The sequence below is a fragment of the Caulobacter segnis genome (genome assembly GCF_003243465.1).
Taxonomy (GTDB): domain Bacteria; phylum Pseudomonadota; class Alphaproteobacteria; order Caulobacterales; family Caulobacteraceae; genus Caulobacter; species Caulobacter segnis_A.
Genome location: NZ_QFQZ01000041.1, coordinates 1 through 40,892 on the forward strand (window position 1 = coordinate 1; position 40,892 = coordinate 40,892).

Consider the following 40,892-nt stretch of genomic DNA (forward strand, 5'->3'; position numbering starts at 1 on the left):
TCCGACCTCCCTTCGAGATCGGAAAATGTGTCACGGATGTCTCCGAACACCTGTCACGGATGTCCCCGGTCTGAACACCGCCGGGAGAGGGGTTCCACTCGCGCAGCCCGTCTCGCACAAAGAAAAGGCGCCGCGAGGTTTCCCCCGCGACGCCCTCGTTCCTATCGCTCTAACCCCGCCCTAGCCGCGCTTGTCGCGCTTGGCCAGGACCCGCAGGCGCAGGGCGTTCAGCTTGATGAAGCCGCCGGCGTCGCGGTGGTCGTAGGCGACCTTGCCCTCCTCGAAGGTGACCAGGTCCTGGTCGTACAGCGAGTAGGGGCTGGTGCGGCCGATGACCGTGACATTGCCCTTGTAGAGCTTCACGCGGACCTGGCCCGAGACCTTGGTCTGGCTGTAGTCGATGGCGGCCTGCAGCATCTCGCGCTCGGGCGAGAACCAGAAGCCGTTGTAGACGAGCGAAGCGTACTTCGGCATCAGCTCGTCCTTAAGGTGCATCGCGCCGCGGTCCAGCGTGATGCTCTCGATGCCGCGGTGGGCGGCCAGCAGGATCGTGCCGCCGGGGGTCTCGTAGACGCCGCGCGACTTCATGCCGACGAAACGGTTCTCGACCAGGTCCAGGCGGCCGATGCCGTTGTCGCGGCCCAGCGCGTTCAGCTTGGTCAGCAGGGTGGCCGGGCTCATCGCCACGCCGTCGATGGCGACCGGGTCGCCCTTCTCGAAGTCGATGGTGATGATGGTCGGCTTGTCCGGCGCGTCTTCCGGCGCGATCGTGCGCATGTGGACGAACTCGGGGGCCTCGACCGCCGGATCCTCCAGGACCTTACCTTCCGACGAGGAGTGCAGCAGATTGGCGTCGACGCTGAACGGCGCCTCGCCGCGCTTGTCCTTGGTGATCTGGATCTGGTGCTTCTCGGCGAAGTCCAGCAGGGCCTCGCGGGACTTGAAGTCCCACTCGCGCCAGGGGGCGATCACGGTGATGTCGGGCTCTAGGCCGTAGTAGCCGAGCTCGAAGCGGACCTGGTCGTTGCCCTTGCCGGTCGCGCCGTGGCTGACGGCGTCGGCGCCGGTCTTGCGGGCGATCTCGATCTGCTTCTTGGCGATCAGCGGACGGGCGATCGAGGTGCCCAGCAGGTACTGGCCCTCATAGACCGTGTTGGCGCGGAACATCGGGAAGACGTAGTCGCGCACGAATTCCTCGCGGACGTCCTCGATGAAGATGTTCTCGGGCTTCACGCCGGCGGCCAGGGCCTTGGCGCGGGCCGGCTCGATCTCCTCGCCCTGGCCGAGGTCGGCCGTGAAGGTCACGACTTCCGCGCCGTACTCGGTCTGCAGCCACTTCAGGATGATCGAGGTGTCGAGGCCGCCCGAATAGGCGAGCACGACCTTCTTCACGGACTTGTCGGCCATGAGGGGTCCCTTCCGGAGAGAAACACAAAGTCGCGCGCCTTCAACGGGATCGGGACGCGCGGGTCAAGCGCAAATGAGCGCCGCTAGAGTTGGCCCTCGTCCTGCAGCGTCTTGATGACGAACCGCAGGTGGAACAGATGGGCGAGCGCCAGAAGGGCGGCGGTCGTGGCGCGGATCAGGAAGATCATCATCGCCTGCGTCGGATCGGTCGTAAACGTGGCCTGGGTCAGGGTGAACGACAGCAGGATCGCGGTCGCGATCACCGGAATGAACAGCAGGCCCAGCGCCTTGGGCGCGCGCCAGGTCGGCTTGCCGTTCAGGCCCCACTGCATCGGCACCGTCTTCACGCTCTGGGGGATGCGCTTCCACGCGCCCTGGGCGGTGGCGGCGATGATGGCCAGGGCGGCGATCGATAGGCCGTCGCCCAGAACGCGGAGCGTCGTCTCCACCGCCTACACCGTCACCTGGGCGCCCAGCTCGACCACGCGGCCGGGCGGGATCTTGAAGAAGTCCGTCGGATTGGCGGCGTTCTTCATCAGGTAGATGAACAGGCGGTCCTGCCACAGCGGCATGCCGCTGTTGGCCGACGGCACGATCGAGCGACGGCCCAGGAAGAAGCTGGTGGCCATGATGTCGAACTTCAGGCCCTGCTTGCGGCACACGGCCAAGGCCTTGGGGATGTTCGGGCTTTCCATGAAGCCGTAGTTGACGATGACCTTCTTGAAGTCGTCGTTGACCTTCTCGATCTTGACCCGGTCCTCCTCATTGACGCGCGGCGTCTCGGTGGTGCGGACCGTCAGGATGACGTTGCGCTCGTGCAGAACCTTGTTGTGCTTGAGGTTGTGCATCAGGGCGACCGGGGTCATGTCCGGGTCGGAGGTCAGGAAGATCGCGGTGCCGGGCGCGCGGTGCGGCGCGCGGGCGCGCAGGATTTCCATCAGGTCGACCAGGGGCACGCTGTCGCGACGGGTCTTGGCCGACAGGATGTTGGCCCCGCGGGTCCAGGTCCACATGATCAGGACGAGGACGCCGCCGAACACCAGCGGCAACCAGGCGCCGTCGGGGATCTTCAGCATGTTCGAGGCGATGAAGACGCCGTCCAGGGCGGCCAGCGGCACCAGCAGCAGGGCGGTCTGCCAAAGGGTCCATTTCCACAGCCGGCGGATCACGACATAGGCCAGCAGGGTGTCGACGAACATCGCGCCGGTCACGGCGATGCCGTAGGCGCTGGCCAGCTTGTGCGAGCTCTGGAACGCGAACAGCAGCACCAGCACCCCGATCAGCAGGAACTGATTGACGGCCGGCACGAAGATCTGGCCGGCCTGGGTCTCGGAGGTGCGCTTGATCTCGATCCGCGGCAGCAGGCCCAGCTGCACGGCCTGCTGGGTCATCGAGAAGGCGCCGGTGATCACGGCCTGGCTGGCGATCACGGTGGCGATCGTGGCCATCAGCAGCACCGGCCAGTAGGCGAAGCCGGGCACCATCTCCCAGAACGGGTTGTGGCGGGCGGCGGGATGATCCAGCACCAGGGCGCCCTGGCCCAGATAGTTCAGCGCCAGGCACGGGAAGACGAGGCACAGCCACGCGGCCTGGATCGGCCGCTTTCCGAAGTGGCCCATGTCCGCATAGAGCGCCTCGGCCCCAGTCACCACCAGGAACACGCTGCCCAGGATGACGAAGCCCAGGAAGCCGTTCTCCAGCAGGAAGCGGATGCCGTACCAGGGATTGAAGGCGCGGAAGATCGACAGGTCGTCGGCCAGGTGGAACGCGCCCAGCGCGCCGAGGATCAGGAACCACACGGCGGTGATCGGCCCGAACAGCGAGGCCATCCGATGGGTGCCCTTGGCCTGGACCAGGAACAGCGCAATCAGGATCCCGGCCGAGATCGGCAGGATGTAGGGCGACAGGGCCCGGCCGACGTGCGGCGCGTCCTTCAGGCCTTCCACGGCCGAAAGCACCGAGATGGCCGGGGTGATGATGCCGTCGCCATAGAACAGCGCCGCGCCGATCACGCCCAGGAAGAACACCGCCACCGAGCGCTTGCGACCCGCGCCGCCCAGAGCCTTCTGGGCCAGGGCCATCAGGGCCAGGGTCCCGCCCTCGCCCTTGTTGTCGGCGCGCATGAAGAAGATGACGTACTTGATCGTCACGAACAGGGTCAGGGTCCACAGGACCAGCGACACCACGCCCAGCACCGCGTGCTCGGTCGCGGTGGTGCTGCGCGAGTGCGCCAGCGCCTCGCGAAGGGCGTACAGGGGGCTCGTGCCGATGTCGCCGAAGACGACGCCGATGGAGCCCAGGGCCATGGCGAAGAAGCCATGACCCTTCAGGTCATGACCGTGCCCCGACCCGTTTGGCGGGCCGCCATCCTGGGAAGGAATGTCGGTGGACGCGGGGGCGCATTCGGGAGCGGACGCGCTGGAGGCTTCGGAAGCCATTCAATCCCTCCGGGCCGCCCTCGCAAAACGCTGTCGGCCGACCCATATCGATCAAGCGCGGCGCGATACACCCAATTCACGGCCGGTTCAATCGTCCCCTAACGTCGCATCGATCCGCGACGCCAGGATCAAGCACTTTTCAGTTGAACGCGCCCACGACAACCTTACGTTCCCGAGTAGAGATGTCCGACAGTCAAAAATTCCCCGTGGCGGCCCACGCCCTGGCCTATCTGGCGCATAAGGATGCGTTTTCCGCCGACCGCGCCGTGGCCAGCGCGGAGCTGGCCGCGTCGGTCCCGACCAATCCGGTCGTGGTCCGCCGGGTCACCGCCATGCTGGGCAAGGCGGGGCTGATCGGCGCGCGCGCCGGCGCCAACGGCGGCGCCTGGCTACTCAAGCCCGCAGAAACCATCACGCTCGACGTCGTGCTGAAGGCCGTCAACGGCTGCGCCCATCTCGGCGTAGCGCCCAAGGGCGTCAAGGGCTGCCCGGTCGGAGAGAAGATTCCCGACGCCGTCCGTTCGGCCATCCAGGCCGCCGATATGGCCGCGGCCGAGCGGCTGGGCCAAATCAGCGTCGCGGACCTGCTGAACGGTGCGCACGCCGCCGTCCACGAAGGTCGCTAGCGCTTTCTATTCGGCCGGGACCAAGGCGAGCCGGCGGCTCTGTCGTCGGGCGTCCAGCGCCGCCGCCACCCAGATCGCAAAGCCGCCGAGCGCCAGGGCGACCCCGACCCAACCGGTCGAAGCCCAGCCATAGCCCGCCGCGATCGCCAGGCCGCCGAGCCACGGGCCCAGGGCGTTGGCGGTGTTGAAGGCCGAGTGGTTCAGCGCGGCCGCCAAGGTCTGGGCGTCACCGGCCACGTCCATCAGTCGCGTCTGCAGCGCCGAGCCCAGGCCGCCGCCGCAGCCGATCAGGAACACCACGGGCAGCAGGGTTCTGAGGTCTCCGACCGCCAGCGGGTAGAGGGCCAGGGCGCCGGCGCTCCACAGCAGGATCCCGCCGATGGCGGGCATCAGGGCGCGGTCCGCGGCCCAGGCGCAGGCGAGCGTGCCGACGGTCATGCCGGCGCCGAACACCGCCAGCACCACCGGCAGGGCGGCGGGCGGGGCGTGGGTGACGGCCAGCAGGGTGTCCGCCAGATAGGTGTAGACGCAGAACAGTCCGCCAAATCCGATCGCGCCGATCGCCAGGGTCAGCCAGACCCGGCCCTTGGCCAGGGCCGACAGCTCCCGCATGGGGCTGGCGTGAGCGTCGGCGGGAACGCGCGGAGCTTGCAGCCAGACCGAAAGGGCGGTCAACGCGGCCAGGATGGCGACGATCACGAAGCCCCAGCGCCAGCCGATCCATTGGCCGACGATATTGGCCATCGGCACACCGAGGATCGTGGCGATGGTCAGGCCGATCATCACCATGGCGACCGACCGCGCCCGCTTGTCCGGCGGCGAGACGCTGGCCGCGACAAGGGCCGCGACGCCGAAATAGGCCCCGTGCGGCAGGCCCGAGAAGAAGCGGAACGCCAGCATCCAGCCGAAGGTGGGCGCCAGGGCCGAGAGCAGGTTGCCCAGGGCGAACACCGCCATCAGCACGGTGAGGATCACCCGGCGGGGCAGGCGAGCGGCGGCTACCGCGATGATCGGCGCGCCGACCACGACGCCCAGGGCGTAGGCGCTGATGGCGTGGCCCGCCGTGGGTGCGTCGACGCCAAGGTCCTTGGCGAAGTAGGGCAGCAGGCTCATCGAGGCGAATTCGGTCGTGCCGATCGCAAAGCCACCAAGCGCCAGGGCGGCCAGAACAAGGCCAGGATGCGTCGTCTTGGACGGGGTCATGCGCAGCTCACACACAAAGAAGGCGGGGTGATCGCGAAGGGACGCGCGCCACGATCGGGCGTGCTTGGTCAAATCGCTGGGGTGTCCTCTCAGATAAGGTGATGACAACGTTGTCGCAAGGCGATGTGGCCATTCAGCGCCCCTGAGGGCGTCCCCCAGAAAAATTGCACCAACTTTTGTTGCTGATCCCCCTAGCGGTCGCGCTAGCGTCTATTACGTAATCGCTACCGTTTCGGTTTCTAATTGAGAGATCACCCATGACTACCGTCGCCATCGCCTATCACTCGGGCTACGGCCACACCGAAGTCCTCGCCCAGAAGGTCGCCGAGGGCGTCCGTGACGCCGGCCAGACCCCGGTCCTGCTGAAAATCGAGAGCGCGTCGCAGGATTTCGGCCCGTTCATTGAGGAAATCACCAAGGCCGACGCCGTGATCTTCGGCGCGCCGACCTACATGGGCGACGTCTCGGGCGTGTTCAAAGTGTTCGCCGACGCCACCTCGGCGGCGTTCTTCACCGGCGCCTGGAAGGACAAGCTGGCCGCCGGCTTCACCAACTCTCACAGCTTCTCGGGCGACAAGGCTCACGCCCTGGCGAGCCTGACGATCCTGGCCGCCCAGCACGGCATGAACTGGGTCAATCTCGGCATCGCCCCGCCGAACGTGACCGCCGCCGAGCGCGGTCCGGACACGCTGAACCGCGTCGGCTCGTTCATCGGCGTCGCCGCGCAGTCGGACAACGTCTCGCCCGAGCTCTCGCCGCCGGCCGGCGACCGTGAGACCGCCCGCCTGCTGGGCGAGCGCGTGGCCCTGGCCGCCGTCCGCTGGACCGCTGGCGCCGCGGCCGTGGAAGCGGTCACGACCAAGGCCGCCTAGAGCCTCGCGGCCGCGGCCACTCCCCCTCCGTCGCGGCCCAGAAAGGCGCGCGCCCCAGCCGGGCGCGCGCCTTTCCGACTTTCAGATTACTCCTCGTCCCCGACCGGCTGGTCGTAGGCGGCCATCATCGCCATGTTCAGGATCTTGGACACTGAGGCCGACAGCGGCGCGATCTGCACCGACTTCGACAGGCCCAAGAGCACCGGCCCGATCACCGTGGCGCCGCCCAGCGACTGCACCAGCTTGGTCGAGATCGAGGCGGCGTGGATGGCCGGCATGATAAGGATGTTGGCGCTGTCGGTCAGGCGCATGAACGGATAGTTGGCGCGCTTTTCGGGATCGAGCGCCAGTTCCGGCGGCATCTCGCCCTCGTACTCGAAGTCGACGTCCATCTCATCGAGCATGGCCACGGCCTCGCGCACCTTCTCCGAGCGCAGGCCCATCGGATTGCCGAAGGTCGAATAGCTCATGAAGGCCACGCGCGGCTTGAAGCCCAGGCGGCGCACGGCCCGGGCCGCCTCGCAGGCGATCTCGACCAGCTCCTCGGCCTCGGGCAGCTCGGTGACGTTGGTGTCGGCCACGAAGATCGTCCGGCCCTTGGCCAGCACGACCGACATGCCCATGATCCGGCCGCCGGGCGCGGGATCGACGACACGAAGCACTTCCTCCAGCGCCTGGTCGAAGCTGCGGGTGACGCCGGTGACCATCCCGTCGGCCTCGCCCAGGGTGACCATCGAGGCGGCGAAGCTGTTGCGGTCCTGGTTGATCAGGCGCTGGACGTCGCGCTTCAGATAGCCCTGGCGCTGCAGTCGGGCGTAGAGGGCGTCGACATAGTCGGGATTGCGGTCGGAGAGGCGGGCGTTGACGATCTCGAGGCCGGCGGTCTCGGGATCCAGGCCCACCAGCTTCATGTTCTCGTGCACCAGGTTCTCGCGACCGCACAGGATCGCGCGGCCATAGCCGCCGGTCTGGAAGGCGTAGGCGGCGCGGATGACGCTGGGGTCCTCGCCCTCGGCGAACACGATGCGCTTGGGATTGGCCAGCACCGAGCCCGAGATCTTTTGCAGGAAGCCGGCGGTGGGATCCAGGCGCTGGGCCAGGCTGGCGCGGTAGGCGTCCATGTCGGCGATCGGCTTGCGGGCTACGCCGGTGTCCATCGCCGCCTGGGCGACGAACGGCGGCACATACCAGATCAGTCGCGGGTCGAAGGCCGAGGGAATGATGTAATCCGGTCCGAACTTCAGCTGGCGGCCGTGATAGGCGGCGGCGACCTCGTCCGGCACGTCCTCGCGCGCCAGCATGGCCAGGGCCTGGGCGCAGGCGATCTTCATCTCGTGGTTCACGCGACGGGCTCGCACGTCCAAGGCGCCACGGAAGATGTAAGGGAAGCCCAGGACGTTGTTGACCTGGTTGGGATAGTCCGACCGGCCCGTGCCCATGATCGCGTCCTTGCGGACCCGCTTGACCTCTTCCGGCGTGATCTCCGGATCGGGATTGGCCATGGCGAAGATGACCGGGTTCGGAGCCATCGAGGCGATCATCTCGGGCGTGAAGGCGCCCTTGGCCGACAGGCCCAGCAGCACGTCCGCGCCTTCGACGGCCTCGGCCAGGGTGCGCTTGTCGGTCTTGACCGCATGGGCGCTCTTCCACTGGTTCATGCCCTCGGTGCGGCCCTGGTAAAGCACACCCTTGGAGTCGACGGCGATGCAGTTCTCGGACCGCACGCCCATGGCCTTGATCAGCTCCAGCGAGGCGATGCCGGCCGCGCCGGGGCCGTTCAGCACGACCTTCACGTCCTCGATCTTCTTGCCGGTGATGTGGCAGGCGTTGATCAGGCCGGCGGCGCAGATGATCGCCGTGCCGTGCTGGTCGTCGTGGAACACCGGGATGTCGAGCAGCTCCTGCAGCTCGGTCTCGATGCGGAAGCACTCGGGGCTCTTGATGTCTTCCAGATTGATGCCGCCGAAGGTCACGCCGATGTTCTTGACCACCGTGATGATCTCGTCGGGGTCCTTGGAGGTCACCTCGATGTCGATCGAGTCGACGTCGCCGAAGCGCTTGAAGAGGACGCTCTTGCCTTCCATCACCGGCTTGGAGGCCAGGGCGCCCAGGTCGCCCAGGCCCAGGATCGCCGTGCCGTTCGAGATCACGGCGACCATGTTGCCCTTGGAGGTGTACTCGTAGGCCATGTCCGGATCGGCGGCGATGGCGTGGACCGGGACGGCGACGCCGGGCGAATAGGCCAGCGACAGATCGCGCTGGGTCGCCATGGGCTTGGTCGGGGTCACCGCCAGCTTCCCGGGCTGGGGGTGACGGTGGAAGGCCAAGGCCTCCGCGTCTGTGAAGGTCTTGCGTTCCGCGTCGCTCATCCGGCGTTTCCCATTCCTGCTGCGCAAGTCGATGAAGGGACGCGCCGATCGATGCGAACGCGTCCTTATGCGCCGCCAGCGTAGCGACCGGGAACCGGCGTCACAACCGGTCAAGACAGCGAAAAGTCCAGCAAACGCTTGTTGGAATTGGCCTTGCGTCAATCTGGATGACCTTGCGTCATGTGGCGCGAGGTTGACCTGCGGGGGGCCGATGGGCGATCAGCAGGGCGTAGTTGCGAGAGGAAAGCCTTTGTCCCAGCCCGTGAAGATCGCCGTCGCTGGTGCCCTCGGCCGCATGGGCCAGGCCGTGATCCAGACGCTGGACGGGCGCCACGACGTGGTGTTGGCCGCGCGCTTCGATCGTCCCGAAGTGGAGGGCGAGCTGCTGGTCAGCGCCGATGCGGCCTTGGCCGCCGCCGACGCGGTGATCGATTTCACCCTGCCCGAGGCCTCCGCCCTGCTGGCGGAAGCCGCCGCCGCCCGGGCGGTCCACCACGCCCACGCACCGGCCCTGGTCATCGGCTCGACCGGATTCTCGCCCGAGCAGCTGGCCCGGATCGAGGCGGCCGCCGAGAAGGTGGTGATCGTGCGGTCGGGGAACTACTCGCTGGGCGTCAACATGCTGATGGGTCTGGTGCGTCAGGCCGCCGCCGCGTTGCCGGCGTCCGACTGGGATATCGAGGTCTTCGAGGCCCACCACAAGCGCAAGATCGACGCGCCGTCGGGCACGGCCCTAATGCTGGGCGAGGCCGCCGCCGAAGGGCGGGGCGTGAATTTGGCCAAGGTCGCCGATCGCGGCCGCGACGGCGTCACCGGTCCCCGCAAGGAAGGCGCGATCGGCTTTTCGGTGGTGCGCGGCGGCGGCATCATCGGCGAGCACAGCGTGATCTTCGCCGGCGAGTCCGAGACCCTGACCCTGTCCCACTCGGCCATCGATCGCGGTCTGTTCGCCCGCGGCGCCGTGGCCGCCGCGGCCTGGACAAGGGGCAAGTCACCGGGGCTCTATGACATGCAAGACGTGCTCGGCTTTACAAGATAGGGATCCAAAGCTGAGCCGGGGGGCTTCTTAGGAACCAGACTTCGGGATCTGATGGCCGAACCCTCCACCGCCGCGACCGAGAAAACGCTGCCCCGCCAGGCTTGGGGCCGCGCGAGGCTGGTCGATCTCGGCCTCGAGGCCGTGTCGCTGTCGATGCTGGCCTTCATCGCCACGGGGCTCGTCGTCTGGTCCGGGCGCCGGGAAATCAGTCGGGAGCTGGCCATCGGCTGGCTGCGCGACCACGGCGTCGAGGCGGCCGTCGAGATCGACGACCTCGACGCCACGGGCTTCTCGGGTCGCGTGCGCCTGGGATCGCGCGACAGCCCGGTCTTCTCAGCGGATAGGCTGGAGGTCGCCTATGACCTTTCCACGCCCTGGACCGGCGAGGGGTTTGGCATCCAGACCAAGGCGGTGCGGCTGGTCCGCCCCCGGATCCTGGCCAGCGTCGACAAGAAAGGCCAAGTGCGATTCGGCGCCCTGCAGCCGCTGATCGACGAGGCGCTGAAGTCGCCGAGGAAGCCGAACGTTCCGGGCCCGGCTATCCTGGTCGAGGACGCGCGGCTGGATCTCGTCACACCCGGAGGTCGCGTTCGCGTTACGGGCGACGCCAGCCTCGACGATGGCCAGCTGCTCCGGCTGGATGGACGCCTCGCGCCGCTGCGCTACGCCGTGACTGACCTGGCCGTGAGGGCCAAGGGCGCGACGGTTTCCGCGCGCAAGCGCGGCGACCGCCTGACGGTCGAGGTTTCGCTGGCGATCGACAGCCTGGAGGCCAAGGACGCGGACCTGGCTGACGCCTCGGCCAAGCTGTCGGCGGACCTGCCGTATCCCGACCTGGCGGCGATGAAGGCGAGCGGCCCCGTCGAGGCCCGGCTGGCGCTGGCCGCTGGCAGTGGCCGTGCACGCGACGCCCAGGGCCGCGATCTCGCCGCCGACTGGAGCGTGGCCGGCCGCTTCGATGGCGGCCTGAACGCGTTCTCGTTCCTCGGACAATCGCGCGGCGCGGTTCGGGGCGACCGCCTGACCGCCCCCTCGCTGGAGGCGCGGACGGCGAGCCTGTCGCTCGATGCGCCGCGCTTGACGATCGACCACCGGCAGGCGCGCACCACCTTGCGCGGCGCAGTCCGCTCATCCCTGACCGCGGACCAGGCCCTGGCTGGAGGTCTTGCGCTGCGCGGCCTCAAGGCGTCCGTGGCGTCGGCGAACCTTGGTGTGGGCCTGGAGAGCCAAGCGGTCGCGGTCAAGGGTCCCGTGACGATCGACGCAACCGCCCAGCGCCTGGCGAATGGCGGCCTGGCGCTCGCCGACGCGCGGCTGCAAGCGCGCGGCGAGCTCGATAAGGGGCCGAGCGGCCTCACGCTCGGCCTGAGCGGCTCGGCCGGCGGCCGCAGCGGGATCTCAGGACCGGACGCCGAGCGGCTGGCGGCCCTCATTCCCAATCCGGCCTACGGCAAGCCCCTGTCCGGCGCCCTACGGACCTTCGTCGTGGCCGCGCCCCGCATAGGGCTGGACATCAAGGGTGGCCGCACGCGCGCGACGCTGGACCAAGGCGCGAAGCTGTCGGCGCCAAACGGCGTCGTGATCGCAGTGCAGGCGCCCGAGGGGCTGCTGCTTGATGCGGGATCGGAGGGTGTCCGTGGCGCTCTGCAGGTGTCGCTGGCGGGCGGCGGCCTGCCGACCGTCAAGGCCTTGGCGCCGCAATGGCGGATGGCCGGCGGCGTTCTGACCTCGCCTCTGTCGCTGGCGATCGAGAATTTCGATTTGCCGCCCATCCAGGGCGTCACCGGCCAGGTAGACGGCCAGGCGCGGCTGGCGGGCGGCCGCTTCACCCTAACAGCGTCCAAGTGCTCGCCGCTGACCGCCAAGGCCTATGCGCTGGGCGATAACCCGGTCACCGACATCAAGGCCAAGCTCTGTCCGACCAAAGGCCCGCTGGTGCTCGCGGGCGCCGGCGGCTGGAGCGCGGCGCTGAAGTTCGAGGACGGCGAGGGCGCCTTGGCCGTGGCCCAGGCCAAACTCCACGGCATCAAGGGCGAGGCCAGCTTCGGTGGGGCCGGCGGCTTCGATCGCGCCAGCGTGCGGGTCGATCAGGCCGCTGTGACGGACGCCGCGCCGGAGCGCCGCTTCAATCCCATCCTCGCCAAGGGCCAGTTGGCCCTGACCGGCGGCGTCTGGGGCGGGACCTTCCAGGCCGCGACGCCGACGGGCGCGTCGCTGGGCGAAATCCGTCTGCGCCACGTGGTGGCGACCGGTAAGGGACAGGCCGACATCGACGCCTCCAAGCTGCTCTTCGCCAAGGACGGCCTGCAGCCGGGCGACCTGTCGCCGTTGGCCGGCTTCGCCCGCGAGGCTAAAGGGCCGGCCAGCTTCACCGGCGTTTTCGCTTGGGACGCCAAGGGCGCGGCCAGCCGGGGCCGCCTGGTCGCCGACCGCATCGACTTCACCAGTCCAATCGGCTTCGTCGCAACGCTGGATGGCGCGATCGACTTCGACAGCCTCGCGCCGCTGACCACGCGTCCTGGCCAGACGCTGCGGATCGTGCGGATCGATTCCCTGGTCCCGCTGACAGCCGTCGAGTCGGTATTCCGGTTGAGCGCCGACGCCCTGCAACTCTCCAAGGCGACCTTCGAGGCGGCCAAGGGCCGGGTCTCGATCGAGCCGACCGACGTGCCGCTCGGCGTCGACAAGACGATCAGCGGCGTGATCGTGGTGGAGCATCTGGATCTTGGCGAACTCGTCGCCGCCTCGTCCCTGGCCGAGAAGGTCAAGGTCCAGGCGGTGGTCGATGGCCGCCTGCCGTTCACCTTCGGGCCCGAGGGCCTGCGCTTCCAGCAGGGCAAGATCAGCGCCATCCAGCCGGGCCGGCTGGAGATTTCGCGCGCGGCCCTGTCCAACGTCGCCGCCAGCCCCGCCGACGCGCCCGGCGCACCGCCCGCCCCGCCGGCCCAGGTGAACGCCATCCAGGACTTCGCCTACCAGGCCATGGAGAACCTGGCCTTCGACCAGTTGGAAGCGGTCGTGAACAGCACCGACAAGGGACGGCTGGGAATCCTGTTCCACATCAAGGGCCAGCACGATCCCAAGGTCCCGGAGAAGGCGCGGGTGGGCATCCTCGACCTGATCCGCGGCCGGGCCTTCGACAAGCGCATCGCCCTGCCGGCCAAGACTCCGGTCGACCTCACCCTCGACACGTCGCTGAACTTCGACGAGCTTCTGGCGGCCTGGCGCCGCTCGTTCGCAGACGAGCCCGCGACGACTCCGCCCCGTTCAGGTCCGGTTCAACCGTGACCGCCCATCCTGCGTATGAACTGGAGACAAGACGCATGAGACAGCGCGCCCTCTTGCTGGGCCTCGCCATGACGGGAGCCCTGGCGGCGGCCGCCTGCACCCCGACGGTGCGGGTCAAGGTCGATCCGATCAACATCTACGCCAAGCTGGACGCCGACGTGCGCGTGCGGCTGGACAAGGAAGTCCAGTCGCTGATCCAGCAGAACCCGAACCTGTTCTAAGAGGAGGACCGACATGATCCGCAAGACGATGACGGTTCTGGTGCTGGGCCTGGCGATGACCGCCGCCGGCGCGAACCTGGCCCTGGCCCAATCGGCCGCCGCCAAGGCCGCCGTGGACGCCGGCAAGGCGTCCGGTACGGTCGGCGAGCAGGCCGACGGCTATCTGGGCATAGTGTCGGGCGGCGACGCCGCCCTGCGCTCGGCCGTGGCCGAGATCAACACCGGCCGCGCCGCCGCCTATAAGGACATCGCCGCCAAGACCGGCGTGACCCCAGAAGCCGCCGGCCAGGCCACCGCCAAGCAGCTCTATAGCCGCCTGGCGCCCGGCCAGTACTGGAAGCCGCTGGATGGCGGCTGGGTGAAGAAGTAAGGCCTTCGGGGCCAGCGCCGGGCTGCGAACGCCCGGCGCATCGCCGATCTCCTAGGCGGCCGCCCTGACGTGATAGGCCGCGGTCGGCTCGGTTCTGAAGCGTCCAACCAGTCGGGCGAGGGCGCGCGCCTCGGTGCTCATGTTCGCCACCGCCGCGGTGGTCTCCTCGACCATGGCCGCGTTCTGCTGGGTGACCTGGTCCATCTGGTTCATCGCCGCATTGACCTGGCTGAGGCCCGTGGACTGTTCCTGGGACGAGGCGGCGATCTCGCGGATCAGCTGATCGATTTCACTGACCTTGGAGACGATGCCCGACAAGGCCTCGCCGGTGTCGCCGACCAAACGCACGCCACGCGCCACCTGAGCGGTGCTGCTGGCGATCAGGACCTTGATTTCCTTGGCGGCGTCGGCCGAACGCTGGGCCAGAGCCCGCACTTCCTGGGCGACAACCGCGAAGCCACGACCCGCCTCGCCCGCTCGCGCGGCCTCGACCCCAGCGTTCAGGGCCAGAAGGTTGGTCTGGAAGGCGATCTCGTCGATCACCCCGATGATCCGGGTGATCTGGCCCGAGGAGTTTTCGATCTCGCCCATGGCCGCGACGGCCTCGCGGACGACTTCACCGGAACGATCGGCGTGGTTCCGGGCCTCTGCCGCGGCGGTCGAGGCTTCCAGGGCGCCGCCTGCGCTACGCTTGACGGTGGCGACGATCTCCTCGATCGCGGCCGCGGTCTGTTCAAGGCTGGCGGCCTGCTGCTCGGTGCGTCGCGACAGGTCGTCGGCGGCGCTGGCGATCTCGCTTGAGCCCGATTGAAGATTGCCGGTCGCCTCGGCGATGGCGCTCAGGGCGCCGCGCAGGCTTTCGACCGAACGATTGAAGTCGCCCTTGATGCGGTCGTACTGGTCGGGAAAGACGTCGATCTCGGCCGTCAGGTCGCCATCGGCGAGGCGGCCAAGCCTCTCGGCCAGGATGGAGACGACCTGGTTCTGCACGGCGGCGGCCTGCTCGCGCTCTGCTCGGCTAGCTTCCTGCTCGCGGCGGACGGCCGTGATGTCCGAGGCGAACTTGATCACCTTGTAGGGCTTGCCGTCGGCGTCGAACACTGGGTTGTAGCTGGCCCGGATCCAGATCTCGGCGCCGCCCTTACCGATGCGCCGGAAGGCGTCGGAGAAGAACTCGCCGGCTCGAAGACGCTCCCAGAAGTGAGCATATTCGGGGCTGGCGGCGTCGGCGGGATCAACGAACAGGCTGTGGTGGCGGCCACGGATGTCTTCGATCCGATAGCCCATGGTGGCCAGGAAGTTGTCGTTAGCGTCGATGATGGTTCCGTCGAGCTGGAACTCGATGACCGCCTGCGAGCGATGGATCGCCGTGACCGTCGCCTTCAGTTCCGCCGTTTCCGCGCGCAGCGCCCTGACGCGCTTGTCTTCCATGCCAAACATGTTCTTGCCCTCTGGTATTGGAGAGCTGTTTTAAGGTGTGATGCTTAAGGCTTGATTATATCGAATGCGATAATTTCAAAAATTATCTGGTTTACGCCACCTTAAGTAAAAGAGACCACCTTGACGCGCATGATCGACGAAATCGCGCTTTCTGACGCCCCGGTGACGAAGCCGCGCCCGCTGGCGGCGGGGGACTGCGGCTACCAGGAGCTGCACCTGGACAACCAGCTGTGCCTGGCGATCCAGATCGCAGACAGCCTAGTCACCAAGGTCTACCGCGGCTTGCTCGAGCCCTTGGGCCTGACCCATCCGCAGTACCTCGTCTTGATCGCCCTGTGGGAGCGCACCGAGCGCTGCAGCATGGGGGATCTGCGTCGAGGCCTGTGCATGGACACCGGCGCGGTGACGCCGCTGGTCAAGCGCATGGAAGCCGCCGGTCTGCTGCGGCGTTCGCGTGACTCCGCCGACGAGCGGCGGGTTTGGGTCGATCTCACCGAGGCCGGTTGGGCGCTGCGCGATCGCGTGCTGGAGGTTCGGCGCAACGTCGTGGCCCGCCTGCCCCTGTCGGACGTCGAGATCGCGACGCTGAGATCGAGCCTCCAATCGCTGAACGCCGCCATGCTGGCCGACAGCCCGCCGTTGCGATGACCTAGCTCCCGGAGCCGGGCGTCCTTAAACACGGCGTCATGGCCGCCGCTTCACGCCTTCACCTGATCCCCTACGCCGCCCTGATGGCCGCGATCGTCGTCCTCTGTGTGGGGACGTCCTTCGCTAAAAGCCTTTTCCCCTTGGTCGGCGCGGCAGGGACGACCGCTTATCGGGTGGGTTTCTCGGCACTGATCCTGCTGCTGGTCTGGCGGCCGTGGCGTCATCCGCTGTCGCGCGCCGACCTGGGCCGCGTCGCCGCCTATGGCGCGGTGATGGGGCTGATGAACCTTTCGTTCTACATGGCGATCCGCACCGTGCCGCTGGGCCTGGCGATCGCGATCGAGTTCATGGGGCCGCTCGCCGTGGCGGTCGCCAGCTCGCGCAAGCTGATCCATTTCGTCTGGATCGGCCTAGCGGTCCTGGGCCTTTCCCTGCTGCTGCCGATCGATCCCGGCGCCAAGCCCCTCGATCCGATTGGTGTCGCCTTCGCTTGCGCGGCGGCGGTGATGTGGGCGCTGTACATCATCCTGGGCAAGCGGACCGGCCACCTGCACGCCGGTCGCTCGGTGGCCCTGGGCATGACCACGGCGGCCCTGATCGTCGCGCCGATCGGCGTCGCATCGGCCGGCGCGAGCCTTTTCCATCCCCAGGTCGTGCTGCTAGGCTTGGTCGTGGCTGTGCTGTCCAGCGCCATTCCCTATTCGCTGGAGATGATCGCCCTGCGCGGCATCCCCAAGCGCAGCTTCGGCGTCATGCTCAGCGTCGAGCCCGCCGTCGGCGCGCTGGCGGGGCTCGTGATCCTGGGCGAGCGTCTGGTCGCCTCACAATGGCTGGCCATCGGCGCGATCATCGCCGCCTCCATCGGCACGATCCTGACCACCCCGGCCGAGGCCGTGGCCGACGAGATCACGCCTTAGGCAGATACGGCCGGCCGCGCCGGCGCGACATCATGACTCTTGAGCGACTCGCTCAGTGGACTGAAGCTTCGACCACGTCCGCTTGGAGCGTTGTCATGACGATCAGTGCGTTCGAGAAACAGCTTATGGGTTACGGCCTGACCACGGCCGAGATTCACTACCACCTGCCGGACCACCCCCACCTGCTGCAGCTCTATGTCTGGCAGGACTATGACCTGGCCCCGAAATTCCCGACCCTGAAGGGCTTTCTCGACTTTTGGGCCAAGGAGCTGGACGGGGTGCTGCACTCGGTCCGGGTGGCTCACAACAAGCTGATCGGTCCCCGCGAATGGCGGGCCGTGAACGGGGTCTTCACGCTGCAATAGTTTCGCTGGGCTTGCCTCGGAGGCGCGTCGACCGTAACTCCCCGGCGATGAGCGCTGAAGCCAAGATCTGCGGACTGTCGACGCCCGAGACGGTCAAGGCCGCCTTCGACGGCGGCGCGGCCTTCCTGGGCTTCGTCTTCTTCGACAAGAGCCCGCGCAACCTGACGCCCGAAACCGCCGCGCGGCTGGTCGAGCCTGTGCGCGGCCGGGGCGTGAAGACGGTCGCCGTCACCGTCGACCCCGATGACGCTCTCATCGACCGCCTGATGGCGACCATGCGGCCCGACCTGATCCAGGTTCACGGCAAGGAGACGCCCTCGCGCGTCCGCGAGATCGCCGCCCGCGCCGGAGTCGGGGTGATCAAGGCCTTCTCTGTTTCCAGCCCCGCCGATGTCGACCAGGCCGCCGCCTTCGACGGCGTCGCCGAGCACCTGATGTTCGACGCCAAGCCCGTGGAAGGCTCGGCCCTGCCGGGCGGCACCGGCGCGCGGTTTGACTGGGGGCTGCTGACGGGCCGGCGTTTTTCGCGCCCGCATTTCCTGGCCGGAGGGCTCGATCCGTGGAACGTGGCCGAGGCGATCACGGTCTCGGGAACCCCGTTCGTGGACGTTTCCTCTGGCGTGGAGCGCGGTCCCGGCCTAAAGGACCCCGCTCTGATCACGGCGTTCCTGGACGCCGTCAAACGCGCTTGAGGCTGATAGAGCTCGTGAACGCTCCTGCGAAACCCAACGATTACTCGGCCTATCCGGACGCCAACGGCCGGTTCGGCGACTTCGGCGGCCGCTATGTGGCCGAGACGCTGATGCCGCTGGTGCTGGATCTCGGCAAGGCCTACGCCGACGCCAAGGCCGATCCGGAATTCCAGGCCCAGCTCAAGAGCTACAACACCCACTACGCCGGCCGGCCCAGCCCGCTCTATTTCGCCGAGCGCCTGACCGAGCACTTCGGCGGGGCCAAGATCTATTTCAAGCGCGACGAGCTGAACCACACCGGCTCGCACAAGATCAACAACGCCCTGGGTCAGATCCTGCTGGCCATGCGCATGGGCAAGACCCGGATCATCGCCGAGACGGGCGCGGGCCAGCACGGCGTGGCCACCGCCACCGTCTGCGCGCGCTTTGGCCTGCCGTGCGTCGTCTATATGGGCGCCACCGACGTCGAGCGTCAGAAGCCGAACGTCTTCCGCATGAACCTCTTGGGCGCGGAAGTCCGTCCGGTGAGCTCTGGGACCGGCACCCTGAAGGACGCCATGAACGAGGCGATGCGCGATTGGGTCACCAACGTGCACGACACCTACTACCTGATCGGCACCGCCGCCGGCCCGCACCCCTATCCGGTGATGGTCCGCGACTTCCAGAGCGTGATCGGCGCCGAGGCGCGCGAGCAGATCCTGGAAATGGAAGGCCGCCTGCCCGACGCGGTGGTCGCCTGCATCGGCGGCGGCTCGAACGCCATCGGCCTGTTCCACCCGTTCCTGAACGACGCGGGCGTGCGCCTGATCGGCGTCGAGGCGGCCGGCCACGGTGTTTCCACCGACAAGCACGCAGCCTCGCTGACCGGCGGTCGTCCCGGCGTGCTGCACGGCAACCGCACCTATCTGCTGCAGGACGACGACGGCCAGATCATCGACGCCCACTCGATCTCGGCGGGTCTCGACTATCCGGGCATCGGCCCCGAGCACTCGTTCCTGCACGAGGTCGGCCGCGCCGAATATGTCTCGAGCACCGACGAGGAGGCCCTGGCGGCCTTCCAGCTGTGCTCGACCCTCGAAGGCATCATCCCGGCGCTGGAGCCGGCCCACGCCCTGGCTCGCGTCGGCGAGATCGCCCAGGAGCTGGGCAAGGACAAGATCGTGGTGATGAATCTCTGCGGTCGCGGCGACAAGGACATCTTCACGGTGGCCGAAGCGCTCGGACGTAAGATCTAGGACCGACCCCGCGTGACCAAAGACCGTATCGACCGCCGCTTTGCGGCGCTGAAGGCCGAGAACCGCGCCGGCTTCGTCACCTATGTGATGGCTGGCGATCCCGACGCCGCCACGACGCTCAGCGTGCTCAAGGGCCTGCCGGCCGCCGGCGCCGACTTCATCGAGCTGGGCTTTCCGTTCTCCGATCCGATGGCCGAAGGGCCGACGATCCAACGCGCCGCCCAGCGCGGCCTGAAGTCCGGCATGACGCTGCAAGGGACCCTGGACCTGGTCGCCGCCTTTCGCGAGGGCGACGCCGACACGCCGATCATCCTGATGGGCTACCTCAATCCGGTCCTGCACCGGGGCTTCGAGAGCTTCGCGGCCGCCGCCGCCAAGGCCGGGGTTGATGGCCTGATCATCGTCGATTGCCCGCCCGAAGAGGCCGACCCGCTGTCGGACGCGCTGGAGGCCGAGGGCATCGCCCTGATCCGCCTGGCCGCCCCGACCACCGACGACGCGCGCCTGCCGATGGTGGTGCGCCGCACGTCGGGCTTCGTCTATTACGTGTCGGTCGCCGGGGTGACCGGCGTGAAGTCGGCCGACGCGGCCGAGGTCGCGCCCGCCGTCGAACGCCTGCGCAAGGCCTCGGGCCTGCCGGTCGCTGTGGGCTTTGGCATCCGCACGCCGGACCAGGCCGCCGCCGTCGCCAAGGTGGCGGACGCGGCCGTCGTGGGCTCGGCGCTTGTGGATGAAATCGAAACCGCGGCGCGGTTGAACGAAAACGTGACCGAGAAGGTTCTTCTAAAAGCGTCGGAGCTGGCTAAGGCTGTGCGTTCGGCGCGAGTCGGGACGAAGTGAGGCTCTAAGGCTATGGCTATGGCTGAACCCCAGGACCCGAAAAAGGGCGACAAGAAACAAGCCGGCGACCGCCGAGGCGGCGGCTGGCTGTCGCGGATCGCCCCCGGCGTGCGCGGCGCCTTCGCCAAGCGCGAGACGCCGGAGAACCTTTGGGTCAAGTGCCCGGACACGGGCGAGATGATCTTCCGCTCCGACCTGGAGGCGGCCCTGTGGGTCACGCCGGCCGGTCGCCACATGCGGATTGGGCCGGAAGCCCGCTTCAAGTTCACCTTCGATGAAGGCCAGTATGAGGTCCTGCCGAGCCCGTCGGTGGTCGAGGACCCGCTGAAGTTCTCGGACGGCAAGCCCTACAAGGACCGCCTGGCCGCCGCCCGCAAGGCGACCGGCGAGCAGGACGCCATGGCCATCGCCTATGGCAAGGTCGGCGGCGTCGACGCCGTGGTGCTGGTCCAGGACTTCGCCTTCATGGGCGGTTCGCTGGGCATGGCCGCCGGCGAGGGCTTCATCGCCGCCGCCAAAGCCGCGCTTGAACGAGAAGTCCCGCTGATCGCCTTTACCGCCGCTGGCGGCGCGCGGATGCAGGAAGGCGCGCTGTCGCTGATGCAGATGGCCCGCACGACCCTGGCCATCAACGAACTCAAGGACGCGGCCCTGCCATACGTCGTGGTCCTCACCGACCCGACCACCGGCGGCGTCACCGCCTCCTACGCCATGCTGGGCGACGTCCACCTGGCCGAGCCGGGCGCTCTGATCGGCTTCGCCGGTCCGCGCGTCATCGAGCAGACCATCCGCGAGACCCTGCCGCCGGGCTTCCAGCGCTCGGAATATCTGGTCGAGAAGGGCATGGTCGACCGCGTCACGCACCGCAAGGAGCTGCCGCAGGTCCTGGGCTCGATCCTGGGCACCCTGATGATGGGCCGCGCCCGCAAGGCCGCGTAAGGCGGTCTTGGCCGAGCATCTCCGCGCGCACGACGCCGCCCTCGAGCGGTTGAAGGCGCTGCATCCCAAGCTGATCGACCTGTCGCTGGATCGGATGCGGCGGTTATGCGCCGCTCTGGGCGATCCGCAGGACCGCCTGCCGCCGGTGATCCATGTGGCGGGCACCAACGGCAAGGGCTCCACGGTCGCCTATCTGCGCGCCATGGCCGAGGCGGCGGGCCTCAAGGTCCACGTCTTCACCTCGCCGCATCTCGTGCGCTTTTCCGAACGCATCCGTCTGGCCGGGACGCTGATCACCGACGACCACCTGGCCGATGTGCTGGACCGCGTCGAGGCTGCCAACGCCGGCCAGGAGATCACCTTCTTCGAGATCACCACGGCCGCCGCCTTCATCGCCTTCGCCGAGGTTCCGGCCGATCTCTGCATCGTCGAGGTGGGGCTGGGCGGGATTCTAGACGCCACCAACGTCATCCAGCGTCCTGCGGTCAGCGTTATCGCCCCGATCGACATCGACCACCGCGAGTTCCTGGGCGACACGATCGCCCAGATCGCCGTCGAGAAGGCCGGGATCATCAAGCCGGAGGCCCCGGTGGTCTCGGCGCGCCAGCAGGGCGACGCCGAGGACGTGCTGGACACGACGGCCGCCCTGGCCGGCGTCGAGCTGACCCTGATGGGCCGCGACTTCGACGCGTGGAGCGAGCGCGGCCGACTGATGGTGCAGATGCAGGACCGGCTGCTGGACCTGCCCGCGCCCTCGCTGCCCGGCGAGCACCAGTTCGCCAACGCGGGCCTCGCCGTCGCCGCCCTGCTGGCCCTGGGCGATCCGCGCATCGACGAGGCGGCCATGGGCCAGGGGATCGCGAGCGCCGTCTGGCCCGCGCGCTTCCAGCGTCTGACCGCTGGCCCGCTGGCCGAGCGCGCCAAGGCCGCCGGCGCCGACCTCTGGCTGGACGGCGGCCACAACCCGCACGCCGGCCGCGCCGTCTCGCGCGCCGTCGCCGACCTCGCCGCCCGTGACGGCCGGCCTGTGGCCTTGATCGCTGGAATCCTGGCCAACAAGGACGCCACCGGCTTCTTCACGCCGTTCCGGGGTGTGGCGACCAAGGTCTTCACCGTGACCTTCGAAGGCCACGCCGCCGCCAGCGCCGCCGAGACCGCCGCCGCCGCCGAACTGGCCGGCCTGCGCGCCGCCGCCTGCGACGGCGTCGAGGACGCGCTGAGCCGGGCGCTCCAGCTGGAGCCGACGCCCCACGTGCTGATCTGCGGCTCGCTGTACCTGGCCGGCGAGGTGCTGGCGATGAGCCCCGAGACCTGGCCGACTTAAGGGCGTAAGGCTGAGGGACGCCGATAGGGCGGCACGGCCCGCCGAACATCCTCGGCGGGCGCGCCCGTCCTGGCAGGAACCGCCGATGGCCAAGGGTCAGAAGAAGTCGAACAAGGAAATCCGCAAACCGAAGGCCGACAAGAAAGCCCCGCCTCCGGCGGTTTCGCCCTTTATCGTAACCGGCAAGAAGTAGGGCCTCAAAGAAAACGCCCGCCCCGGACGGACCGGAGCGGGCGCTTCAAACTTCAGCGGAAGGAGGCGCTTAGGCCGCCTGGACGCCGGCCTCGTTCAGCCATTCCAGGATCTTCTGCTTGGGCATGGCGCCGACCTTCATCGAGGTCATCTGGCCGTCGCGGAACAGCATCATGGTCGGGATGCCGCGGACGCCGTAGCGCGACGGGGTCGTCGGGCTGTCCTCGATATTGACCTTGGCGATCGTGACGACGTCGGCCAGCTCTTCCGAGAGCTGCTCCAGCGCCGGGGCGATCTGCTTACAGGGACCGCACCACTCAGCCCAGAAGTCGACCAGCACGGGCTTGCTGGCCTTCAGGACGTCGGATTCGAAGGTGGCGTCGGTCACCGCAACGGTGCTCATGGCTTGCTCCAGTCTGGCGTCGCGCGGCGGTGTCCGGCGCGGAGGACGCGGTGAATTCCAAAATTGCCCGGATTCGCTCCGGGCGGTTGCACAAACATGTAGGAGGACGATGCGCCTCCGGCAACGGCCTTAAGCCAGGCGGGCCAGCGCCTCGGCCATCACCTTTTCTGGAACCGGCATCAGCTTGGGACCATCCGTCCACACCAGGGCGGCCTCGATCGCCCGACTAGGAAACACCTCGCGCAGCACGGCCGCATAGACCGCCATCTGGGCCAGATAGGCCGGATCGGCGTCCTCGATGCGGTCGGGCGAGGGACGGTTGGTCTTGTAGTCGACGACCAGCACCCGGCTTTCGTCCACCACCAGCCGGTCGACGCGGCCCGAGACCGCCAGGCCCTTGGGCAGGTGGGCGCTAGTCCCGGCCAGGGCGACCTCCGCGCGAGAGCCCGGGCCGAACACGGCCGAGAACCGCGCGTCGTCCAGAACGCCGAAGGCGGCCGCGGCCATCTCGTCGCGCTGGTCCTCGGTCAGGTCGCGCTCGGCCGCCAGCAGTCGCCGCGCGGCCGCGGGCCGCTGGTCCGGCGCCAGGTCGGGCAGGATCTGCAGCAGCTTGTGTACCAGCTCGCCCCGGCGGTAGCGGCCCAGGCCGGCGACGCGCGCCAGCGGCGAGGGCGCGGGGACGCGGGCATTGTCCTCGATCCGCGACGGGGCGGCGTAGCGAGCGGCCGCCGGTTCGGGCGGGGCGTCGTGGGTCATCCAGGCTGGCGCGGCGGCCGAGACGCGAACGTCTTCCTCGACGCGCGGCGCGGGGGCGGGGTCCGGGCCGTAGCGCAGGAAGGCGGTGTCATCCTCGCCGATCGAGCGCACGTGCGGGGCGATGTCTGGATGGGCGAAGGCGGCGCGGACGGCCGCGTACCAGCCGCCGACCTTGTCGTCCTTGGTCCGCGCGTCGATGCGGCCGCACAGGATCAGCCGGTCCCGGGCCCGGGTCAGCGCGACGTACAGCAGGCGCAGCGCCTCCTGGCTTTCCTTGTCCTCGCGCAGTTTCCGCGCCTTGGCCGAGGCCTCGCAGTCGCCCTTGCCGCTGGCGCACCACAGCAGGGCGCCGTCCTCGGTCACCAGCAGCGGCGAGCCGCCGGCCCCGCGCTTCACCGTGGTCTCGGGCAGGAAGACGATCGGCGCTTCCAGCCCCTTGGAGCCGTGGGCGGTCATCACCCGCACTTCGCGACGGGCGCCCTCCATCTCGCGCTTGACGATGATGTCCAGGGCCGCGAAGTCGGCGACCAGGGCCTCGAGATCGCGCACCCCGCGCTGCTCGGCCTCCATGACCTGGGCCAGGAACTCGTCCAGCGCTTCTTCGGCTTCGGCGCCCAGGCGGGTCAGCACCTTGGCCCGGTGCGAGCGGCCGGTTTCGTCGGCGAGACCCAGCCAGGCGGCGTAGAACTCGAACGGCTGCCGTCGGCGCCCCTCGACCAGCGCCCAATCCAGCACCGCTCGGGCGGCGGCCCATTCAGAACGCTCCTCCGCCCGCCGCTGCAGCTCGGCCCAAAGCGTGGCGCGGCGGCCCTTGGCCAGGGCGTAGACATCTTCGTCGGCGAGGGCGCAGAACGGCGTCTTCAGCAGGGCCGCCAATGTCAGGTCGTCATCCGGGAACAGCACGAAGCGGCCCAGCGCCAGCAGGTCCTCGAAGGCGATGTGGCTGGACAGGGACAGGCGGTCGGCGCCGGCCACCGGCACGCCGCGCCGCTTCAGGGCGCGGATGATCTCCTCGAACAGCACCTTGCGGCGGCGGACGAGGACGAGGATGTCGCCGGCGTGGGCGGCTCGATGGCGGCCCAGCTCCTTGTCGAACACCGCGTCGCCGCGCCTCAGGATCGCGGCCGTCTCGGCGGCGATGGCTTCGGCGAGCCGTCGGTTGGCGCTGCGCTCGCCCTCGGCGTCCAGCGGCGCCTCCCAGGCCTCGCGTTCCTCGCCGGGCAGTTCGCGGGTCAGGGGCCACAGGTCGACGCAGCCCGGGTGGCCGTGGCGGAACAGTTCGTGGCGGACAAGGTCGTGGCCGACCGGCGGCGGCACGCCTTCGCGGGTCTCGGGATCGGAGAACAGGGCGTCGACGAAGCTCAGAACCTCGTGGGTCGAGCGGTACGACACCGTCAGCGGCACGCCCTTGCCGACCGCGCCGACCGCCTCGATCCGGGCGATATAGCCTTGGGTCTCCTCCAGCAGGCGCGTGGGGTCCGCGCCTTGGAATGAATAGATCGACTGCTTCTCGTCGCCGACGATGAACAGGGTGCGTTCGGCGCGGCGGCCGCTCCAGCCTTCGGACGTCTCGCCGGCGAAGAAGTCGGCGGTCAGGGCGCGCAGGATTTCCCACTGCTCGGGGGCGGTGTCCTGGGCCTCGTCCAGCAGGATGTGATCGACGCCGCCGTCCAGCTTGTAGAGCACCCAGGCAGCCTCGACCTTCTCGGTCAGCAGGACGCGGGTCTTGTCGATCAGGTCGGTGAAGTCGAGCGCCCCGCGCGCCGCCTTCTCGGCCATGTGGCGCTCGATATAGAGGCCGGCCAGCAGCAGGGCGCTCTCGGTGTCCTCGGCCACCTTGGCGGCGCGGACCTGTTCCCGGGCGGTCTCCAGCTTGGCCTGTTCCAGCAGCAGGGCCTCGCGCAGGTCCTCGCGGCTCTTCAGACCCGAGGTCTTGGCCGGCCAGGTCGCGGGCGTCCCTTCGCCGCCCTCGGTGAACAGGGCGCGCAGGGCCAGCTCCAGGGTGGCGTCCGGATCGCGGGCCACGGCGGCCAGGGCTTCGGCGTACTTGGCGTCCTGCTTGCCGCCGCCGTCGAACAGCACGGCCGCGGCCGCGCGCCAGGCGCCGAGGTCGAGCCGGGCCATGGCTCGCGCGGCTAGGTCCTCGGCCGAGGTCGGCGCGTCGAAGCCGCAGCGCTTCCAGGCGTCGGCGATGGCCTCGGCCAGGCCGCCGCAGCGCTGGACATAGGCCATGATCTGGCCCCGCCGCGCCTCGAAGCCCGTGAACATCGCCTCGAAGCTCTGGAAGTCCAGCGCCACCGAGAAGCGGGCATAGGCCTGGGCGAACGCGTCGTCGTGGGTGTCGACCCAGTTCGCGACGGCGCGACGGGCGGCGCGGGCGATGGCGGCGCCGGCTTGGTCGTCCATCACCGTGAAGCCCGGCGAGACGCCGGCCTCCAGCGGGAAGCGCCGCAACAGCTTCTCGCAGAAGGCGTGGATGGTCTGAATCTTAAGGCCGCCTGGGGTCTCGAGCGCCTGGGCGAACAGGGCGCGGGCCTTCGACAGGCGCTCGGCGTCATAGACCGCGCCGTCGCCGACCAGCTTGATCAGCTCGGCGCGGAGGTCCGCGTCGCTGGTGACCGACCACTTGCCCAGCCGCTCGAACAGGCGGCGCTGCATCTCGGCGGCGGCGGCCTTGGTGTAGGTGACGCACAGGATCGCCTCGGGCGCGACCTTGGCCAGCAGCAGGCGCGCGACCCGGTCGATCAGGGTCTTGGTCTTGCCCGAGCCGGCGTTGGCCGTGACGAAGGCCGAGATCGCCGGATCGGCTGCGATGCGCTGAGGGTCGATCATCATGACTCTGCTCCCCTGCTGGGGGAGCTGTCGCGAAGCGACTGAGGGGGCCAGCTGGACGTTGGCCGAGCTGTCCCCTCCGGCCCGCTGGGCCACCTCCCCCTGAGGGGGAGGAGAGACATGACCCTCATTCGCCCTCTCCGTCGTCGCCGGTGGTGGACCATTCGAACACCCGCGCCAGGTGGGCGTAGTCGCCGGGGTGCTCCTTCACGAACTGCGGGGCGACCCGCGAGCGGTAGGGTTCGCCCGGATCGTCATAGCGGGCGATCAGCTTGACGAGGCCGTCCATCGCCTTGCGCGCGGCCTCCTCGCTCTCGCCGCCGGACAGGGCGCGCACCTGCTCTTCGCCCGCCGGCCGCCGTCCGGTGACACGGACATAGGTCAGCTCGCCCGGCGCGGGGCTTCCAAGGTCCGGGAAGCCGCCGTTCATCAGGATCGCCGCCGTCAGGGTCAACTGCGGCGAGAAGCCGGTGTCGACCTGCTTCTGCGACGGCGCCGCGCCGGTCTTGTAGTCGAGGATGTGGGCCGTTCCGTCGGGCGTCGGCTCGATGCGATCGGCCTTGGCCGTCAGGGTGAAGGGGCGGCCGTTGATCGAGAGCTCCAGCTTGCCCTCGGCCTCGACCACGATCTTGCGGGCGTTGGCCCGCCGGTGGCGCTCCCAGTCGGCGACCCACTGGGCGGCCTCGCGGGCCAGGGCCTTCTCGCGGGCCAGGGCAGTGGGCGGCATGCCCGCGCCGACGAGGGCCTCGATATAGAAGCGCTCGAACACGGCGGCCGCGTCGGCGGGCACGGCGTCGGGATAGGTCTCGGCGAACTTTTCGAAGGCCGCGTGGATGGCCGTGCCGCGCGCGCGGGCCTCGACCGGCTCGTCGGGGCGCTCCAGCGGGTAGAGCTTGAGGATATCGCGGGCCCAGACGGCGTAGGGATCGCGGGTCAGGGCCTCGACGCGCGTGACGGCCATCTTGCGCGGCCGGTCCTCGACCGGCGGGGTCGGGGCAGGGCGGGCGATCGGGGCGTAGTGACCGGGCGCGTCGAGGGCGCGGACCCAGTCCAGCACGTCGTCGCGGCGGGGCAGGGCCAGGCCAGCGCCGGCGGCCAGGGTCTTCAGCCGCCACAGCCAGCGCGACTCGACGGCCGGCGCGCCGCCGCGCCGCTCGCAGTGGACCAGCACCACGTCGGGCGCGCTGGCGGCCTGGGCGAAGTCATGGGCGGTCAGGCCCACGCGGCGCTCGGGCGGCGGCAGGCCTAGGCGCTGTCGCATCGGCCGCGACAGGAAGGGATCGATCGGCGCGCCCTGCGGCCAGACGCCTTCCTCCAGCCCCGCCAGCACCAGGCGGTCGGCGCGCACCAGGCGGGCCTCGATCGCGCCCAGGATGCGCAGGCGCGGGTGGGTGGCGCCGCCGACGCGGACGGTCTCCTCGTTGACCAGGCGGTCCAGGATGTCGGCGAAGGCCTGGGGCGAGGCGTCGGGCAAGGGCTCGCCGTCCTGGATCAGGGCCGCCATCAGCGCGCCCAGGCACTCGCCCGCGCCGCCGGCCCACAGGCGAGCCGGGGCGATCAGGCCTTCCAGCGCCTCGACCAGGGCCTTGGCCGCGTGACAGGGGCGGGCGTAGCCGTCGGCATAGGGGCTGGCGGCATGGTCAACGGCGGCCAGCACGCGCTCGCAGAGGGCGAGAGCCTTGGGCGCGTCCTTCAGGCGCGTCCGCAGAACCTTGACAGAGCTTGGCGCGGCGCCGCGCAGGCCCTTGCGTTCCAGCAGGGCGGCGGCCTCTCCCTCGTCCTCGCCCAGCACCAGCGGATGCTTGGCCACGGCCAGCAAGCGCACCGGATTGAGCGGCTCTTCGACGAGACGCGCCAAGTGCAGGGCCAGGATCGCCGAGCCGGCGGCGGCCAGCGGCGCGCCGGCCGAACTGTCGGGGATCACGCCCCAGCGCTGCAGGCGGGTCATGACCCGGCGGGCCAGGGTTTGGTCCGGCGTCACGAGGGCGGCGGTCTTGTCCGGCGTCTCCAGCGCCTCGCGCAGCAGCAAGGCGCAGGCGCCGGCGGCCTCTTCCTCGGCGCGGGCGGCGATGACGGAGAAGCCGGTCAGACCCTCGGCGATGGGGTCGAGGTCCGGCGCCTCGGCGCGCAGGGCGGCGATCTGGGCCAGCCAGTCGGCGGTGGCTTCGGCCGGGCGCAGGGCCTCGTTGACGATCCGGCGGCGCCAGCGGCCCCGGCTATCGGCATCGGGGACCCAGGCGCGGACGTCGCCACGCGCGACGCCGGCCCGGTCCAGCAGGCGCTTCATGGCGCCTTGCGGATGCTGCTCGCCCTGCGTCCCCTCGATCCGGGTCCAGGCGCTGTCGGCCAGGTCCTCGTCGAGGCCAGGCAGCACCACGGCGCCCTTCGGCGCGGCGGCGACGACGCGCAGCAGGTCGGCGGTGGCGGGCGCGGTGCCGGTCGAACCGGCGGCGACCAGCACCTCGGTCGGCGGGTTTTCCGACCATTGCTTCTCCAGCGCGCGCAGCAGCCGCACGCGGCGCTCGGAGACGTCGATCAGGCCCAGCGTCTTCAGCCTCTCGGGCCAGGCGCGCAGCACGGCCTTCAGGAACCGCGCGGAGACCTGCCAGTGCTGGGCGAGGTCGCCTTCCGCCAAGCCGTCCAGCTTGTCGTCGAAATCGATCTCCTCGATCTGGCAGCTGTCGAGGAAGTCGGAGAGAGCCTTGGCCAGCTCCAGGGCCTGGACCGGACCCGGCTTGAACGACAGCAGACTCCCGTGATCGACGACCAGCCGCGCCAGCTCGAACCGGCGACGGCGCGAGGCGATGGCGGGCGGCAGGTCGATGGCGAGCTCGCCGGGCTCGAATGGCGGCTCGCCCTCGTCGAGGTCGCCCAGCGGGCGGATCTGCGGCAGCAGCAGGGCCCGTCCGCCGCCGACCGCCAGGAAGGCGTCGGCCAGGGCGCGGGCCCCGCGGCGGGTGGGCGTCAGGACCGTCGCGCGCGGCAGGGCTTCCGGGCCCAGCGGCTCCAAAGCATTCAGCAGGCCGCGCGCCAGATCGTCGACGAACGGCCGGTGCGCGGGTATCGAGAACCAGCGGGGCCCCTCACGGTCGAAGAAGGGTGCCGGGGCGCTCATCTTTCAGCGAGTCTCGCTTCGGCGGCCAACTTGGCGTCGGGATCGCCCACGTGCATCCAGAGCCCGTCCGGCGCGACGCCATGGACGCGGTGATCGGCGGCCAGGCGCTTCCAGAGCGGCAGCAGCGAGAACGGGCCGTCTGGACCGTCGGCGGTGATCTCAGGCTTGCAGATATGCACGCCCACATAGACCAGCGGCGCCCTTTCGCCCGCGTCCTTGAAGCGAACGACCCCGTCCTCCAACAGGAAGATGTCGCCGCTGTCGTGGAAGCCCAGCGAGCCGCTGGTCGAGGCCAGCATCAGGCAGACGTCCATGGTGGCCGGGTCCCAGGCGGCCGCGACCGCGTCGACCGCCGCCGCGCCGTGCTCGATCCAGATCGAGTCGATGTTGGCGACGAAGACGGGGCCGTCGCCCAGCAGCGGCAGGGCGTGCTTGATCCCGCCGCCCGTCTCCAGAGCCTTCGGGCGCTCGTCGGAGATGACAATGCGCGGTCCCAGCCCCTTGGTCTCGCGGGCCTTGAGGTGGGCTTCGACTAGGTCGGCGAAATAGTGGACATTGACCACGGCGGTCTCGACCCCGGCGGCGGCCAGGCGGTCCAGCATGTGGTCGATCAGCGGCTTGCCGGCGACCTCGACCAGGGCCTTGGGGCGGTCGTTGGTCAGGGGGCGCATGCGCGTGCCGAGGCCCGCGGCCAGCACCATCGCGATCTTAGGAGCCATTGGCGGCCCGCTCATCGGCGCGTCTCCAGGGGCACGTGAGCGTCGAACCAGGCCTTGAGGTCGGCGAGCGCCGGATCGGCGAAGCAGACGTCCAGATAGACCCACAGGCGCGGGATGAAGTCGGCGTAGCGGGGCTTGCCGTCGCGGGTCACCAGCCGCGCGAAGATGCCGAGGATCCGGATGATGTTGAGTGCGCCGAGCGCGTGGTAGTCCGCCAGGAAGGCCGTGCGGTCGAGCTCGGTCCGCGCCGCCAGGTAGCGGTCGAGGCAGGCCGCTTCCCGCTCGGGCGAGACCGTGCGGCGGGCGTCGTGCAGCAGCATCGACAGGTCCCAGGCCGGATGGGCCAGCACCGCGTCCTGGAAGTCCAGCATGCCGACCCGCGCCGCGCCCTGGCGCTCCGGCAGCCAGATCAAGTTCTCGGCGTGATAGTCGCGGTGGCAGAAGACGGTGGCCTCGGCCTCGCCCTTGGCGCGGATCGGCGCCCAAATCGCCTCCCATTCCGCCAAGGCGGCGGCGTCAAAGGTCACGTCCCGGAACTTCGGCTGCCACTCGACGAACAGGTCGTGGGCCGTCTTCAGGGCCAGACCGTCATAGGTCAGCAGCGGCCAGCTCGATCCGTCATAGCTCAGCACCTTCGGCGTCGGCGCGGCGTGCATGATGAGCAGGCCGTCGATCGCGGCGTCATACAGTGGCCCCTCGTCGCTGCCGGCCTCGATCACGCGGGCGTAGAGGTCATCGCCCAGATCTTCGAGCACCGCCAAGCCCGTCGCCGCGTCGGCGGCGAGCACCTTGGGGGCGGAGAGACCCTGGGCCTTCAGCCAGCCCGCGCAGGCGACGAAGGCGTCTACCCGCCCGGCCGCCAAGCGGTAGAGCGCGTTGAAGCCCAGCGCCGCGCGCTGTTCCGGCGTCGCGTCCGGCGGGCAGGGCGCGGTCTCCAGCGACGGCGGCTGGTCCATGAAGATGAAACTCTGCTCGCCCCGATGCAGGCGCTCGTAGCTTCGCGTCGAGGCGTCGCCGCCCAGCGGCTGGCGGCGGACGTCGCCGAAGCCGTGGGCCTCCAGGAATGCGGCCTTGGCCGCTTCACGTTCAGGATTCAAGGGAACGTCCTTCGAAACTACCATGTCCGACGAGCGTGGCGCGTCGCGCGTCGCCGTCCAGGGCGATGTCTATATCGAGCCGATTTGGCGGCAAACGCCCTTCCAGTCGCTGCGGCCACTCGATCAGGGCGACGCCGCCGTCCAGCGCCTCGTCCAGGCCGATCTCATAGGCCTCGTCGGGATCGGTCAGGCGGTAGAGATCGAAGTGGGCGAGGGAGAAGCCAGGCGTATCGTAGAACTGCACCAGGGTGAAGGTCGGGCTCGGCACCTCCTCGTCCGGCGTCGTCAGGGCGCGGATCAAGGCGCGGGCCAGGGTCGACTTGCCGGCGCCCAGCGGACCGGTCATGCAGATTGCGTCGCCGGGGCGCAAGCTCGCCGCCAGCTGGCGACCCAGCGCCTGGGTGGCGGCCTCGTCGGCCAGGGGAAAGGTGTTCATCTTCACCCCATAGCGCGTCGCTCCGGCCATGTTGAGGGCGCAAAGCCCTTTCCCCCGCGCCGCGCACGCGCTAACCGCAATGCCCGATGCCGACATCCCTTCGCACCGCCTATCGCGAGCGCCTGGCCCAGGGCGAGATCCGCCCCGACGCCGCCCAGGCCGCCGCCGTCGAGGCTCTGTCGCGGCTGGAAGCCGACCTGGACTCCGCCGGCGAGCCCGGCTTCTCGCTGTTCGGCCGCAAGCCCAAGAGCCAGCGCGGCGTTTATCTGTGGGGCCCGGTCGGGCGGGGGAAGTCCATGCTGATGGACCTGTTCTTCGACAGCGCGCCAGTCGCCAAGAAGCGGCGGATTCACTTCCACGCCTTCATGGCCGAGGTCCACGCCGACATCGACGCTTGGCGCAAGGGCGACGCGGCGGCGCGCAAGGCGCGCTTTGGCCAGTCCAAGGGCGACGATCCGATCGCGCCGACCGCGGAGCTGATCGCCCAGAACGCCCGCCTGCTGTGCTTCGACGAGCTGCAGGTCACCGACATCGCCGACGCCATGATCCTGGGGCGGCTGTTCGAGGCCCTGTTCGCGCGCGGCGTGACTCTGGTGGCGACCTCGAACCGGCCGCCGGAGGACCTCTACAAGGACGGACTGAACCGCCAGCTCTTCCTGCCCTTCATCGACATGCTGAAGTCGGCGCTGGACATCGTCGCCGTGCGCGGACCGGTCGACTTCCGGCTGGACCGCCTGCGCGCCGCCCGCACCTGGCTGTCGCCGATCGACAAGGCCAGCCAGGCCGAGTTCGAGCGGCTGTGGGCCGACATGCTGGACGGCGCGCCGGAGACGGGCGCGACGCTGGAGGTGCTGGGCCGCAAGATGCGACTGCCGCGCGCGTCCGGCGGCCTCGTCCGCGCCTCGTTCGCCAGCCTTTGCCAGCAGGCGCTGGGGCCCCAGGACTACCTGGCCCTGGCCGAGCGCTTCCACACGGTCTTTCTCGAGGACGTGCCGTGCCTGACGCCCGCCCGGCGCGACGCCGCCAAGCGGTTCAACACCCTGATCGACGCCCTCTACGAAGCCGACGCCAAGCTGGTGGCCCTGGCCGAGGCCGAGCCCGAGGCCCTTTATCCCGAGGGCGACGGCGCCTTTGAATTCGAGCGCACCGTTTCCCGCCTGCAGGAAATGCGATCGGCCGACTATGTCTCGCGCGTCCGCGATTGAGTGAGGAGCACCGCATGTCCGTCCAAGATCGCGTCCGCGTCCGCGAGACCAAGCTTCTGTCCGACAAATGGTACGTCCTGAAGACCACGACCTTCGACTGGAAGCGGCGCGACGGGACCTGGCAGACCCAGAGCCGCGAGCACTACGACCGGGGCAATGGCGCTGTGCTGCTGCCCTACAACCTCGCCAACCGAACCGTGCTGCTGGTCAAGCAGTTCCGCTATCCGGCCTTCGTCAACGGCTACGACGATCTTCTGATCGAGGCGGCGGCGGGGCTTCTCGACAACGCCGAGCCCGAAGCGCGCATCCGCGCCGAGGTCGAGGAAGAGCTGGGTTATCGCCTGGGCGAGGTCCGCAAGGTGTTCGAGGCCTTCATGAGCCCAGGCTCTGTGACCGAGATCCTGCACTTCTTCGTCGCCGAATACGACGCCTCGATGCGGATCGGCGAGGGCGGCGGTCATCCCGACGAGGGCGAGGACATCGAGGTGCTGGAATTGGCGATCGACGAGGCCCTGGCCATGATCGCCGATGGCCGTATCCGTGACGCCAAGACCATCATGCTGCTGCAGCACCTAGCCCTGACGGTGTTCGCCAAGCTCTAAAAAGCGTGGGCGAGCGGGGCGTCGAAGCGGACCACGAGGCCGGATTCGTCATAGTCGAAGGCGATGTGGCCGCGCAGCTCGCCGGTGATGCTGCGCTCGATCAGCCTTGAGCCGAAGCCTCGGCGTCTGGGTTGCGCGACGGGTGGTCCGCCGATCTCGCGCCATTCGAAGACCAGGCTGCCTTCGCCGGTGACGGACCAGCTCAGCATCAGCCTGCCGGCGGTCGACAGCGAGCCGTACTTGGCGGCGTTGGTCGCCAATTCATGGAACACCATCCCGAGAGAGAGCGCCACGCGAGCGGGCAGGTGGACGTCCTCGCCGTCCATCGCGACGCGCTCGGCGCCGTAGGGACCCAGCTCCTGACTGAGGATCTGCCGCAGACCAGCGCCGGCCCACTGGCTGTCGGTCAGGGCGTTGTGGGTCTGGGACAGGGCCAGCAGGCGCGACTCGAAGGCCTCGGCGAACGCGGCCGGATCGCCGGCGCCGCGCAAGGTCTGCTGGGCGATCGCCTGTACGGTGGCCAGGGTGTTCTTGACCCGGTGGTTCAGCTCGTCGAGCAGCAGCCGCTGGCGCTCGTCGGCCTGCACCTGATCCGTGATGTCGACGCCTTCGACGAAGACGCCGGAGGCGGTTCCGTCCGGCTCGATGATCGGCTGGTAGACGAAGTCGAGGTAACGCTCCTCGAGCGGCGCGCCATCTTCCCGGTGAAGGGCGACCTTCACCCGGCGGCCGACAAACGCTTCCCGGCTGGTCAGGACCCGATCGAGGAGGTCGATGAAGCCTTGCTCCGCCACTTCCGGCAGGGCGTCTCGCAACGGCAGGCCCGTCACCTCGCGGTCGCCGATCAATTGGCTGTAGGCGTTGTTGACCAGGTCGAAGACGTGGTCGGGGCCGCGCAGCACCGCCATGAAGCTTGGAGCCTGCATGAACAGGTTGCGCAGCTGTCGGCTCTGAGACTGCACAGTTTCCGCCCGCCGTAGCACGTCGTCGCCCAGCATGGCCGCCGAGCGCGAGCCGAAAGCGGCTTCCTTCAGGCGCTGGATCGCCGTTACGTCCTGGGTGTGCTGGAGAATGTAGCGAACCGCGCCGGTCTCGTCGGGAATCGGCGTGTGGGTGGCGCTCCAGATCCGGTCCTCGAAGCCGCCCCCCAGATGCGCGGGGCGCTCGATAGCATAGTGGATAAGGGGCAATTCGGTGACTTCGCCGGTGTCGCGAGCTCGGACCAGCGCCCCCTCGACCTGGGCGCGGCTCTCGCCCTCGGAGGGAAAGGCGTCGAAGACGAACATGCCCTCGATCTCATCCCATCGCCTATGAAGCGTGTTCAAATAGGTCGCGTTCGCGGCGACGTATCGAAGATCGCGGTCGACCAACATGTACGGCGAGGGGATGCGATCGAATATTTCGCGAAAATCGATCGTCTCGCTCATCTGAAGCCCAGCCCACCCCGTAACGATCGACGATAACGCAAGCTACGCCTTACTGTTCCGCGGGGATACCGGTGATGGGGTTGAGAACGTTTCTCAAGAGGGCGCCGTTTAATTGACAGCTAAGTCCCCACGCTTAAAAGCATCCCGCAACGCAAAAAGGCTACTGAGGTTGGACCTCCCATGACCGACACCAGCCGGGGGCTGCCCGAGCGCCCGATGTCGCCGCACCTGCAGGTGTGGCGTTGGCATATCACGATGGCCTGCTCGATCCTGCACCGCGCCTGCGTGGTGGGCCTGTGGGTCGGCGCCGTCATTCTAGCGGGCTGGGCCGCCGCCCTGGCCGCCGGTCCCGAAGCGTATGCCGGCTATGTCGGCCTTCTGGGCTCGCCGATCGGCAAGCTGGTGCTGCTGGGCGAGACCTTCGCGGTCTTCTTCAACGTCGCCTACACCATCCGCCAGACCTTCTGGGACGCGGGCAAGGGCTTCCTGCCCCGCACCGCCGACATGACCGGCGCCATGGCGATCGCCTTCGCGGTCGTGGCGACGATCGTGACCTGGGTCATCGCCGGCGCGAACGGAGCGTTCTGATCATGAGCAAGAACGACCTTTTCCAACCGATCCAGTTCCGCACGCCGCTGTCGCGCGCCCGCGGCCTGGGCTCGTCGCACCACGGCGTCTCGCACTTCATCACCGAGCGTGTCTCGGGCCTGGCCCTGGCGCCGCTGAGCCTGTGGGGCGTCTACAGCGCCTTGAGGCTGATCGGCGCCGACCAGCACACCGTCGCCGCCTGGCTGGGCCACCCGCTGAACGCCGTCCTGCTGGTGTTGCTGCTGATTTCGGCGCTGGTGCACCTGTCGAACGCCGTCCAGGTGGTGATCGAAGACTATATCCACCGCTTCACGAGCAAGTCGGCCCTGGTGATCGGCAATCTGTTCGTCTGCGTGCTGGCTGGCGCCGTCGGGATCTTCTCGATCCTGAAGGTGGCCCTGACCGTGACCGGAGCCCATTGATGTCGGCCTACAAGTTCATCGACCACAAGTTCGACGTCGTCGTCGTCGGCGCCGGCGGCTCGGGCCTCCGCGCCGCGCTCGGCGCCGCTCAGGCCGGCCTGAAGACCGCCTGCATCACCAAGGTGTTCCCGACCCGCAGCCACACCGTGGCCGCGCAGGGCGGCATCTCGGCCTCGCTCGGCAACATGGGCCAGGACGACTGGCGCTGGCACATGTTCGACACCGTCAAGGGTTCGGACTGGCTGGGCGACCAGGACGCCATCGAGTACCTGACCCGCAACGCGCCTGCGGCGGTCTACGAGCTCGAGCACTGGGGCGTGCCCTTCTCGCGCACGGCTGACGGCAAGATCTATCAGCGCGCCTTCGGCGGCATGACCAAGAACTTCGGCGAAGGCCCGATCCAGCGCACCTGCGCGGCGGCCGACCGAACCGGTCACGCCATGCTGCACACGATGTATGGCCAGTCCCTGGCCCACGACACCGAGTTCTTCATCGAGTACTTCGCCCTCGACCTGATCATGGACGACGGCGTCTGCCGTGGCGTGACCGCGTGGAAGCTCGACGACGGCACCCTGCACCGCTTCCAGGCGCAGATGGTGATCCTGGCCACGGGCGGTTACGGCCGCGCCTACTTCTCGGCGACCTCGGCCCACACCTGCACGGGCGACGGCAACGCCATGGCCCTGCGCGCCGGCCTGCCGCTGCAGGACATGGAATTCGTGCAGTTCCACCCGACCGGCATCTACGGCGCCGGCTGCCTGATCACCGAGGGCGCTCGCGGCGAAGGCGGCTACCTGACCAACTCGGAAGGTGAGCGCTTCATGGAGCGCTACGCCCCGTCGGTGAAGGACCTGGCGCCCCGCGACATGGTCAGCCGCGCGATGACCATCGAGATCCGCGAAGGTCGCGGCGTGGGCCCGAACAAGGACCACATCTTCCTGCACCTCGACCACCTGGATCCGAAGATCCTGCACGAGCGCCTGCCCGGCATCTCGGAGACCGCCAAGGTGTTCGCCGGCGTCGACGTCACCAAGGCGCCGATCCCGGTGCTGCCGACCGTGCACTACAACATGGGCGGCATCCCGACGAACTATCACGGCGAAGTCGTCACCAAGAATGGCGACAACCCCGACCAAGTCATCCCGGGCCTGATGGCCGTGGGCGAAGCGGCCTGCGTGTCGGTGCACGGCGCCAACCGCCTGGGCTCCAACTCGCTGATCGACCTCGTGGTGTTCGGTCGCGCCGCGGCCCTGCGCTGCGCCGAGATCCTCAAGCCCGGCGCCAAGCAGCCGGAACTGAAGGACGTCCAGACCGAAGCTCACCTGGCGCGCTTCGATCGCTTCCGCAACGCCTCGGGCTCGACCGGCACCGCCGAGCTGCGCCTCGAAATGCAGAAGGCGATGCAGGAAGACGCCGCGGTGTTCCGCACCGGCGAGAGCCTGGACAGCGGCGTGAAGCGCCTGCAGGCCGTCTGGGACAAGAAGAGCGACATCAAGGTTTCCGACCGTGGCCTCGTGTGGAACACGGACCTGATGGAGACCCTGGAGTTCGACAACCTGATCGGCCAGGCGGTGGTCACGGTGAACGGCGCGGCCAACCGCACCGAAAGCCGCGGCGCCCACGCCCGCGAGGACTTCGCCGACCGCAACGACACCGAGTGGATGAAGCACACCCTGGCGTGGCTGGATAACCAGTCGGGCAAGGTGAAGATCGATTACCGCCCGGTGCACAGCTACACGATGTCCGACGACATCGCCTACATCCCGCCGAAGCAACGGGTCTACTGAGGGTCCGATGGTCGAACTCGCACTCCCCAAGAACTCGCAGGTCAAGGCCGGCAAGCACTGGCCGGCTCCCGCGGGCGCCAAGAAGGTCAAGACTTTCAAGATCTACCGCTACGACCCGGAATCGGGCGGCAATCCGCGCTGGGACACCTACGACGTCGACATGGACGCCGTGGGGCCGATGGTCCTGGACGCGCTGCTATACATCAAGAACACCATCGACCCGACCCTGGCCTTCCGCCGGTCGTGCCGGGAAGGCGTCTGCGGCTCGTGCTCGATGAACATCGGCGGCCGCAACACCCTGGCCTGCACCCACGGCTGGGCCGAGGTCCCGGGCAAGGCCGTCCAGATCAGCCCGCTGCCGCACATGCCGGTGGTCAAGGACCTGATCCCGGACCTGACGCTGTTCTACGCCCAGTACGCCTCGATCGAGCCCTGGCTGCACACCGACACCCCAGAGCCCCAGGCCGAGTGGCGTCAGTCGCCGGAAGACCGCGAGAAGCTCGACGGTCTTTACGAGTGCATCCTGTGCGCCTGCTGCTCGACCTCGTGCCCCAGCTACTGGTGGAACGGCGACAAGTATCTGGGACCGGCGGCCCTGCTGCACGCCTATCGCTGGCTGATCGACAGCCGCGACGAGGCCACCGGCGACCGCCTCGACGCGCTTGAGGATCCCTTCAAGCTGTATCGCTGCCACACGATCATGAACTGCGCCCAGGTCTGCCCCAAGGGGCTGAACCCGGCCAAAGCCATCGCCGAAATCAAGAAGATGATGGTCGAGCGCGTCGTCTGACGCGGTTTCCAGAAGTGCATGGGGCGGCGGCTTCGATGTCGAACCGTCGCCCTTTATGTATCCGCCTCGATCGAAGGCGCTTGCCAATAGGTGACGCCGCCGTCATTTTTGACGAAAGGGAGGGCGTCATTGAGCGCTGAAGCCAATCAGAACGCCTGCGTCGTCATCGTCGGCGCGGGTCATGCGGGCGGTTCGGCCGCCGCGTTCCTGCGTCAATACGGTCACGAAGGCCGGATTGTCCTGATCGGCGACGAGCCGCTCCTGCCCTATCAACGCCCGCCGCTGTCCAAGGCCTGGCTGAAGGGCGAGGCCGACGCCGACTCCCTCGCCCTCAAGCCGGCCGACTGGTACGGCGAGAACAATGTCTTCCTGCGCCTGTCAGGCGTCGCCGAACGCATCAATCGTTCCGCCAAGACCGTCACGCTCGCCTCGGGCGAGGCCATTTCCTACGACTTCCTGATCCTGGCCACCGGCGCCCGCGCCCGTCAGTTGCCGATTCCCGGCGCGGATCTCGCCGGCGTCCTGGCGCTGCGCACCGCGGCGGACGCCGAGCTGCTTAAGCACGCTCTGGGTCCCGGCAAGCGGCTGGCGGTGATCGGCGGCGGCTATGTCGGGCTGGAGGCCGCCGCCTCCGCCCGGGCGCTCGGCGCCGAGGTCGTGGTGATCGAGCGCGAGAGCCGCGTACTCGCTCGTGTCGCCTGCGAGACTCTTTCGACTTTCTTCCAGGACTACCACCGAGGCCGGGGCGTCACGTTCGAACTGAACGCCGGCGTCGAGGCGTTCGAGGGCGTCGACGACCACATCAGGGGCGTGCGCCTGTCGGATGGTCGCGTGCTGCCGTGCGATGTCGCCCTCGTTGGCGTTGGCGCGATTCCCAATGACGAACTGGCCAAGGACGCGGGCCTGACGACCGCCAATGGCGTGGTTGTCGATCTCGAGGCGCGGACAGAGGATCCTGCGATCTTCGCGATTGGCGACGTCACTCACCGTCCCCTGCCACTCTATGAGCGCCAGTTCCGGCTAGAGAGTGTGCCCAACGCCCTGGAGCAGGCCAAACAAGCGGCGTCGGCGATTCTCGGCCGGCCCGGCCCGGCGCCGGAAGTGCCGTGGTTCTGGTCGGACCAGTACGACCTGAAGCTCCAGATCGCCGGCCTGCCGTTTGAGGCCGACCGCCAGGTGGTGCGAGGCGATGTCGCCGCGGCCAAGTTCGCGGTCTTTCATTTGAAGGGCGACCTGCTGCAGGCCGTCGAAGCGGTCAATGCGCCGCCGGAATTCATGGCCGGCAAGCAGCTGATCGCCAAACGCACGCCGGTGAACGCGGCGAAGCTTGCCGATACGTCGGTGTCCATGAAGGAAGTGGCGGCGTAAAGCCGCTCTAAGGATAACGGGAGCCCCATGGCCAAGATCACCTACATCGAACACGACGGGACCGAGCACGCCCTGGACGTCAAGCCGGGCCTGACGGTCATGGAGGGCGCGGTGAAGAACAACGTGCCGGGCATCGACGCTGATTGCGGCGGCGCCTGCGCCTGCGCGACCTGCCACGTCTATGTCGACGAAGCCTGGCTCTCCAAGACCGGCGACAAGTCGGCGATGGAAGAGTCGATGCTGGACTTCGCCGAGAACGTCGAGCCCAACAGCCGCCTGTCGTGCCAGATCAAGGTGACCGACGCCTTGGACGGCTTAGTCGTGCGCCTCCCTGAGAGCCAGCACTAGCTCGCGTTCCGGAGGGTGTGTCCGGGAAAGGTTCCAAGGCTTCTTCAAAAGAGCGTCGTTATATTGTCGCGAGGGGGTTGCCAGACCGCGGGGCGGGGACTAGATCAACGCCTCGCTCGGAACGGCTTCGCGACCGGACGACGCGGCCCTCGAAAGGGAGCTTGCATCGCCCAAGACGCTTGGCTAGATACCGCGCTCCAATCGACTCGATGATGGATCCGCAGGGGCGGCTTCGGCAGCCCTGAGGGTCTTCTTTTTGTCTCTTCGCTTCCGGCTTTCCGGTGATGCGAAAAAGTCGAAAAGAGTTGGTTGACTTCGGAATGTCGCCTCTATAGAAGCGCCGCTCCGATCATCGCCGCCAAGACTTCGCAAGAATTCAGCGGCGCGATGAAAGGTTAGTTAAGTAGACGCTTTGAGGCTTTCTCGAAAAATCGCTTGACTGACTTGGCCGGCTTCTCTAAAAGCTTGCCACTCTGGCGCTTCCTGGATTTTCAGGGCTCGCCGGTCCGGTTCGAAAAGTTTTGAAAAAAACGATTTGACACGGAAAACGAGGTTGGATAGATAGCCGCCTC

Annotated in this window: 36 protein-coding genes; 23 read left to right on the plus strand and 13 right to left on the minus strand. The window is 68.7% G+C overall.

The features are described from left to right. Positions 1–180: 180 nt before the first annotated feature. The 3 genes from DI526_RS13470 to DI526_RS13480 all read right to left on the minus strand — a co-directional run bounded on the left by DI526_RS13470 (position 181) and on the right by DI526_RS13480 (position 3,845). Complete coding sequence (locus tag DI526_RS13470; RefSeq protein WP_304278765.1) at positions 181–1,407, minus strand: argininosuccinate synthase; 1,227 nt, start codon at positions 1,405–1,407, stop codon at positions 181–183. Positions 1,408–1,490: 83 nt separating this feature from the next. Continuing rightward, positions 1,491–1,856 carry a DUF1648 domain-containing protein gene (locus DI526_RS13475; protein WP_304278768.1) on the minus strand — a complete coding sequence of 122 codons (366 nt, stop codon included), beginning with the start codon at positions 1,854–1,856 and terminating at the stop codon, positions 1,491–1,493. A 3-nt stretch (positions 1,857–1,859) separates the two neighbouring features. Next, positions 1,860–3,845 carry a potassium transporter Kup gene (locus tag DI526_RS13480; protein WP_304278771.1) on the minus strand — a complete coding sequence of 662 codons (1,986 nt, stop codon included), beginning with the start codon at positions 3,843–3,845 and terminating at the stop codon, positions 1,860–1,862. 182 nt (positions 3,846–4,027) lie between these two features. Here DI526_RS13480 and DI526_RS13485 point away from each other — a divergent pair, with 182 nt between their 5' ends. After that, positions 4,028–4,471 carry an Rrf2 family transcriptional regulator gene (locus DI526_RS13485; protein ID WP_304278774.1) on the plus strand — a complete coding sequence of 148 codons (444 nt, stop codon included), beginning with the start codon at positions 4,028–4,030 and terminating at the stop codon, positions 4,469–4,471. Between the two features lie 6 nt (positions 4,472–4,477). Here the strand turns inward: DI526_RS13485 and DI526_RS13490 are convergent, their stop codons facing one another. Beyond that, the gene (locus DI526_RS13490) at positions 4,478–5,674 is read right to left on the minus strand and encodes an MFS transporter (RefSeq protein ID WP_304278777.1); all 1,197 of its coding nucleotides are present in this window, start codon (positions 5,672–5,674) and stop codon (positions 4,478–4,480) included. A gap of 257 nt (positions 5,675–5,931) precedes the next feature. Between DI526_RS13490 and DI526_RS13495 the strand changes: the two genes are divergently transcribed. After that, positions 5,932–6,546 (plus strand): flavodoxin family protein, encoded by a 615-nt coding sequence (locus tag DI526_RS13495; protein ID WP_304278781.1) that lies wholly within the window; start codon positions 5,932–5,934, stop codon positions 6,544–6,546. 86 nt (positions 6,547–6,632) lie between these two features. Here the strand turns inward: DI526_RS13495 and DI526_RS13500 are convergent, their stop codons facing one another. Beyond that, a complete protein-coding gene (locus DI526_RS13500; RefSeq protein ID WP_304278783.1) occupies positions 6,633–8,915 on the minus strand; it encodes an NADP-dependent malic enzyme in 2,283 nt (760 codons plus the stop codon). Between the two features lie 250 nt (positions 8,916–9,165). On the opposite strand from DI526_RS13500, the gene dapB reads away from it, so the two are divergent. Genes dapB through DI526_RS13520 form a run of 4 tightly spaced genes read left to right on the plus strand, consistent with a single transcriptional unit; the run spans position 9,166 to position 13,833 of the window. After that, positions 9,166–9,954: a 4-hydroxy-tetrahydrodipicolinate reductase gene (dapB, locus tag DI526_RS13505; RefSeq protein WP_304278786.1), complete on the plus strand. Its 789-nt coding sequence runs from the start codon at positions 9,166–9,168 to the stop codon at positions 9,952–9,954. Between the two features lie 51 nt (positions 9,955–10,005). Further along, a complete protein-coding gene (locus DI526_RS13510) occupies positions 10,006–13,242 on the plus strand; it encodes a YdbH domain-containing protein (protein WP_304278788.1) in 3,237 nt (1,078 codons plus the stop codon). Between the two features lie 35 nt (positions 13,243–13,277). Continuing rightward, on the plus strand, positions 13,278–13,463 hold the full coding sequence (locus DI526_RS13515) for a YnbE family lipoprotein (RefSeq protein WP_304278791.1): 186 nt from the start codon (positions 13,278–13,280) through the stop codon (positions 13,461–13,463). A gap of 13 nt (positions 13,464–13,476) precedes the next feature. Then, the gene (locus tag DI526_RS13520; protein ID WP_304278794.1) at positions 13,477–13,833 is read left to right on the plus strand and encodes a YdbL family protein; all 357 of its coding nucleotides are present in this window, start codon (positions 13,477–13,479) and stop codon (positions 13,831–13,833) included. 51 nt (positions 13,834–13,884) lie between these two features. Here DI526_RS13520 and DI526_RS13525 read toward each other — a convergent pair whose 3' ends face one another. Continuing rightward, positions 13,885–15,273, minus strand: coding sequence for a PAS domain-containing methyl-accepting chemotaxis protein (locus DI526_RS13525; protein ID WP_304278798.1), 1,389 nt, complete (start codon positions 15,271–15,273; stop codon positions 13,885–13,887). 129 nt (positions 15,274–15,402) lie between these two features. Here DI526_RS13525 and DI526_RS13530 point away from each other — a divergent pair, with 129 nt between their 5' ends. The 9 genes from DI526_RS13530 to DI526_RS13570 all read left to right on the plus strand — a co-directional run bounded on the left by DI526_RS13530 (position 15,403) and on the right by DI526_RS13570 (position 22,426). Next, positions 15,403–15,921 carry a MarR family winged helix-turn-helix transcriptional regulator gene (locus tag DI526_RS13530; RefSeq protein WP_304278801.1) on the plus strand — a complete coding sequence of 173 codons (519 nt, stop codon included), beginning with the start codon at positions 15,403–15,405 and terminating at the stop codon, positions 15,919–15,921. A 38-nt stretch (positions 15,922–15,959) separates the two neighbouring features. After that, a complete protein-coding gene (locus tag DI526_RS13535) occupies positions 15,960–16,838 on the plus strand; it encodes a DMT family transporter (RefSeq protein WP_304278803.1) in 879 nt (292 codons plus the stop codon). Positions 16,839–16,933: 95 nt separating this feature from the next. After that, a complete protein-coding gene (locus DI526_RS13540; protein WP_066686031.1) occupies positions 16,934–17,203 on the plus strand; it encodes an usg protein in 270 nt (89 codons plus the stop codon). A gap of 47 nt (positions 17,204–17,250) precedes the next feature. Next, positions 17,251–17,895, plus strand: coding sequence for a phosphoribosylanthranilate isomerase (locus tag DI526_RS13545; RefSeq protein WP_304278806.1), 645 nt, complete (start codon positions 17,251–17,253; stop codon positions 17,893–17,895). A gap of 14 nt (positions 17,896–17,909) precedes the next feature. Then, the gene (trpB, locus tag DI526_RS13550) at positions 17,910–19,130 is read left to right on the plus strand and encodes a tryptophan synthase subunit beta (RefSeq protein WP_304278808.1); all 1,221 of its coding nucleotides are present in this window, start codon (positions 17,910–17,912) and stop codon (positions 19,128–19,130) included. 12 nt (positions 19,131–19,142) lie between these two features. After that, entirely contained in the window at positions 19,143–19,970 is an 828-nt protein-coding gene (trpA, locus tag DI526_RS13555; RefSeq protein ID WP_304278812.1) for a tryptophan synthase subunit alpha, read from the plus strand. Positions 19,971–19,982: 12 nt separating this feature from the next. After that, complete coding sequence (locus DI526_RS13560) at positions 19,983–20,909, plus strand: acetyl-CoA carboxylase carboxyltransferase subunit beta (protein WP_304278814.1); 927 nt, start codon at positions 19,983–19,985, stop codon at positions 20,907–20,909. A gap of 7 nt (positions 20,910–20,916) precedes the next feature. Beyond that, on the plus strand, positions 20,917–22,233 hold the full coding sequence (locus tag DI526_RS13565) for a folylpolyglutamate synthase/dihydrofolate synthase family protein (RefSeq protein WP_304278818.1): 1,317 nt from the start codon (positions 20,917–20,919) through the stop codon (positions 22,231–22,233). 85 nt (positions 22,234–22,318) lie between these two features. Further along, positions 22,319–22,426 (plus strand): hypothetical protein, encoded by a 108-nt coding sequence (locus tag DI526_RS13570; RefSeq protein ID WP_304278821.1) that lies wholly within the window; start codon positions 22,319–22,321, stop codon positions 22,424–22,426. A gap of 69 nt (positions 22,427–22,495) precedes the next feature. On the opposite strand, the gene trxA is transcribed toward DI526_RS13570, so the two are convergent. The 6 genes from trxA to tsaE form a co-directional block, all read right to left on the minus strand. Then, a complete protein-coding gene (gene trxA / locus DI526_RS13575; protein ID WP_099537489.1) occupies positions 22,496–22,828 on the minus strand; it encodes a thioredoxin in 333 nt (110 codons plus the stop codon). Positions 22,829–22,957: 129 nt separating this feature from the next. Beyond that, entirely contained in the window at positions 22,958–26,416 is a 3,459-nt protein-coding gene (gene addA / locus DI526_RS13580) for a double-strand break repair helicase AddA (protein WP_304278857.1), read from the minus strand. A gap of 127 nt (positions 26,417–26,543) precedes the next feature. After that, a complete protein-coding gene (gene addB / locus DI526_RS13585; protein WP_304278824.1) occupies positions 26,544–29,531 on the minus strand; it encodes a double-strand break repair protein AddB in 2,988 nt (995 codons plus the stop codon). Continuing rightward, entirely contained in the window at positions 29,528–30,250 is a 723-nt protein-coding gene (murU, locus tag DI526_RS13590; protein WP_304278827.1) for an N-acetylmuramate alpha-1-phosphate uridylyltransferase MurU, read from the minus strand. Before murU ends, addB begins: the two co-directional genes overlap by 4 nt. Before the next feature lie 11 nt (positions 30,251–30,261). Continuing rightward, a complete protein-coding gene (gene amgK, locus DI526_RS13595; protein ID WP_304278829.1) occupies positions 30,262–31,371 on the minus strand; it encodes an N-acetylmuramate/N-acetylglucosamine kinase AmgK in 1,110 nt (369 codons plus the stop codon). Continuing rightward, positions 31,337–31,783: a tRNA (adenosine(37)-N6)-threonylcarbamoyltransferase complex ATPase subunit type 1 TsaE gene (tsaE, locus tag DI526_RS13600; RefSeq protein ID WP_304278832.1), complete on the minus strand. Its 447-nt coding sequence runs from the start codon at positions 31,781–31,783 to the stop codon at positions 31,337–31,339. The genes amgK and tsaE overlap by 35 nt, the downstream gene beginning before the upstream one ends. 86 nt (positions 31,784–31,869) lie before the next feature. On the opposite strand from tsaE, the gene zapE reads away from it, so the two are divergent. Further along, positions 31,870–32,988 carry a cell division protein ZapE gene (zapE, locus tag DI526_RS13605; RefSeq protein ID WP_304278835.1) on the plus strand — a complete coding sequence of 373 codons (1,119 nt, stop codon included), beginning with the start codon at positions 31,870–31,872 and terminating at the stop codon, positions 32,986–32,988. Positions 32,989–33,002: 14 nt separating this feature from the next. After that, on the plus strand, positions 33,003–33,590 hold the full coding sequence (locus DI526_RS13610; RefSeq protein ID WP_304278838.1) for an NUDIX domain-containing protein: 588 nt from the start codon (positions 33,003–33,005) through the stop codon (positions 33,588–33,590). On the opposite strand, the gene DI526_RS13615 is transcribed toward DI526_RS13610, so the two are convergent. Then, positions 33,587–35,017: a sensor histidine kinase gene (locus tag DI526_RS13615; protein WP_304278840.1), complete on the minus strand. Its 1,431-nt coding sequence runs from the start codon at positions 35,015–35,017 to the stop codon at positions 33,587–33,589. The genes DI526_RS13610 and DI526_RS13615 overlap by 4 nt on opposite strands. 180 nt (positions 35,018–35,197) lie before the next feature. Here DI526_RS13615 and sdhC point away from each other — a divergent pair, with 180 nt between their 5' ends. The 6 genes from sdhC (at position 35,198) to DI526_RS13645 (ending at position 40,320) form a co-directional block, all read left to right on the plus strand. After that, positions 35,198–35,605 (plus strand): succinate dehydrogenase, cytochrome b556 subunit, encoded by a 408-nt coding sequence (gene sdhC, locus DI526_RS13620; RefSeq protein WP_304278843.1) that lies wholly within the window; start codon positions 35,198–35,200, stop codon positions 35,603–35,605. Beyond that, positions 35,572–36,027 carry a succinate dehydrogenase, hydrophobic membrane anchor protein gene (gene sdhD / locus DI526_RS13625; RefSeq protein ID WP_304278860.1) on the plus strand — a complete coding sequence of 152 codons (456 nt, stop codon included), beginning with the start codon at positions 35,572–35,574 and terminating at the stop codon, positions 36,025–36,027. Before sdhC ends, sdhD begins: the two co-directional genes overlap by 34 nt. Then, positions 36,027–37,814: a succinate dehydrogenase flavoprotein subunit gene (gene sdhA, locus DI526_RS13630; protein WP_304278846.1), complete on the plus strand. Its 1,788-nt coding sequence runs from the start codon at positions 36,027–36,029 to the stop codon at positions 37,812–37,814. Before sdhD ends, sdhA begins: the two co-directional genes overlap by 1 nt. 7 nt (positions 37,815–37,821) lie before the next feature. Beyond that, the gene (locus DI526_RS13635; RefSeq protein ID WP_304278850.1) at positions 37,822–38,604 is read left to right on the plus strand and encodes a succinate dehydrogenase iron-sulfur subunit; all 783 of its coding nucleotides are present in this window, start codon (positions 37,822–37,824) and stop codon (positions 38,602–38,604) included. Between the two features lie 129 nt (positions 38,605–38,733). Then, positions 38,734–39,972 (plus strand): NAD(P)/FAD-dependent oxidoreductase, encoded by a 1,239-nt coding sequence (locus tag DI526_RS13640; RefSeq protein ID WP_304278853.1) that lies wholly within the window; start codon positions 38,734–38,736, stop codon positions 39,970–39,972. A 27-nt stretch (positions 39,973–39,999) separates the two neighbouring features. Next, positions 40,000–40,320 carry a 2Fe-2S iron-sulfur cluster-binding protein gene (locus DI526_RS13645; protein WP_304278855.1) on the plus strand — a complete coding sequence of 107 codons (321 nt, stop codon included), beginning with the start codon at positions 40,000–40,002 and terminating at the stop codon, positions 40,318–40,320. Positions 40,321–40,892 lie beyond the last annotated feature (572 nt).

Coding starts and splice junctions, on each gene's coding strand:
- DI526_RS13470 (WP_304278765.1), bottom strand. CDS start 1,407: ATGGCCGACAAGTCCGTGAAGAAGGTCGTGCTCGCCTATTCGGGCGGC.
- DI526_RS13480 (WP_304278771.1), bottom strand. CDS start 3,845: ATGGCTTCCGAAGCCTCCAGCGCGTCCGCTCCCGAATGCGCCCCCGCG.
- DI526_RS13485 (WP_304278774.1), top strand. CDS start 4,028: ATGTCCGACAGTCAAAAATTCCCCGTGGCGGCCCACGCCCTGGCCTAT.
- DI526_RS13490 (WP_304278777.1), bottom strand. CDS start 5,674: ATGACCCCGTCCAAGACGACGCATCCTGGCCTTGTTCTGGCCGCCCTG.
- DI526_RS13495 (WP_304278781.1), top strand. CDS start 5,932: ATGACTACCGTCGCCATCGCCTATCACTCGGGCTACGGCCACACCGAA.
- DI526_RS13500 (WP_304278783.1), bottom strand. CDS start 8,915: ATGAGCGACGCGGAACGCAAGACCTTCACAGACGCGGAGGCCTTGGCC.
- DI526_RS13510 (WP_304278788.1), top strand. CDS start 10,006: ATGGCCGAACCCTCCACCGCCGCGACCGAGAAAACGCTGCCCCGCCAG.
- DI526_RS13515 (WP_304278791.1), top strand. CDS start 13,278: ATGAGACAGCGCGCCCTCTTGCTGGGCCTCGCCATGACGGGAGCCCTG.
- DI526_RS13520 (WP_304278794.1), top strand. CDS start 13,477: ATGATCCGCAAGACGATGACGGTTCTGGTGCTGGGCCTGGCGATGACC.
- DI526_RS13525 (WP_304278798.1), bottom strand. CDS start 15,273: ATGTTTGGCATGGAAGACAAGCGCGTCAGGGCGCTGCGCGCGGAAACG.
- DI526_RS13530 (WP_304278801.1), top strand. CDS start 15,403: ATGATCGACGAAATCGCGCTTTCTGACGCCCCGGTGACGAAGCCGCGC.
- DI526_RS13535 (WP_304278803.1), top strand. CDS start 15,960: ATGGCCGCCGCTTCACGCCTTCACCTGATCCCCTACGCCGCCCTGATG.
- DI526_RS13540 (WP_066686031.1), top strand. CDS start 16,934: ATGACGATCAGTGCGTTCGAGAAACAGCTTATGGGTTACGGCCTGACC.
- DI526_RS13545 (WP_304278806.1), top strand. CDS start 17,251: ATGAGCGCTGAAGCCAAGATCTGCGGACTGTCGACGCCCGAGACGGTC.
- DI526_RS13560 (WP_304278814.1), top strand. CDS start 19,983: ATGGCTATGGCTGAACCCCAGGACCCGAAAAAGGGCGACAAGAAACAA.
- DI526_RS13570 (WP_304278821.1), top strand. CDS start 22,319: ATGGCCAAGGGTCAGAAGAAGTCGAACAAGGAAATCCGCAAACCGAAG.
- trxA (WP_099537489.1), bottom strand. CDS start 22,828: ATGAGCACCGTTGCGGTGACCGACGCCACCTTCGAATCCGACGTCCTG.
- addA (WP_304278857.1), bottom strand. CDS start 26,416: ATGATCGACCCTCAGCGCATCGCAGCCGATCCGGCGATCTCGGCCTTC.
- addB (WP_304278824.1), bottom strand. CDS start 29,531: ATGAGCGCCCCGGCACCCTTCTTCGACCGTGAGGGGCCCCGCTGGTTC.
- murU (WP_304278827.1), bottom strand. CDS start 30,250: ATGGCTCCTAAGATCGCGATGGTGCTGGCCGCGGGCCTCGGCACGCGC.
- amgK (WP_304278829.1), bottom strand. CDS start 31,371: ATGGTAGTTTCGAAGGACGTTCCCTTGAATCCTGAACGTGAAGCGGCC.
- tsaE (WP_304278832.1), bottom strand. CDS start 31,783: ATGAACACCTTTCCCCTGGCCGACGAGGCCGCCACCCAGGCGCTGGGT.
- zapE (WP_304278835.1), top strand. CDS start 31,870: ATGCCGACATCCCTTCGCACCGCCTATCGCGAGCGCCTGGCCCAGGGC.
- DI526_RS13610 (WP_304278838.1), top strand. CDS start 33,003: ATGTCCGTCCAAGATCGCGTCCGCGTCCGCGAGACCAAGCTTCTGTCC.
- DI526_RS13615 (WP_304278840.1), bottom strand. CDS start 35,017: ATGAGCGAGACGATCGATTTTCGCGAAATATTCGATCGCATCCCCTCG.
- sdhC (WP_304278843.1), top strand. CDS start 35,198: ATGACCGACACCAGCCGGGGGCTGCCCGAGCGCCCGATGTCGCCGCAC.
- sdhA (WP_304278846.1), top strand. CDS start 36,027: ATGTCGGCCTACAAGTTCATCGACCACAAGTTCGACGTCGTCGTCGTC.
- DI526_RS13635 (WP_304278850.1), top strand. CDS start 37,822: ATGGTCGAACTCGCACTCCCCAAGAACTCGCAGGTCAAGGCCGGCAAG.
- DI526_RS13645 (WP_304278855.1), top strand. CDS start 40,000: ATGGCCAAGATCACCTACATCGAACACGACGGGACCGAGCACGCCCTG.